Below are 56029 nucleotides of genomic sequence, written 5' to 3'. Positions count from 1 at the left end.
GGCGATGGAAGATGCATCGCTGGAGGCCACAAGTGAGAATTCATCGGCAATAAGAAAGTATCGAGGGCGGCCGTTCCGGGCAAAGAGCCAAAATTAGAATATTTTGTCTATTGATTTGATGGATTATGGCGTTCCATAGCCCTGTCGATTTTAACAATGAGATTTTCGAACGTCCGGCGGATGCGTCGTTGGGCGCATGTGACTTACCGTCTTCTTCCAAGATCAGCCAGGAGATATCCATGAGCAATCCAGTTCTCGTCAATCAGATCATTCTCGAGTCCGATGTCGTGCCGCTGACCGGCCGCGTCGGAGCCGAAATCAGGGGTGTTCGCCTCGGCGGTGACCTTTCGGACGCGACGGTCGCAGCCATCAACCAGCTTCTCTTGAAACACAAAGTCATCTTTTTCCGCGATCAGGACCATCTTGGCGATCCAGAACAGGAATCTTTCGCTCGCCGCCTGGGCGACCTTGTGCCTCATCCAACCCAAGGCCCAGTGGCCGGCACGGCCTCCATCCTCAATCTCGATTCCAGCCGCGGTGGCGGCAGGGCGGACCAGTGGCACACCGACGTCACCTTCGTGGATGCCTATCCTAAATTCTCGGTCCTTCGCGGCGTCGTCATTCCGGCGGCTGGAGGGGATACGATCTGGTCCAACACCCATGCCGCATACGAAAGTCTGCCAGCATCGCTCAAATTGCTGGCGGACAATTTGTGGGCCATTCACAGCAATGCCTATGACTACGCAGCGGTGCGCCCTCGCGCCACCGCTGACGAGAAGAAGCACTTCGAGGAAGTTTTCACGTCGACCATCTACGAGACCGAGCACCCAGTCGTGCGGGTCCATCCCGAAACCGGCGAAAGATCGCTGCTGCTCGGCAATTTCGTTCAGCGCCTCATCGGCTTGTCGAAGAGCGACTCCACGAAACTCTACGAGGTGTTCCAGTCCTACGTTACCGCCCCGGAAAATACCGTGCGCTGGCACTGGAGAGCCGGCGACGTCGCGATCTGGGATAATCGCGCGACCCAGCACTACGCTGTCAACGACTATGGCGACCAGCACCGGGTCGTGCGCCGCGCCACGGTTGACGGCGACGTCCCCGTCAGCGTCGACGGCCGCCGCAGCGTAACCCACGTCAAGGCCGCCAAGCCGAAAGCAAAGGCCGCGTGAGCGCGGCCGGACAAGGGAAGGACCATGAAGCTTCATGGTCCTTCCCTTGTCCGAACGGAATCGATGTCTATTTCGAGAATGTTGGTGGCCACGTCTGGAGCGCCGTGTTTCCATTGCTGAACGACTTCGCACGCATACCGGTCTGCGGGCTCATCGCGCATTACAACGAAACCTCCTCTGTCTCGAGCGGACGTGATCAGCTTCCCGCTGTGATGCGTGCCATCCTGCGGAAAAGCCTCACCATACGAGGCTTCATACAGCGCGAATTTGCCGATCAGCGTCCTGACTTCTATCAGCAAGCCGCAGCGTGGATCTCCGAAGGACGGCTGAAGTACAAGGAAGATATCGTTGACGGACTTGAAAACGCTCCGGAGGCTTTTCTTGGCCTTCTGGAAGGGAAGAATTTCGGAAAGCTGATCGTACGCGTCGCGCCCTGACCCGTCGCCCCGGTGTTCTCTATTTCGCGGCGCAGTTCTTTTTGCTCACGGTCGGAACAGAACAAAAAAGCGAATCCCGAAGAAGCGGACATCGGAGCACGTATATTCTATGAAAAATATAGAGACGCTTTAATTTGGTCTCGTCTTATTCCGGAGGGTATGATGAAGATCACAAGGCGAGCTTTTACTGCAGTGGTGGCAGGTGCCATCGCGACACCTTTGACGCATGTTCGGCTGGCCGGCGCCGCTGACAAGGTCGTGCGTATCGGCTACCAGAAATATGGAACGCTGGTGCTTCTCAAGGGCAAAGGCACGCTGGAGAAGAAACTGGAACCCAACGGCTATACGGTTGAATGGACCGAGTTCCCGGGCGGCCCTCAGCTGCTCGAGGCCCTGAACGCCGGCGCTGTCGATTTCGGATCGACCGGCGAAACGCCGCCGATCTTCGCCCAGGCCGCAAACGCTCCGCTTGTCTATATCGCACACGAGCCGCCCGCCCCGCGCGGCGAAGCCATACTTGTCCCGAAGGACAGCCCCATAAAGTCCGTCGCGGAGCTGAAGGGCAAGAAGGTCGCCTTCAACAAGGGCTCGAACGTCCATTACCTGCTCGTCAAGGCGCTCGAAGAAGCCGGCTTGACCTATGAAGACGTCGAATCATCCTTCCTCGCCCCGGCCGACGGCCGCGCGGCCTTCGAAAAGGGCGCGGTCGATGCGTGGGTTATCTGGGATCCCTTCCAGGCAGCGGCGGAAGTCGCAGTCGAAGCGCGAGAGCTCAGAAATGGTGAAGGCATCGTCCCCAATCACCAGTTCTATCTCGGCACCAAGACGCTGGTCGACGGCCACGCCCAGGCGATCGATGTTTTGATCGACGCCATTTCCGAGATCGACGAATGGACCAAGTCCGACACCGCGGCTGCGGCTGCGGAACTCTCACCATCGGTCGGCATCCCCGAACCTGTCCTCGTCAAGGCGCTCGAGCGCCAGTCCTATGGGATCAAGAGCCTGGACGACACCGTCGTCGCTCAGCAGCAGAGCATCGCCGACACCTTTTTCAAACTCAAGCTCATTCCGAAGGAGGTGACGATTGCCGACGTTGTCCGCAAGGGCAAGGCATAGTGCTCATCTTCCCACCGACGCTCGACGTGAGTTCAGCAAAAAGGATAATGCCCGTGACTGCTGCAGCAAGGACGCTTCCGATACTCGATCTCGGGCGTTTTGCATCCGCTCATCCGGAACGAGAGCAAGCGCTGGCGGAGCTTCGTGACGTCAACCGGACACTCGGATTTTTCTATCTCACCGGACACGGTATTTAGAGCGGCGGCAAAGATCCCCGTAATTTTAGACCATCTATCGCGGGCCAGGTTAACCTAACGTCTGCATGCCGGACGTCGCGACGTCCGCCTGCAGAAGGAAGCTAGCATGACGGTTCCACTGGTCAGCTTGAGCAATCTGTCGACGGAGCCATCCCCTTCGCCTCAGGTTGCCGCGATATGGGAAGCTCTTTGTGCGGAGGCCGTCAATGCTTCGGCCAAAGATGCAGCACTCACGCGCGCCATGAATTCCGCAGTGCTTTATCATGCGAGTTTCGCCCAGGCGCTCGCTCAGAGGGTCGCGATCAAACTGGCCAATCACGACCTCGACCATGAAGAGCTGCTGGCGGTGATTGCCCAGGCGTTCGTCGGTAATCGCAATATTGTCGCCGATGCCGCCGCCGATCTGACCGCGATCAAGGAACGCGATCCATCGAACACGGAAATCCTGACGCCATTCCTGTATTTCAAGGGCTTTGTGGCTCTGCAGGGACAACGCGTCGCCCACTGGCTTTGGCATCATGACCGCCTCCATTTGGCGCGCCACATCCAGAGCCGAATTTCCGAGGTTTTCGGCGTCGACATTCATCCCGCCGCAAAGATGGGCAGGAGCATCATGCTCGATCATGGGAGCGGCTTGGTCATCGGCGAAACGGCTGTTGTCGAAGACGATGTATCGATACTCCAGAATGTTACATTGGGAGGGACGGGCAAGGAGACCGGCGACCGGCACCCCAAGGTGCGGCGCGGCGCTCTTATCGGAGCAGGGGCCAAGATTCTCGGCAACATCGAAATTGGTGTCGGCGCCAAGGTGGGTGCAGGCAGCGTGGTCATAAATGCCGTTACAGCCTACACATCGGTCGCCGGCATTCCGGCGAGGCAGGTAGGCAAACGCCACTTCAACCTTCCGGGCATTACGATGGACCAGACCCTGTCTGAACCGGAGTATACGATCTAAGGCCTGGGGTAGGCTTGTCTGGGCGAGGTTGGCGTGGCGAGTGACTTGAAATCGCGCCGCCCTACATCAACTCCGGCGGGCCGCTCTGACAGCCCGCCGGTGCCTCGCAGCTCACATCTCGACGATAACAGCCGTCACCCGCTTGACCACCGGCAGCATCAACAGCAGAACGGGAAAGGCGATCGCCCAGGAGAGCGCCCATGCGGAGGGCCACATGGCAAGTGCAGGCGCGGTCAGGCCTTGTGCTCTCACGATGCTGATCGCTGAGACGACTGATGTCATCAGCAGCGAGAGGATGAGCGGCATGACGATCGTATTGTAACGTTTGGGGAGTTTGCCTTTGGGCATTTTGATCTCCGTAAGGTGCCGATCAGACAATCGCGCAGCGCCGACCGGCGGGTTGCGCGTTGATTGACGTAAACGCTTACGGAGCTTCGATCTGAAGCAACGCCGTCTCTATGGCCGAAAATGCCCTGCCGTTCAAGTCCGCCCCCATCCCCTTCCGATCGCCTTTGCTAATTCCTCAACGAAAGGAATTATCTTTGTTGCCGCAACCTCAGCGATTCGGCTCCAGGACCCTCCGACAATGACCAGAGCAAGACGCCGCCGCATCATCCGTACCCGACGAACCCTGACCGGGCTCGCCCTGGTCGGCTCGATTTCATTTCTGGCCGGCATGACCGATGCCACCGGTCTTTTGCTGACCGGCGATTTCGTCTCGTTCATGACGGGAAACACGACGCGGGCCGCCCTGGCCTTGAGTGAGGGCAATCTTTATCACGCGGCGGTCCTGATCTCCGCCATCGTCGTTTTCGTGCTTGGCAATGCGGCAGGCATCGTCATCTCTCATGTTTCGCAACGCCGCATCTTTGTGGTGCTTGGCTGCGTCGGTGTCGTGCTGGCGCTCGCCTCGATGATGACGGCGCAGAACATGCTGCCTTCGCGGTTCTACATGATCGTTTTTTCCATGGGCATGGTGAACGCCGCCGTCGAGCACATCGAAGGCCTGCCGATCGGGCTGACCTATGTGACCGGCGCCCTGTCGCGTTTCGGCCGCGGCATCGGCCGCTGGATCGTCGGCGACCGCCATGTCGAATGGACGATCCAGATCGTGCCCTGGGGCGGCATGGTGCTCGGCGCGATCGCCGGGGCCGTCCTGACACGGCTAACGGGCGCACATGCGCTGTGGCTGGTCTCCCTCTTCGCCATGGTGCTTGCGCTTGCCGCCATGCTCATCCCTCGGCCGCTTCAGCGCCGCTTCAATCAGAAGGTCGCACCGAGCGGATCGGCCATCACGCGCGCGAAATAAAACCGTCGCATTCCTGTTACCGTCGAATCGGATAGGAAGGATCGCCGCCCATCCTCGAGGAGTAGGTCTTGTTCGTCATTTCGAAGCTTGTCTGGATTTTCGCTCAGCCGCTGTCGCTGGCATTCTTCCTCGTCTTCATTGCCCTGCTTGCCGGCCTTCTGCGCTGGCGTATCTTAAGCATCCTCGGCGCAGCTGGTTCGGCCCTCATCCTTTTCGTCACTCTCTACACCACGGCCGGCAACCTTCTGATGCAGGGCCTGGAGCAGCGCTTCGCAAAGCCGCCCGCGGATCCCGATAACCTGCAATGCATGATCGTGCTCGGCGGCGCCTTCGAAAACGAGGTGAACACGGCGCGCCACGGCATAGAATTCAATGCCGGAGCCGACCGCTTCGTCGAAGCCCTGCGGCTTGCGCAGAAATTTCCGCAGTCGCGCGTTCTGGTATCGGGCGGTGACGGCTCCATTTCGGGCATCTATGAAGGTGATGCGGCGGCGTCCGAGCGTTTCTTCCCGCTCTTCGGCGTCGGCAGGGATCGCCTGATCGAAGAGAGACAATCGCGCACCACCTTCGAAAACGCCGTCAACACCAAGGAATTCCTGGCAAGCCAGGGGCTTTCCAATTGCCTGCTGATCACCTCGGGTTTTCATATGCCGCGGTCCGTCGGCATTTTCCGCAAGCTCGGCATCGATATCGTGCCCTGGCCGACCGATTATCGCACCGATGGCCAGGTGAAGCTCGGGCTCGATTTCACCCAGCCGAACCTCAACGCCCAGAACTTGGCGACGGCAATCCGCGAATGGTACGGCCTGGTCGGCTATTATCTCGCCGGCCGCACGTCGGAGCTCTACCCGCAATAGAGCAATTCCAGGAAAAGTGCGAAGCGGTTTTTCCGTCCGGAATTGCGTAAGAACAAGAGGTTAGAGCGCCGCGTGTCCGCCAGGACGCGCAAAGGACGCTCTATCATTTTGAATCCACGCATAACCCCGAAAATCTTTCGGGGTTATGCGTGGTGAGTTATTTCTTCGAGATGGTGACGAATTTCGTGCCGCGCACGCGCGCCGTCACGATGCAGGGATCGCCTTCGGTGCGGTCGCAGAAGCGCGGATGCATTTTCATCGCCAGCACCATGTTGCCGAAGCGCTGGACGAAATCGTAGCCATAGATCTGCGCAGTCGCGATCATGAAATAACCGCCTTCGGCAACCTGCAGGTAGAAATTATAGGTGCAGCCGTCGTCGTTGCATTGCGGCCCCTTCTGCCCGTCGCAGGTCAGCTGGCCCTCGTTGACCACCGCGTCGATCAGGCCGTCATTGTTGATGTCCTGCCGGATGATGAAGCCGTCGGCAAACTCGGCCGTCTTGCACTGCTCCTGGAAATGTTTCTTCTCGTAGATCTCAGGGTCGGAGATCAGCGATTGCTGACCGAAGGCGGCAGCCGGCATGGCAAGCAGCAGGACGATATTCAGAACGGCGAGCACCAGCGTTTTCACGGCTTTCCTCTTTCGGATAAAGGCTCCCAATGCATGTCGCCCAAAGTGTGCAGCGGTTTTGGGGCAACGACATGCAGCAAACAAAGACTTCACCTTTATGGCCGCGCCGCCTTGCGCCGCCCTTGCCGCCGTGTTTCTTTCCGGAAATTGTTCGCCGGTTCCGGGGGCCGCATGTCCTTGCTCGTCTATCTCGATTATGCCGGCATTGCGCTGTTTGCCGCGACAGGCGCGCTCGCCGCCTCGCGCAAGCAACTGGACCTGATCGGCTTTTTGTTTTTCGCCATGGTGACGGGAACGGGCGGCGGCACCGTGCGCGATATCGTGCTCGGCCGCGTGCCGGTCTTCTGGGTGCTGAACCCCGCCTATATCCTCGTCTGCTGCATCGTGGGCGTCATCGTTTTCTTCACCGCCCACCTGCTGGAATCGCGCTATCGCCTGCTGATCTGGCTGGATGCGATCGGCCTTGCCGCCTATTGCGTGATCGGCGCCGCCAAGGGCCTCGCCGCCACCGGTTCGCCCACGATTGCGATCGTCACCGGCACGCTGACGGCGACCTTCGGCGGCATCCTGCGCGATCTGATGGCAAACGAGCCTTCAGTGCTGTTGCGGCCGGAAATTTACGTGACCGCAGCCCTTATCGGCGCCGGTGTGTTCACCGCCGCCAATGCGCTCGGAATGCAGCTCTATCTGGCGTCTGCCTGCGGCGTCGTGGCGGCCTTTGCCGTCCGTGGTGGGGCCTTGTGGTTCGGCTGGACCTTCCCGACCTACAGGCACAAGCCCGGCCGGCATCCCGACGATGTCATGTGAGGCCTAATGCATGTCGCCCAAAAGTGCGCCGCGATTTTGGGACAACGACATGCATAAAAACAAGGATCTAAAGGGCGTCGCATGAGGCCGATTCGGCGCGACGCGTTTTAAAGGGGTCGTCAGCCCTGCTTCGCCCGCAGGCGGATCACCACGTCGACATGGGCGATCTCCATGCCCTCAGGCGGTTCCGGCAGATTGGCGATCTTCAGGTTGCTGACGGGAATGTCGAGCACTTCGTTCTCGCCTTCGACGAAGAAATGGTGATGGTCGGAAACATTGGTGTCGAAATAGGTCTTGGCGCTCTCAACGGCGAGAACGCGGATGAGACCGGCTTCAGTGAATTGGTGCAGCGTGTTGTAGACGGTTGCCAAGGACACCGGCACGCCGGCGGCAACCGCCTCTTCATGCAGTTCCTCGACGGTCAAATGCCGGTCGCCCTTGGCAAACAGGAGGTCGCCGAGCGCGACGCGCTGGCGGGTGGGGCGCAGGCCTGCACCGCGCAGCCTCACCTCTATTGCGATCGGGAATGCACCCGTCATCAAAACCAACTCCGGTTATTCTGGCATAAAGCAATCATGTTTCTTTAAGCGGTATAACTTTTGCATCGGAGCCTTTCAATAGTTCAATGGGGACGGGAGCCTGATAAACGCGGCAAAAACGGGCTTTTGACGCAAATAGGTCTGGTCCCAGCCCTAGCCTTCCTGTATGCGACCACCAAATAATGGCGCAAGCCTGGTCCGGGGCGATGAATGAAGCTGCCTTGCTTGTGCTTCATTTTCTGAAGAACTTGGACTACACGTTCACATCCATCGGCTTGACGCGGGGGGAAAAAGAAACTTTATGACGACCAGACAGTCCAGCTTCTCGTATGAAGAACTCATCGCTTGCGCACATGGCGAGCTGTTCGGCCCCGGCAATGCGCAGTTGCCGCTGCCGCCCATGCTGATGGTTCACCGCATCACGGACATTTCCGAAACGGGCGGTACCTTCGATAAGGGCTACCTCAGGGCGGAATACAACGTTCGCCCCGACGACTGGTATTTTCCCTGCCATTTCGAAGGCAATCCGATCATGCCGGGCTGCCTCGGTCTCGACGGCATGTGGCAGCTGACCGGTTTCTTTCTGGGTTGGCTCGGCGAGGAAGGCCGCGGCATGGCGCTTTCGACCGGCGAAGTGAAATTCAAGGGCATGGTCCGGCCACAGACGAAGCTGATCGAATATGGCATCGACTTCAAGCGTGTCATGCGTGGCCGTCTGGTCCTCGGCACCGCCGACGGCTGGCTAAAGGCGGACGGCGAGACCATATATCAGGCGGCCGACCTTCGCGTCGGTCTATCGAAAGACAAGACGGCCTGAAACCGCATTTCGAGCGGCTGACGAAAACAACAAAGGTTTGATCAGATGAGACGGGTAGTTGTCACAGGTCTGGGTGTCGTGTCCTCGATCGGAAACGACGCGGCCGAAGTCACCGAATCCTTGCGGCAGGCAAAGTCGGGTATCTCCTTTTCGAGCGATTTCGCCGAGCATGGGTTCAAGTGCCAGGTCTGGGGCAGTCCAAAGCTCGGTTCGGCGGAACTTGCCGAACTGGTCGACCGCCGCGCCATGCGTTTCCTGTCGCAGGGCGGCGCCTGGAACCATGTGGCCATGAAGCAGGCACTTGCCGATTCCGGCCTGGAAGAGAAAGACTACGCTCAGAACGAGCGTACCGGCATCATCATGGGCTCCGGCGGTCCGTCCACCCGCACCCTGATCGAAGCTGCCGAAATCACCATCAAGAACAACAGCCCGAAGCGCATCGGCCCCTTCGCCGTGCCGAAGGCGATGTCCTCGACCGCATCGGCCACGCTCGCCACCTGGTTCAAGATCCACGGCGTCAATTATTCGATCTCGTCGGCTTGCTCGACGTCGGCGCATTGCATCGGCAACGCCGCCGAGATGATCCAGTGGGGCAAGCAGGACGTGATGTTCGCCGGTGGCCATGAGGATCTCGACTGGACGATGTCCAACCTTTTCGACGCCATGGGCGCCATGTCCTCTAAGTACAACGACACGCCGGACAGCGCCTCGCGCGCCTATGACGTCAACCGCGACGGCTTCGTCATCGCCGGCGGCGCCGGCGTGCTGGTGCTCGAGGAGCTGGAGCGCGCCAAGGCCCGCGGTGCCAAGATCTATGCCGAAATCGTCGGCTACGGCGCAACCTCGGACGGATACGACATGGTCGCCCCCTCGGGCGAAGGCGCTATCCGCTGCATGCGCCAGGCGCTCGCCACCGTCAAAGGCGACGTCGACTACGTCAACACCCACGGCACATCGACGCCGGTCGGCGACAGCAAGGAAATCGGCGCCATCCGCGAAGTGTTCGGCTCGAAGATCCCGCATATCCAGTCGACCAAGTCGCTGACCGGCCATTCGCTTGGCGCTGCCGGCGTGCAGGAATCGATCTATTCCCTGCTGATGATGCAGCAAGGCTTCATCGGCGAAAGCGCTCATATCACCGATCTCGATCCCGAATTCGAAGGTGTCCCGATTGTGCGCAAGCGCATCGACGACGCCAAGATCGACATTGCCCTCTCCAATTCCTTCGGCTTCGGCGGCACCAACGCCACGCTCGTCTTCCAGCGCTATAACGGATAATAATATGACGGGAATCATGCAGGGTAAGCGCGGGCTCGTCATGGGCGTCGCCAACAACCACTCGATCGCCTGGGGGATTTCAAAAGCTCTCGCCGCACAGGGTGCGGAACTCGCTTTCACCTATCAAGGCGATGCGCTCGGCAAGCGCGTCAGGCCGCTTGCTGCCGAGGTCAACTCGGATTTCGTCCTGCCCTGCGACGTCGAGGACATCGCCTCGGTCGATGCCGTGGTCGACGCGATAAGCGAGCGCTGGGGCAAGCTCGATTTCATCGTCCATGCCATCGGCTTTTCCGACAAGAACGAGCTGAAGGGTCTCTACGCCGATACGACGCGTGAGAATTTCAGCCGCACCATGGTCATTTCCTGTTTCTCCTTCACCGAGATCGCCAAGCGCTGCGCTCCGTTGATGGAAGATGGTGGTGCGATGCTGACGCTGACCTATAATGGCTCGACGCGCGTCATCCCGAACTACAACGTCATGGGGGTTGCCAAGGCAGCGCTCGAGGCTTCGGTGCGTTATCTCGCCGCCGATTACGGCCCGCGCGGCATCCGCGTCAATGCCATTTCCGCCGGCCCGATCCGCACGCTTGCCGGCGCTGGTATCTCCGATGCGCGCGCGATCCTCTCCTGGAACCAGCGTAATGCGCCGCTGCGCAAGACCGTGACCATCGATCAGGTCGGCAGCTCGGCTCTCTACCTGCTCTCCGACCTTTCGTCCGGCGTCACCGGCGAAATCCACTTCGTCGACGCCGGCTTCAACGTCACCTCCATGCCAACGCTGGAAGCGCTGCGCAGGGCGGACGTCGAGTAAACGGCTACCCCATTTGAAACTCAAAGGCCGTGCGCAGATGATGCGCCCGGCCTTTTTGTTGTTCGATGATAGGATCAGCGTCGAAGCCCCGTAGGCTTATTTCTTCGCCCAGAGAACCTTGAACCGGGCGTTGCGGCAGGTTTCGCCGCTTTCCCTGAAATTTGCCGCCAGAACGGGCTCGTAAGGCAGGCCGCGATTGGCGACGAGCATCAAGCGGCCGCCGCCGCGAAGGGCGGATGCGGCCGTCTTGATCATTGCCTGGCCGAGCGCCGGATCGGCCGCGTGTCCCTCATGGAAGGGTGGGTTCATAATGACGAGATCGTATTTGTCTTTGACCGGCTCACCCGCCAGATCGTGCCAGAAGAAGCGTGCAGGCGCGTTCGGGCAGTTCTTAGCCAGATTATCCCTGGCAGCCTCCAGAGCCGCGTGGTCGGCCTCGTAGAGGTCGAGGCGCGTCAGTCCACGCGACTTCTGCGCCTGCTCGACGGAGAGATAGCCCCATCCGGCGCCGAAATCCGCAACGTCGCCGGTGAAATCCTCAGGCAGGCGCGAGGCGAGCAGCTCCGATCCGGCATCGATGCGGTCATGCGAGAACATGCCTGGAGTCGCTTGGAAACGACCGTCGACGCGCACCGGCGCCTTTGCCAGCTTGGAGATAATCTCGTCGGCATCCGCCGGCCGGCCAAACCAGAAGGCGAGGCCATGATATTTCGGCATATGGTCGACGGCGAGATTGAAACCTTCCATCCGCTTGCGCAGTGGCTGGATGCCGTCTTCCTTGGCGCCGGCAATGACGATCAGGCCGCCGAGCCGCGTGCGGGCGATCGCAGCGGCGAGATTGGCCTCGTTCTCGCCCTTGTGCTTGGTGCAGAGCACCAGAGCCGCATCGTAGTCCTCGCCGTCGATCTCCGGCTTCGCTTCGATCCGCTGCGCCAGCAGCTGGCGATAGAGCGGCCGGAAGCCCTGGACGGCGCTGAGCGAGGCGGCAAAGCCTTCCGGCAGCGCAAAGCCTGCCTCGGCGCCGAGGAAGAGCACGCGCTCGCCCTCGCCGGGCGCCGCGACTGTGCCGCTGGCAAAGGGATGGAACAGGGTCTTCAGCGTCTCGCTGCTCATGGTCTCGTCTCGTCTTAAAGCATGTCGCGCAAAAGTGTTCGGCGGTTTTGCGAGCACGACACACGCAAGACCGAAGACCTGAAGTGCGGTAAGCGATCTGAAGGATCGCGCCGCGCTTTAGGATACAAAAAAGGGCGCGGAAGCATCCCCGCGCCCGGTATTGAATCTGGAAGGCGGCTTATTCGGCCGCTTCTTCCTTCTTCTTCTCGTTCGGGATTTCCTGGCCGGTGGCCTGGTCGACGACCTTCATCGACAGGCGAACCTTGCCGCGTTCGTCGAAGCCGAGCAGCTTGACCCAGACCTTGTCGCCTTCCTTGACGACGTCCTGGGTCTTGGCAACACGCTCGGAAGCAAGCTGCGAGATGTGGACGAGGCCGTCGCGGGCGCCGAAGAAGTTGACGAAGGCGCCGAAGTCGGCGGTCTTGACGACCGTGCCTTCGTAGACCTGGCCGATTTCAGGTTCGGCAACGATCGAGTGGATCCACTTGCGGGCCGCTTCGATCTCCTTGCCGGAGGACGAAGCGATCTTGACGGTGCCGTCGTCCTCGATGTTGATCTTCGCGCCGGTCTTTTCGACGATTTCGCGAATGACCTTGCCGCCGGAGCCGATGACTTCACGGATCTTGTCGACCGGGATGTTCATGACTTCGATGCGCGGAGCGAATTCGCCGAGCTGGCCACGGCTTTCGGTGATGGCCTTGGACATTTCGCCGAGGATGTGGACGCGACCGCCTTGGGCTTGGCCAAGGGCGACCTTCATGATCTCTTCGGTGATACCGGTGATCTTGATGTCCATCTGCAGCGAGGTAATGCCGTCGGCGGTACCGGCGACCTTGAAGTCCATATCGCCGAGGTGGTCTTCATCACCGAGAATATCGGAGAGGACAGCGAAGCGATCGCCTTCCAGGATCAGACCCATGGCGATACCGGCAACCGGCTTTGCCAGCGGAACGCCGGCGTCCATCAGAGCGAGTGAGGTACCGCAGACGGTCGCCATCGAGGACGAGCCATTCGACTCGGTGATCTCGGAGACGACGCGCAGCGTGTAGGGGAACTGCTCAGGCGTCGGCAGCATCGGACGGATTGCGCGCCATGCGAGCTTGCCGTGGCCGATTTCGCGGCGACCCGGGGAGCCCATGCGGCCGGTCTCGCCAACCGAGTAGGGAGGGAAGTTGTAATGGAGCAGGAAGCGCTCCTTGTACATGCCCGTCAGGCTGTCGACATACTGCTCGTCTTCGCCGGTGCCGAGGGTGGCAACCACGATCGCCTGGGTTTCACCGCGGGTGAACAGCGCCGAACCGTGGGTGCGCGGCAGAAGACCGACTTCCGAAACGATCGGACGGACGGTTTCGAGGTTGCGGCCGTCGATGCGGCTCTTGGTGTCGAGGATGTTCCAGCGGACGATCTTCGCCTGCAGATGCTTGAAGATCGCGCCGACTTCTTCGGGTGTGTACCGGGCTTCGCCTTCCTCGGGGAGGAAGTGCGCCTTCACCTTCGCCTTGACGGCGTCGACGGCGGCGTAGCGGTCGGCCTTCTGGGTGATCTTGTAGGCTTCGCGAAGTTCACCTTCGGCAAGGCCGAGCATTTCGGTTTCGAGAGCGGAGTAGTCTGCCGGCTGGAAGTCGCGCGGCTCCTTGGCGGCCACTTCGGCGAGTTTGATGATCGCGTCGAGAACCGGCTGGAAACCCTTGTGGCCGAACATGACGGCGCCGAGCATGACGTCTTCGTTAAGTTCCTTGGCTTCGGATTCCACCATCAGGACGGCGTCATAGGTGCCGGCGACGACGAGGTCGAGGCTCGATTCGTCCATCTCGTCGAGATGCGGGTTGAGAACGTATTCGCCGTTGATGTAGCCGACGCGCGCACCGCCGACCGGGCCCATGAAGGGAATGCCGGACAGCGTCAGCGCAGCCGAGGTGGCAACCATCGACAGCACGTCGGGATCGTTTTCGAGGTCATGCTGGATAACGGTAACGACAACCTGCGTGTCGTTCTTGTAGCCCTCAGGGAAAAGCGGGCGGATCGGGCGGTCGATCAGGCGGGAAACCAGGGTTTCCTTTTCGCTCGGACGGCCTTCGCGCTTGAAGTAGCCGCCGGGGATCTTGCCGGCCGCATAGGTCTTTTCCTGGTAGTTGACGGTGAGCGGAAAGAAGTCCTGGCCGGCCTTCGGCGCCTTGGCCGAGACGACGGTGGCGAGAACGACGGTTTCGCCGTAGGTGGCGAGAACGGCGCCGTCGGCCTGACGGGCGATCTTGCCGGTTTCGAGTTTCAGCGGGCGGCCAGCCCACTCGATTTCCACTGTGTGTGTATCAAACATGTCTTGTCCTTCAATGCGGGAGCACGCGCCATCGCCGATATCAAGGCGCAGCGCACAGTCGACCGCAATCAATGTGACGTATCACGGGCAAGACAACGGGAGGCTTTTCATCCTCGGTTTCCTCAGGCGTTCCTGAGAAACCGGGCCAAAGCTCACTGACAAGCCTTGGCCGAAAGCATCCGGCAATCCTGCCCCATGACAGGTCAACGGTTGGTTTGGCAGAACCGGCCCATCCGGGTCTGCCGGTCTTTCCACCGCTAAAAGATAGGGCGCGGTTGGAACATTTCATCGGGAGCCGTGTCCCGAAACAGGATCCGGCGGGCGCTCGGAAAGCGCCCGCCGGACAATCTTAGCGGCGGATACCCAGGCTGGTGATCAGCTTGGAATAGCGGCCTTCATCCTTCTTCTTGAGATAATCAAGAAGCGAGCGGCGGCTCGAAACCATCGTCAGCAGGCCACGGCGGGAATGGTTATCCTTCTTGTGGTCCTTGAAGTGTTCGGTCAGGTTGTTGATGCGTTCGGTCAAGATCGCGACCTGGACTTCCGGAGAACCGGTATCGCCTTCAACGGTCGCATATTCCTTGATCAGCGCAGACTTGCGCTCAGCAGTGATCGACATCGGGTGATCCTTTCTAAGAGGAGGAGATTAAAGTCGCCAAAAGCCGGGATGTCGTCCAGCTTTGGCCGTGAATGCAAACGGGCGTACCCGATGCTGGCGCTGCCTATAAACCAAATATGGATCAATGGAAAGAGGGGTCGTCCTTGGCGGCTTCAACGGCCCGCCATGGCGCCTCGGATCATCCCGTCATAGGCTGCAGGATCCTGCAGCATGGCGAAATGGCTCACATCTTTCAGGATGACGAGTTTGGCGCCCGGAATCTGTTTTGCCATCATTTCCGTATGGTCGAGCTTTACGGCTTCATCATGATCGCCGATGGCAAGTGTGACCGGCACCGAGATCTTGCCAAGATCGGCGGCCGTCCAGGCCGGCTGGGTTGCCCACATTTCGGAGATCTGCTTGACGAAGGCGTCATATTCGTTCGGCGTCGGCGAAAGCTTCCGGTACTGCTCCCCGGCGACGTTGATGTAGTCGTTGAAGGTCTTATTGTCCATGACGTCAGCCTTGACGCCGTCTGTTGTGACGTTGGCTGCCTGGGCAATGACGCGGGTCAATTTTTCTGGGTGTTTCATCGCCATGTCGATGCCGATGATGCCGCCGTCCGACCATCCGACCAGCGTCACCTTGTCGATCTTCAGATAGTCAAGAAGTGCCACATAATCCGATGTCATCAGATCATAACCGAAGGGCTGCTGGCTGCGCGTCGAGCGCCCATGTCCGCGGCTGTCGGCAACGATGACCAGATGATCCTTGGCAAAATCGGCGACCTGGTGACCCCAGACCTCGGCATTTCCAAGACCGCCATGGATGAAGAGGATCGGGTCGCCTTCGCCGTATTCGGCGTAATACATCTTGATGTCGTTCACCTCGGCCATGCCGCTCGTCTTTGCCACCGGCATCGAAGGAAAGGCCGGAAGCTCGGCCCAGCGCTCGGCGGATTGAGCGCCGGTGACGGCAAGCAACATCGAAAAGAACGTCAGGATTCCGATAGCAGTTCCACGCATAGTCTTTCCCTCTGTCGGGGCCCCATGGCCCGACAGGGAAGATATCGCATCGCTACCGGCTGACAATCGCTGTCGTTGTCAGAAAGCCAGATAGGCTCAGGCGAAAACCCGCTTCGGGCGGAACTCCCCCTGGCCGATCTCGCCGATCGCGATCAGCTTGCCGCGGGCCGTCGCATAGGCTTCGCTTTCGGCAACCGGCGCATCGCGGCCACGCACCAGGATCGGGTTGCCCATCTTCAGCCGGTGCGCCTGGTCGTCATTGATGACCAGATGGGGCAGGGAGGATAGCGCTTCGCAGGTGTTGATCAGCAGCGCGTCGAGGGCCGCCAGGCGCTCGTCCATATCCTCGATCGCCTCCAGTGCCACGAGATCCGCAAGCGGCACCATGGCCTCTTCCGCGAAAGGCGCGACGAAGGTGCGCCGCAGCCCGGACACATGGCCGTAGCAGCCGAGCTCGCGGCCGAAATCGCGCGCCAGCGCCCTGACATAGGTACCCTTGCCGCATTCCACTTCGAAATGCGCGCTATCGGCGTCCGGGCAGGCGAGCAAGGTCAGCCGGAAGATATCGACCTCACGCGAGGGGATTTCGACGGTTTCGCCTTCTCGCGCCAGATCATAGGCGCGCTCACCTGCGATCTTGATAGCGGAAAACTGCGGCGGCACCTGGCTGATGGTACCGATATATCCAGGCAGAATATCGCGAATCTGCTGTTCGCTCGGGCGTTTGTCCGAACTCTTGGTCACCTCGCCCTCGAGATCGTCGGTCGCACGTTCCTCGCCCCAGCTCACCGTGAATTCATAGATCTTGCGGCCGTCCATCACGTAGGGGACGGTCTTCGTCGCGTCGCCGAGCGCGATCGGCAGCATGCCGGAGGCGAGCGGATCGAGCGTGCCGGCATGACCGGCCTTCTCGGCCTTGTAGAGCCACTTGATCTTGGAGACGGCTTCCGTCGAGCCGAAATCCACCGGCTTGTCGAGGATCAGCCAGCCGGAAATCGGCCGGCCTTTGGGTTTGCGTGGTTTGGACATGCGTCTCTTCTGTTTATTGTTCGTCATTATCGCCGTCGAGGTCGCGGCTCACCTCGGGCGAACGCAGCAGCTCGTCGATTTTCTTGTAGTTGTCGAAGCTGGTATCGTCGCGGAAGCGTACCTCCGGCATGTATTTCATCTGCCGAAGCTGCGGCCCGAGCCGGCCACGGATGAACCTTGCATGACGGTTCAACGCCTCGATGACGATGCTGTGGTCGGAAACGCCGAGCGGCGTCACATAGGCGGTGGCGATCTTGAGGTCCGGCGACATGCGCACTTCCGAGATCGAGATCACGGTCGCCTCGATGATTTCGTCACGCACTTCGCCGCGCTGCAGCACCTGGGTGAGAGCGGCGCGAACCTGTTCGCCAATGCGCAGCATGCGCTGCGAAGGCGCGGAAGAAGTTACTCTGGTCATTGTTATCTCTATTTGCCGATGCGGCTGGGAATCGAACCCGTCAAAGGAGAGCGTCCATGACTCTTTTGGTCCAAAAGGTCAAGTCAGCAGATGTCCGAAAGCCATCCGCCGGCTGGCGGATGGCTTTCGGAAAAGTTCAGGCGCAGCAGCTTAGAGCGTGCGCGTGATATGTTCGACGCGGAAGCACTCGATGACGTCGCCGGCGCGCATGTCCTCGTAGTTTTCGAAGGCCATGCCGCATTCCTGACCCATCGGCACTTCGGACACTTCGTCCTTGAAGCGCTTGAGCGTCTTGAGCTTGCCTTCGTGAACGACGACGTCGTTGCGGATGAGGCGGACGCCGGCACCACGTTCGACCTTGCCTTCGACGACACGGCAGCCTGCGACCTTGCCGACCTTGGTGATGTTGAACACCTCGAGGATCTCGGCATTGCCGATGAAGGTTTCGCGCCGCTCTGGAGACAAGAGGCCCGACATCGCTGCCTTCACATCATCCACGAGGTCGTAGATGATGTTGTAGTAGCGGATTTCGATGCCTTCGCGCTCGGCGAACTGGCGTGCCTGCGTATTCGCACGGACGTTGAAGCCGATGATGGCCGCGTTCGAGGCTTCGGCGAGCGAGATATCCGACTCGGTGATACCGCCGGCGCCCGAATGGACGATGCGGGCGCGGACTTCGTCGGTGCCCAGCTTCTCCAGCGCACCGGCAATCGCTTCGATCGAGCCCTGCACGTCACCCTTGATGACCAGCGGGAACTCCTTGATGCCGACGCTCTGGCGCTGCATCATCATCTGTTCCAGCGAACCGCGCTGTCCCGACTGGCGGGCAGCCGCCTTGTCGCGGGCCAGACGCTGACGATACTCCGAGATTTCGCGGGCGCGGCTTTCGCTTTCGACGACGGCGAACTTGTCGCCGGCCTGCGGCGTGCCGGAAAGACCGAGAACCTCGACCGGCGTTGCCGGGCCTGCTTCCTTCACATGGTCGCCCTTGTCGGTGACGAGAGCGCGCACGCGGCCCCAGACGTCGCCGGCGACGATGATCTGGCCGGGACGCAGCGTGCCCTTCTGGACGAGCACGGTCGCGACCGAACCACGGCCACGATCGAGCTGGGCTTCGATGACAGTGCCTTCGGCGGTCCGGTTCGCATTGGCCTTGAGATCGAGAATTTCCGCCTGCAGCAGGATCGCCTCAAGCAGCTTGTCGAGGTTCTTGCCGGTCTTGGCCGAAACCTCGACGTCAAGCACTTCGCCGCCCATGGATTCCACGAAGACTTCGTGCTGCAGCAGCTGGTTGCGGACCTTCTGCGGATCAGCCTCGTGCTTGTCGACCTTGTTGATCGCCACGATGATCGGAACACCAGCCGCCTTGGCGTGGTTGATCGATTCGATCGTCTGCGGCATCACGCTGTCGTCGGCTGCGACGACCAGGATCGCGATGTCGGTCGCCTGCGCACCGCGGGCACGCATTGCCGTGAAGGCGGCGTGGCCGGGCGTATCGATGAAGGTGATCTTCTGACCGTTCTGCTCCACCTGATAGGCGCCGATATGCTGGGTGATGCCACCGGCTTCGCCGGAGACCACGTTGGCATGGCGGATGGCGTCGAGCAGCGAGGTCTTGCCGTGGTCGACATGGCCCATGATGGTAACGACGGGCGGGCGCGAGACCAGTTCGCCATCGTCGTCGGACACGTTGAAGATGCCGAGTTCGACGTCGGATTCCGACACGCGCCTGACCGTATGGCCGAATTCGCCGGCGATGATTTCGGCAAGGTCGGCGTCGATGACGTCGCCCGGCTTCATCATCTGGCCTTCCTTCATCAGGTACTTGATGACGTCGACGGCGCGTTCGGACATGCGCTGCGACAGTTCCTGAATGGTGATGGTCTCGGGCAGAACCACCTCGCGGGAGATCTTCTCCCGGGTTTCCTGCATCTGACCGCGGCGGAACTTCTCCTGCCGGCGACGCATCGCCGAGAGCGAACGACCGCGGGCATTGTCCTCGCCGTCCACGTTGGCAGTGGTGATCGTCAACTTGCCGCGACGGCGCTCTTCATCCGTCTTCGGACGAGTCGTGACCGGCTTTGCGGGTTCCGGGCGAACGACGCGGCCACGGACCGGACCGCCGCGCGCTGCGCCACGATCGTCTTCTTCCTTTTCGTCGCGGCGGCCGCGAACGGCCCCAGGGACGGCAGCGCCGGCTGCCGGACGGGCAGCAGGTGCTCCAGCCGCATCGGGCCGGCGTGCGGCCGGTGCCGACGATGCGGGCTGCTGCGGCCGTGCGGCGTCGGTGCGTGCTTCGGCCGGAGCCGGTTCTGCGGCTGCCGGTTCAGCAACAGCGGGTGCCTCAGCCCGCCGGACGGCCTCTTCAGCGGCCCGGCGGGCAGCTTCTTCCGCTTCGGCTGCCTTGCGGATAACCTCTTCGGCGGCACGGAGCTTTTCTTCCTCGGCACGGCGGATCGCATCCTGGGCGTCACGCGCCTGGGAGTCGGCAAGCGCGCGGCGGCGGGCGTCCATCTCTTCCGGCGACAGATGGTTCAACACCACCGGGCGCGGACGATCGTTCTGGCGCGGCGGCTGGTGAGACTGCTGCGGCGGACGCTGGTTCGTCTGGTTGTTGTTGCCCTGCTGAACCCGCGGTGCCGGCGTCGGCTGCTGCGGACGCGCCTGCACGGGTGCGGGCGCCGGTTCGGCTGCGCGCACGGGGGCCGGCGGAGCGACGGGTGTGATCGGCTTTTCGTCTTCCGGGCGCATCGGGCGCCGCTTACGGGTCTCGACGACGACCGCCTTGGTGCGACCTCGACCCATATCCTGGCGAACGGTGCCCTGGCTCATCCCCGATGGTTTCAGGGTGAGTGTCTTTTTGCCCGCTACGCTGATTGTCTTGTCGTCGTTACTATCGGTCATTCGTTCCCGTTCCTTCGGACAGGGAGCGATGACTAGATCAGACCCTGTCGTTCAATACTGTCGATCAATGAGGATGGGACCGGCCGATGCCGGTGACCGCCTCATTGTTTTTGCCGGCCAGCGCCGCCCGCTGCCCGGGACTGACCGCCAATACGGTACTGTTCGAGCATCTTTGCGCGCTTCACTACACCTTCACCCGCCTGCCCTGCAAGCACTGCGGCATGGATAAAAGCATTCTGGCCCATCAGGCCTTCCATTTCGCTCTCCGAGAAGAGACGGAAGGAAGGTATCTCCTCCTCGGTCTCCATTCCGAGGTGCCAGGCCTTGCGGGCCTGGTCGATTTTCCGGACGCCATCGTCCGCTGCACCAGTCGCGTGGAACACCGCAAGGGCTGCTCCGCTTCTGACCGCGGCATCCACTTTCGAGGACCCGCTGACGAACTGGCCGGCTTTCCGCGCCATGTTCATCATCTGCATCAATTGCGCCGCGAGCAGCCGATCGACACTCGCGCCGAGATCGTCCGCCGCCTTTACATCCGTCTTCAGCGCGCGGGCGAAGAGCTTCTTCGCCACCGCCCTGTCGACCAGCGACCGGTCGATCTTCACCCAGCATCCGCGTCCCGGAAGCTCGCGCTTCAGATCGGCGACAACTGTTCCATCGGGAGCGGCGACGAAGCGGATCAGCTCTTCCGGCGATCCGCTTTCGCGCGTCACGATGCACATGCGTCCGTTCACGTCATAACCTGCAAGATCGTCGTCCTCGAGAGGAGCGTCCGGTTCATGCGCGGTCATCATGCTTCTTGTTCGGCTTCGGTGACCTCTTCTTCGGTCCCCTTCGCCAGGTCCTCTTGCGTGATCCAGCCAGCCGAAAGGCGGGCCTGGACGATCATCTGTTCTGCCTCGACGCGCGAGACGTCGAACTTCGAGAACAGGCCCTCGAACTTCTTCGTTTCGCCGTTCTTGCGTTCCGACCAGCCGACGAGATCGTCGGCAGCGCAACCGGCAAAGTCCTCGATCGACTTGATGCCGTCTTCGCCGAGCGCCACCATCATCTGGGCGGTCATGCCGTTGATTTCACGCAGTTCGTCCTGAACACCGAGCGCCTTGCGCTTCTCGTCCATCTCGGCTTCGAGACGCTCGAGGAATTCGCGGGCGCGCTGCTGGATTTCCTGCGCCGTCTCCTCGTCGAAACCGTCGATCGAAGAGATTTCGTCGAGATCGACATAAGCCAGTTCTTCGACCGCGGCAAAACCTTCCGAAGCCAGAACCTGGCCGACCATCTCGTCGACATCGAGCGAATCCATGAACAGATTGGTACGCTCGTTGAATTCCTTCTGGCGGCGTTCCGATTCCTCGGCCTCCGTCATGATGTCGATATCCCAGCCGGTCAGCTGCGAAGCGAGGCGGACGTTCTGGCCGCGGCGGCCGATGGCAAGCGACAGCTGCTCGTCGGGAACGACGACTTCGATACGCTCGGCATCCTCGTCGAGAACGACCTTGGCGACCTCAGCCGGCTGCAGGGCGTTGACGACGAAGGTCGCCGGGTCTTGGCTCCACGGAATGATGTCGATCTTCTCGCCCTGAAGCTCGCCGACGACGGCCTGAACGCGTGAGCCGCGCATACCGACGCAGGCGCCGACCGGATCGATCGAACTGTCGTTCGAGATCACCGCGATCTTGGCACGTGAACCCGGGTCGCGGGCGACCGACTTTACCTGGATGATGCCGTCGTAGATCTCCGGCACTTCCATGGTGAAAAGCTTCACCATGAATTGCGGATGCGTACGCGACAGGAAGATCTGCGGGCCGCGCTGCTCGCGACGGACATCATAGACGTAGGCACGGACGCGATCGCCATAGCGGACGTTTTCGCGCGGGATCATTTCGTCGCGGCGGATGATGCCTTCGCCACGGCCGAGATCGACGATGACGTTGCCGTATTCGACGCGCTTGACGGTGCCGTTGACGATTTCGCCGGTGCGATCCTTGAATTCGTCGAACTGGCGGTCGCGCTCGGCTTCACGCACCTTCTGCACGATCACCTGCTTGGCCGACTGTGCGGCGATGCGGCCGAAATCCATCGGCGGCAGCGGATCGGCGATGAAATCGCCGAGTGCGGCGTCCGGGTTGCGGTCGCGGGCCAGCTCCAGCGGGATCTGGGTCGAATAATCCTCGGCCTTCTCGACGACTTCGAGCAGGCGCTGCAGGCGGATTTCGCCGGTCTTCGGATTGATGTCGGCACGGATGTTGGACTCGGTGCCGTAACGGGAGCGTGCCGCCTTCTGGATGGCATCGGCCATTGCGGCCAGCACGATCTCGCGGTCGATGACTTTTTCGCGCGCCACTGCATCTGCGATCTGCAGAAGTTCGAGCCGGTTCGCACTGACTGCCATTGTCTTGTTTCTCCGTCTTTACTCCAGGGGTCCCGTCCCTGGAGCGGTCTGTTGATCGGTTATTCTTCGTCGTCCGCTTCGTTCTGGTTGGCGGCCTGGGCTTTCGCCAGCTTGTCGGCGCGCAACGCGTCGCGGATCAGGTCGTCGGTCAGAATGAGCTTCGCATCGCTAAGCGCCGTGAAGGGAATGGTGACCTTCTGCTCTTCCCCATAGGCGATCTGGTCACGCTCGAGCGTGAAACCATCTGTGCCTGCTTCGACGATCTTGCCGCGGAAGCGCTTGCGATTGTCGATCAAGATCGACGTCTCGCATTTCACAAGGTGGCCCTGCCAGCGGACGAAATCGGATTTCCGCACCATCGGACGGTCGATGCCGGGCGAAGACACTTCCAGATGATACTCTTTATCGACCGGATCTTCCACATCGAGGACCGGAGAAATCGCCATCGAGACTTCTTCGCAATCCTGAACCGTCATTGTGCCGTCGTTGCGTTCGGCCATGACCTGCATCGTCGCACCGTTCTGGTTCATCATGCGGACGCGGATAAGGCGGAAGCCCAGGTCGACGAGAACGGGTTCGATGATATCGGCAAGACGCTGGTCGAGCCCGGTTTCGGTTATCAGCCGCGGCTCACGTTCATTGTCTGCGTTTGTCAGATCCGACAAGCGGTGCGCTCCTCGCAATTTCATGCTTTTTCGGCGATCGCGCTAATAAAAAAGAGCGGGTCCTTGCGGCCCACTCTTCATCAAGCGATCAAGAATTTGAGAGGCATATAGTCGGGTTTTTCCGAAATTGCAAGGTCCGCGACCGATTCGGCCAATTCGCTTGCCGCGCGTGAACAGGCCTATGGCCAGCGCCGGTCTTGCGCATATATTGCCGTTGGCGCGCAATAACAAAAGCGGGAGAAATCGTGGCCTACACTTCGTCGACATTGGCGCCTTTGCGGCACGATACCTACCGCACCATCTGGTTCGCGAGCCTTTCTTCGAATTTCGGCGGCCTGATCCAGGCGGTCGGCGCCGCCTGGATGATGACGACGATCACCGCCTCGGAGGACATGGTCGCGCTGGTGCAGACCTCGACGGCGCTGCCGATCATGCTGTTTTCGCTGATATCGGGTGCGCTGGCCGACAATTATGACCGCCGCCGGGTCATGCTGACGGCGCAGTGCATGATGCTCACGGTCTCGGCGCTGCTGACGGCCTCAGCCCTGCTCGGCTGGATCACGCCCTGGCTGCTGCTCTTCTTCACCTTCCTGATCGGCTGCGGCACCGCGCTCAACAATCCCTCCTGGCAGGCATCGGTCGGCGATATGGTGCCGCGCGCCGATCTGCCGGCAGCGGTCACGCTGAACAGCATGGGTTTCAACATCACCCGCAGCGTCGGCCCGGCGATCGGCGGCGTCATCGTGGCTGCTGCCGGCGCGGCCGCGGCCTTCGCGGTGAATACGCTGAGTTACCTCGCCTTGATCTATGCCCTGCTGCGCTGGCGGCCAGCCGCGCCCGTCTCGACCCTTCCGCGGGAGGCGCTAGGCAGCGCCATCTTCGCCGGCCTGCGTTATGTCTCGATGTCGCCCAATCTCGAAAAGGTCCTCGTCAGAGGGCTGCTCTTCGGCATCGGCGCCAGCTCGATCCTGGCGCTGCTGCCGGTCGTCGCCCTCGATCTCGTTGCCGGCGGGCCGCTGACCTACGGTTTCATGCTCGGCGCCTTCGGCATCGGCGCAATCGGCGGTGCGGTGCTGAATGCCAGGCTTCGCCAGGTGCTTTCCAGCGAGATGATCATCCGCCTCTCCTTTACCGGTTTTGCACTGAGTGCGGTCATCGCAGCCTTGAGCCCGAGTGCCGTCTTGACCTCCGCCGGGCTGCTCGTTTCAGGCGCCTGCTGGGTCTCCGCACTATCGCTGTTCAACACCATCGTCCAGCTTTCGACGCCGCGCTGGGTGGTCGGCCGGGCGCTGTCGCTCTACCAGACCGTCACCTTCGGCGGCATTGCCGGCGGCAGCTGGCTGTGGGGCGTTGCCGCCGATCGCTACGGCGTCGCCGATGCTCTGCTGATGTCATCCGTCGTCATGCTGCTCGGCATCGCCATCGGCCTGCGCTTTTCCATGCCGGCCTTTGCCTCGCTCAACCTCGATCCGCTGAACCGCTTCACCGAACCGGCCCTCAGTCTCGACATCACGCCGCGCAGCGGCCCGATCGTCATCCAGGTCGACTACGAGATTGCCGACGAGGACCTTGCCGAGTTCATGGAATTGATGGGCGAGCGCCGCCGTATCCGCATCCGCGACGGCGCCCGCAACTGGGCGCTGATGCGTGATCTCGAAAATCCCAGCCTTTGGACGGAAACCTACCATACGCCGACCTGGGTCGAATACATAAGGCACAACCAGCGGCGCACGCAGGCCGATGCCGAAAACACCGACAGGCTGCGTGCGCTTCACCGCGGCGAAGGTCCGCTGCATGTCCACCGCATGATCGAACGCCAGGCCATTCCGCCGGGTGACGACGTCTTCCACAAGGCGCCGATCGATCTGCATCATTGAGACCAGGTGTGCAGAGATCAAACATGTACAGATTCAGGCTCGCTCACCAATCCGACCTGGCTGCCATCGTCCGGCTTCTGGCCGATGACGATCTTGGCGGCAGAAGGGAGATCGTTTCGGATCCTGTCGACGCGCGTTATCTCTCGGCCTTCGCCGCGATCGAGGCGGACGCCAATCAGCTTCTGGCCGTCGCCAATGACGCGACCGATCGGGTCGTCGGCTGCCTGCAGCTGAGTTTTGTTCCCGGTCTTTCGAGGACGGGCATGTGGCGCGGCCAGATCGAAAGCGTGCGTGTCGCAAGCGATCTTCGCGGTTCTGGCCTCGGCGCACAATTCATCGAATGGGCGATCGCCCAATGCGCCGAGCGCGGCTGCGGCCTCGTGCAGTTGACATCGGACAAGACGCGAGGGGATGCGATCCGCTTCTACGAGAAGCTCGGTTTCGTCGCCAGCCATGAAGGTTTGAAACGCAATCTCTGAAGCAATTCCAGGAAAAGTGTGAAGCGGTTTTCCGTCCGGAATTGCGTAAAAACAAAAAGTAAGAGCGGTTCTGTGCTTGCATGAAAACTGAACCGCTCTGAAGCCGGTTACTTCAGCTTGCCCTTCATCGCAGCCTCGGGAAAGCATGTCGGCTTCATGCCGTTCTTTGCCTGCCACTGGCCGATCGAACGCCGGGTCTTGTAGCCCGGCAGACCGTCGGAACCGCCGACATCATAGCCCTGCCGTTCCAGCGCCTTCTGCATGGCGGCGACGTCCGAGCGCAGCATCTTGCCGACATCGCCCCATCTGCCCTGGAAGGCGCCGTCATTATAGGCGATCCGGTCGGCAAGATTGCCGATATAGAGCGCATAGAGATCGGAATTATTGTATTCCTTGATGATGTAGAAATTCGGCGTGACGATGAATTCCGGCCCGTCGCGGCCAGCCGGAACCAGCATCATGCCCTCAGCCTTCATCTCGCCGGAGGGAAAGCCCTTGCCGGAGATACGGTCAATGCCGAGCGAGGCCCAGTGCGACAGCGGCTTTGCCAGATCGGGTCCCTCCTGCGCGCAGGAGACCACCTCCGGTATCGACACCTCGAAGCCCCAGTCGCGGTTGCGCTGCCAACCTTTCTTGACCAGGTAATTGGCGATCGAGGCGAGCGTATCGGGCACCGAGGTCCAGATATTGCGGTGACCGTCGCCATCGAAATCCACGGCATATTTTAGATAGCTCGTCGGCATGAATTGCGGCTGGCCGAGTGCCCCCGCCCACGAACCCTTGAAGTTGGCTGGTGTGACGTCGCCGCCGTCGAGAATATGGAGTGCGGCCACCAGCTCGGTGCGGAACATCTCCTTGCGCGTCGACATGAAGGCCTTGGTCGCCAGCACCTCGATCGCCGAATTCGGGATCTTCGCCGCGCCGAAGCCCGTCTCCCGGCCCCAGATGGCAAGCACGATCGAGCCCGGCACGCCATAGGTCTTTTCGATCCGCTTCAGCGTCGAGCCATATTGGGCGGCAAAGCCGCGTCCCGTTGCGGCAAGCTTCTTCAGCTGGTCCTCGTTGAAATAGGGAGCGGGCGAGGAAAATTCGGCCTGCGTCTGCTTCTGCTCCTTTGGCGGCGGGAAACCGGGCGGAGCGAGATCGGGCAGGTTCCAGTTCAGCGTGATGCCGGAGAAAGCGGCTTGAAAGACCTTCTCCGAAATGCCGTTCGCCTTCGCCTCCGGCCAGAGGTCGGCCTGCACCCATTTTTCGAACTGCACCTCGACATCGGCTTTTGAAGGGGCCGCGTAACAGGAGAGGGGCAGGAGAGCTGCCGCCAATGTGAGTGCGAATATCCGCAGCCGCCGTGGAACACCCCCCTCTGCCCTGCCGGGCATCTCCCCCACAGGTGGGGAGATCGGCTGGGCGCGGAGGTTTCCGCCGATAATCGACGTTTCTGCGCGGCAAACTGACAATGAAGCGGGAAACCAAAGCCACTTGTGATCTCCTCCCTTGTGGGGGAGATGCCCGGCAGGGCAGAGGGGGGTGTGGTGCAACATACGCAAGCCTCTCATATCACCGTCCGCGCCCGAAGTGCCGCCGCAAGCGTGCCCTCGTCGAGATAGTCGAGTTCGCCGCCGACAGGCACGCCATGCGCCAGCCGCGTGATCTTCACATCGAGCCCCTGCAACTGGTCGGTGATGTAATGAGCCGTCGTCTGTCCCTCGACGGTGGCATTGACCGCGATGATCAGTTCCCGGATGCCGCCTTCGCCGACCCGGTCGATCAGGCCGCGAATGTTGAGATCGTCAGGACCGACCCCGTCGAGCGGCGACAGCGTGCCGCCGAGCACGTGATAGGCGGCGTTCATCGCGCCTGCCCGCTCCAGCGCCCAGAGATCCGATACGTCCTCGACGACGATGATGACGGATTGATCGCGTTGGGTGTCGGTGCAGACAATGCAGGGATCGACCGTATCGACATTGCCGCAGCGCGAGCAGATCTTCACCTTGTCATAGGCCTCGCCCATTGCATTCGACAGCGGGCCTAGCAGTTGATCCTTCTTCTTGATCAGATGCAGTGCCGCCCGGCGCGCCGAGCGCGGCCCGAGGCCCGGCACCTTCGCCAGAAGCTGGATGAGTTTTTCGATTTCGGGTCCGGTGACTCGTTTTGCCATGCGCCGTTCTTAACTGATATGGAACGAAAACGGAATCGCGGAAGGATCGGCCATCCCATGAAAATCCTGGCCTTGTGCACCGGCAATCCGGAAAGACTGCCGGGCAAGAGCTACAAGACCGGCATCTTCAAACACGCCGTCAACGGCGCGGTGATGATCGATGCCGAAGGTCTGGTCGGCGATGCGATCTGCAACCGCAAACACCATGGCGGCGTCGACCAGGCAGTCTATGTCGAGGGATCGCTGACGCTCGACTGGTGGGCGCAGGAGCTGGGCCAGCCCTACGAGGCCGGCACGTTCGGCGAAAACATGGTGATATCGGACCTCGACAATCGCGACGTCGCCGTCGGCGACCGCTTCGCCGCTGGCGATCTCGTCCTCGAGGTCACGGCATGCCGTATGCCCTGCGCCACCTTCGCCGCCAGGATGGCCGATCCGAAATTCGTCAAGCGTTACACCGCCGCCGCCCGTCCCGGCATTTATTGCCGCGTCATCCGGGGCGGCGTGGTCGAGCCCGGGATGCCGATGGAATACACGTCTTTTTCGGGAGACAAGATTACGATGCCCGAGCTAATGGAGACCTTCGGCCGAAGGCTTCAGGGCGCAGATCGGGCGCGATATCTCGCGGCCCCAATTCACTACAAGCTTCGGGCCATGCTGGAATCCCAAACCGACGAAGCGCATTAGATCACTTGACACCTTGATATGAGGGCCGCCTCAGAACGGCAGCTTAAAGCCCGGTGGGATCGGCAGGCCTGCCGTCAGCGCCTTGGTCTTTTCGGCGGCGAGCGCCTCGGCCTTGTCCTTGGCGTCCTTGTGAGCGGCGACGATCAGATCCTCGAGGATCTCGACATCGTCTTCCTTGAACAGCGACGGATCGATCTTCAGGCTCTTCAGCTCGCCCTTGCCCGTGATGACGACGGCGACGAGACCGCCGCCCGCCTTGCCTTCGGCCGTGAGCTCGGCGATCTCCGCCTGCATCTGCTCCATCTTGGCCTGCATTTCCTTGACTTTGCCCATCATGCCCATGATGTCGCGCATCGTCTCGCTCCTTGTTGAAACTTTAGAATTCTATGTCGTCGCCCGGCAGGATGTCACCTTCCTCGGATTCGGCGGCGGCCGGCGGCGTCACCTGGCCTTCCTCCTCCGGTTCGGGCGCCCGTACGCGCACGTCGATGATCTTAGCACCGGGGAAATGCGCAAGGATTGCCGCCACGTCAGGGTCCTGGCGCGCGTCGATCACATGCTGTTCCCGGGTCCTGGCCTCCGCTTCGACAAGCGTCGGCTGGCCCTCGTCGCGGCTGAGGCTGACAATCCAATGGATGCCGGTCCATTCCTTCAGCTTGACGGCAAGCTCGTTGAGCAGCGTCGTCGGCGCACCGGGAGCCAGGCTGACGTCGAGCCGGCCGGCTTCGATCCGGACCGGGCGCAGGAAGGTGCGCACCATCGCCTTCAGCTTCGGATCGCGTTTCTCGGTGGCGAGGTTGACGATATCGTTGACCGAATTGATCGGGACGAGCGGCTTCGGCGCTTCAGTGGGCTTGGTTTCGATCCGCCCGACAGGCGTCGTTTCCGGCTGGCTGCTCGGCACGGCGCGCAGCATCGCCACCGGCGCTGAAGGCTGTGGCTTGCTCGGTGCTGTTTCCGGCGCGCGTGCGGCGACACTGCCCTGATAGGAAACCCGTGTTCCGTTGTTGCCGCCATTGCCGGAAGGTGGGGAAGAGGGCCGCGGGCCGGCATTGTCGCCGGAAAATTCGGCAAGCCGCCGCGCCGCATCCTCGGGCGCCGGCAGATGCGCGGCATGTGCAAGCCGGATCAGCACCATTTCGGCAGCGCCCGCCGTTCGCGAGGAGCCTTCCGTTTCGGGAATGCCCTTCAGCAGCATCTGCCAGATGCGCGACAGCGTCGTCACTGCAACGCCCTTGGCAAATTCCGCCGCCTTGGTGCGCTCGACCTCGCTGAGCGAAGGATCGTTTGCCGCATCCGGCACATATTTCAGCCGCGTCACCAGATGGGTGAAATCGGCAAGATCGGTGAGCACTACCACCGGATTGGCGCCGGCTTCGTACTGGTTCTGGAACTCGCCGAGGGCGGCCGCCACATCGCCTTTGACGACATGCTGGAAGAGATCGACGATCCGGGCGCGATCGGCAAGGCCGAGCATGCCGCGCACGGCTTCCGCCTGCACGACGCCTGCGCCATGAGCGATCGCCTGATCGAGCAGCGACAGGCCGTCGCGCGCCGAGCCTTCGGCAGCACGCGCGATCATCGCCAGCGCGTCAGCTTCCGCCTCGATGCCTTCCTTGGCCGCGATTGTCGTGAACAGCCCGACGAGATCGGAGGCGCTGATGCGGCGCAGGTCGAAGCGCTGGCAGCGCGACAGCACGGTGATCGGCACCTTGCGGATCTCGGTGGTGGCGAAGATGAACTTCACATGCTCCGGCGGCTCTTCCAGCGTCTTCAACAGGCCGTTGAAGGCCTGTGTCGACAGCATGTGCACTTCGTCGATGATATAGACCTTGTAGCGCGCCGAAACCGGCCGGTAGCGCACCTGCTCGATGATCTCGCGGATATCGTCGATACCGGTATGGGAGGCCGCATCCATCTCGATCACGTCGACATGCCGGCCTTCCATGATCGCCTGGCAGTGTTCGCCCGGCGTGCGAAGGTCGATCGTCGGCTTGTCGATCTCCGATGTTTTGTAGTTCAGCGCCCGCGCCAGGATGCGCGCCGTCGTCGTCTTGCCGACGCCGCGCACGCCGGTCAGCATGTAGGCTTGCGCGATGCGGCCGGTCTCGAAGGCGTTGGTGAGGGTGCGGACCATCGGCTCCTGGCCGACCATCAGGTCCGTGAAATCCTTGGGGCGGTATTTGCGAGCCAGCACTCGGTATCCGGTGCCCGTCGAGGCGGCATCTTTTGATTGTCGCTCGGTGTCGCTCATCGCCCTGCTTGTCGCCCGGACTGTCGGGCACTTCGTGGAGAGAAGGTGGGAGGCTGGCACGATGACCCGTGCCGGGCTCGTTAGGGCTGCTTCCTTCCGGACCTGACCCGGTTGGCGAGTGGCTCGTCCACCACCAACCTCCCGGATGCACATATCGGCAATATCGTCATCAAAAGCAAGCCAACATGCGAAAAAACTGCTAGTCGTAGGAAAAGACAGGAGGAATGCCCTTTGAAAGGTTTCGCGCTCGATCCCCGGCTGGAAAACGACAGCGTCAGCATCATGGTCACCGGTCTCTGCGATCTGAGATTGTCGAGGGACGCCCGCTGGCCCTGGCTCATTCTCGTGCCGCGCCGGGCTGACATCACCGAAATCTTCGAGCTGACGCCGCTCGACCAGGTGCTGCTTGCCTTCGAGACGGAGCTGGTCGCCAAGGCGCTGAAGGAGATCACCGGCGCGACAAAAATCAATGTCGGGGCTCTTGGCAATATCGTCCGCCAGCTTCATGTTCATGTCATTGCCCGCTTCGAAGGCGATGCCAATTGGCCGGGTCCCGTCTGGGGCTTCGGGCGCGCTGAACCCTACGAAGACGGAAAGAGAGACGAATTTATAGCGAAGCTGCGGGAAGCCCTTTCATCATGAGTCATTCGCTTTTCGATTCGGATGTGCCGCATCCGGAACCCAGCAATCTCACGGCCTTTGCCGCCAACGACCTCAACCGCGATTCCGAGCATCGCGACGAACAATCCGTCGAAAAGGCGCTGGCCAAGGAAGGCACCCATATCTTCGCCTTCACCAGGGATAAGCTGGTGCTGAAGCATGACGGCCAGGTGCTCGACCCGCTCTTTGCCCGCTACGAGCTGCAGGAATTGCAGCCGGATTGGGACGAGACCGTGCTTCTCGGTTACCGCAAGAGCGGCGAGCCGCGCCTTGCCGTTCCCGTTGGCATAGACGTCGACGACCTCACCAGCCAGTACAAGCCTGCCGACGGTCGCACGCTGTTTCGCGAAATGCTGATCGACGAAGTGTTGCTCGGCGAATTCGCCCAGGCCGCGAGCCTCATCCGCTGGAATGGCGACAATCGCTTTTGTGGCCGCTGCGGCTCGGCGATGGAGATCCACATCGGCGGCTACAAACGTGTCTGCGCTGCCTGCGAACACGTGATCTTCCCGCGCACCGACCCCGTCGTCATCATGCTGACGGTCGACGAGCAGCGCGACCTCTGCCTGCTCGGCCGCAGTCCGCATTTCGCGCCCGGCATGTATTCCTGTCTTGCCGGCTTCCTCGAACCCGGCGAGACCATCGAGAACGCCGTGCGCCGCGAAACGCTGGAGGAATCGGGCATCCGCACCGGCCGCATCCGCTATCACGCCTCGCAGCCTTGGCCGATGCCGCATTCACTGATGATCGGCTGTTACGCCGAGGCGAAATCCACCGAAATCAGCCGCGATGAGACCGAGCTGGAAGATTGCCGCTGGTTCACCCGCGAGGAAACGATCGAGATGCTGGAACGCCCGAGCGCGACAGGCAGGGCCTCGCCGCCGAAAGGGGCGATCGCCCACCGCCTGATGCGCGACTGGGTGGAGTGGAAGCGGTAGCGCCATGCCGGTTGCCCGCTCGGAACGGCTGCTGACGCTGCTCCAGACGCTCCGGCGTTACCGGCGGCCGGTGACCGGCACAGTGCTTGCCCAGGAGACCGGCGTCAGCCTGCGCACGCTCTATCGCGATATTGCCAGCCTGCAGGCCCAGGGCGCGATGATCGAAGGCGAAGCCGGCATCGGTTATGTGCTGAAGCCCGGCTTCATGCTGCCGCCGATGATGTTTTCCGAAGAAGAGCTGGAGGCATTGGTGCTCGGCTCGCGCTGGGTGGCCCGCGCCGCCGAGCCGCGCCTTGCCGGTGCCGGTGCCGACGCCCTGGCCAAGATTGCCGCCGTGCTGCCGGCCGATATGCGCGAGATGATCGATTCGGCAGCACTTTTCGTCGGTCCCAAACGCAGGGACGAGGACAAGGCTGACGTTTCGGCCATCCGCAGGGCGATCCGCCTGGAGCGTATCCTCGAACTGCATTATGGCGACGAGCAGGGCCGTATTTCGCGCCGCCGCGTCTGGCCTTTCGGGCTCGGCTATTACGAGCATGTGCGCGTCCTCATGGCCTGGTGCGAACTGCGCCAGGATTTTCGACACTTCCGCACCGACCGCATCATCGACATGGCCTTGCACGAGGCGCGCTACCCACGCCGCCGCACGGTGCTCCTCAAGGAATGGCGGGAGACGCAGGACGTGCCGATGGAGAACTGAACGCTGCTGCCATAAACTGTCAGCAGATGGAGTTATTATCAGTGCTAATCCACCAGGAAGGAGTACTGATCATGGTAACGCCTCCAGCCATTCATTTCACCAACGACCGTATTGCGGCCGAGTCCTTTGCCGATGTCATTTCGGCCGAGACTTTTGCCGATGTCCGCCAGTCAGCACCGTCAGGCCTGCTGCACCTGGTCATGAACATTTTCCGATTTCGCAGAGGAGACCGCACCGGCCTCGACCTTGAAGCGACACCGGATTACCTGAAGCGCGACCTCGGCTTCATCGACGGACGCGACCCGCGCTGCGAGGAGCGTTTTCCGCTCTAAAGCATATCGCGCAAAAGTGTGCAGCGGTTTTGCGACAACGACATGCGCGACCGCTTTAGGCCGCCCATCCCTATCAACATTCTGCCCGACGAGAACGGGGCGTTGCGATAGCAACGCCCTCGGTAGTCTGCTGCCATAATTTGTCAGCAGACGAGATCTCTGGCGGCGCCATTCTTAAACAACGGGAGAACCGAAATGACCAGCCCCAATCTCATAATTCTCTACGTCAAGGACCCGGGTGAAAGCGCCAGCTTCTACCGGAATCTGCTGAACCGCGAACCGGCTGTGGAAGCGCCGAATTTCGTCGCTTTTCCGCTTGAGGGCGGTTTCACGCTCGGTCTCTGGCGGCGCAGCAAGGTCGAGCCGCAGCCCTCCGCCATCGGCAATCGAGGCGAAGTGGCCTTCATGGTCGAAGGAGAAAATGCCGTCGCCAGACATTATGAAGACTGGCGCCAGCGCGGTCTACCGATCGCCCAGGAATTGACCGAACTGGATTTCGGCCCGACCTTCGTCGTGCTCGATCCCGATGGGCATCGGCTGCGTGTCTGTGAGCCGGATAAATAATTCAGGCGACTTGCGGGGCTTGCCTTACAGCAGGCCTCGCATCGCATGTCCCTTGTAGACGCCGAGGATGCGGACTTTCTCGGAAAAGAACCGCAGTTCCTCCAACGCCCGGCGCACGTTCGGATCGTTCGGATGGCCTTCGATATCGGCGTAAAACTGCGTCGCCACGAATTTTCCGCCGAGCTGGTAGCTTTCCAGCTTCGTCATGTTGATGTTGTTGGTGGCAAAGCCGCCGAGCGCCTTGTAGAGCGCGGCCGGAATGTTGCGGACGTTGAAGACGAAGGTGGTGACGACCTTTTCTTCCGCCGAATTCCGCTGCGCCCATTCCTCGTCGCGGGACAGGACGACGAAGCGGGTGACGTTGTTTTCCGTATCCTCGACATTTTCGGCGATGATCTCGAGCCCGTAGAGATCGGCGGCAAGGCGTGGCGCCAAGGCGGCCATCGAGCGGTCGCCGGTTTCCTGCACGAGTTTCGCCGCCCCCGCCGTATCGCCGGCGATCACCGGCTTCCAGCCATTGGCGCGAACGATCTTGCGGCACTGGCCGAGCGCGTGGATATGGCTGTGCACCGTGCGGATCTCGTCCTTGGTAACACCGGGCAGCACCATCAGCTGGAAGCGGATCGGCATGAAATATTCGCCGATGATGTGCAGCCGCGACTCCGGCAGCAGATGGTGGATATCGGCGACGCGCCCGGCGATCGTGTTTTCGATCGGGATCATCCCGATATCGGCATCGCCGTTGTCGACCGCCGTGAACGCATCCTCGAAGGTCTGGCAGGGCAGCGGCTCCATGGTCGGAAACATGTCGCGGCTGGCCATGTCGGAATTGGCGCCGAATTCGCCCTGGAAGGCGATCCTGTTGGTCTTGATGTTCATGATGGTTCCGTCAGTTCGACTTTGCGGAGAGGATGCGCCGCGCTTTTTCGAGGTCGGCGGGAGTATCGACACCGAGCGGAACCGTGTCAACGATCTCGGCGTCGATGCGCATGCCGGCTTCGAGCGCCCGCAGTTGCTCCAGTGATTCGCGTTTTTCGAGCGTCGAGGGACCGAGCGAGACGAACCGTTCGAGCGCCGCGCGCCGATAGGCATAGAGGCCGATATGATGGTAGAGCGGCCCCTGGCCGTAAGGGGCGGTTGCGCGCGTGAAGTAGAGCGCGTGCAGCCGGGCGACGGAAATCGGTGAGCCGACGATCTTGACGATGTGCGGCGCGGTCTTGTCCTCCTCATTGTCGATTTCGGTTGTCAGCGTGCCGATATCGACCGCCTCGTTCTCGAGCGGGCGCAAGGCTGCACGCACCGTTTCGGGATCGATCGTCGGCAGATCGCCCTGGATGTTGACGATGATTTTCGCCTTGCCCTCCGGATCGACTTTCGTCAGCGCCTCAAAGATTCGATCGGAACCCGATTGGTGGTCCACGCGGGTCATGACGACTTCGAAGCCGGCCGCAGCCACGGCATCGAACACTCGGGTGTCGTCGACGGCGACGACGACGCGGCCGATGGCTGCCTCCCTGGCGCGTAGCGCCACCTGGACGATCATCGGCAGACCGCAAATATCGGCCAGCGGCTTGCCCGGAAGCCGGGTGGAGGCCATGCGCGCCGGGATCAATACGAGCACGCCGCCTAAATTTGAATCACTCATTGTTCGGGCCTTCTATTCCGGGCTGAAAAGTGTCAAAAAGTCTCATGCGCAAGACCATTTAGACAGTTGCAACGAACAGCCAAAAGACATAGGTTCCGCGCGATTTCAAGATGGTCCGGTTTATGATCTGCCGGCTGCAAGGGGAGCATTGCAGATGAATTCATACGTCAATACGGCCGTGGGGGCGCTGCTCGGAACGATTTTCGTTCTGATGTCGGTCTCCATCGCGTCCGAAGGAATCTTCCATTCCGAAGCACCGGAAAAGGAAGGTTTCGCGATCGTTGCCGAAGAGGCGCCCGCCGCTGGCGGCGAGGCTGCGCCTGCCGTTGCCGTTCCGATTGCGCAATTGCTCGCTTCTGCAGATGCCAAGGCCGGCGAGACGGTCTTCAAGAAGTGTCAGGCCTGTCATGACGCCACCAAAGGGGGGCCGAACAAAGTCGGTCCCAACCTCTTTGGTGTCGTAGATCGCCCGGTCGCCTCGCATGCAGGCTTCGCCTATTCCGCTCCCATGAAGGATTTCTCCAAGGGTGGCAGCGAGAAGTGGACCTTCGAATATCTCAACAAGTTCCTGCTGGCGCCGAAAAAGGACGTTCCGGGCACCGCCATGGGCTTCGCTGGTCTGGCGAAGGATCAGGAGCGCGCCAACGTCATCCTCTACCTCCACACGCTCGCCGATTCGCCGGTGCCGCTGCCGGATCCGAACGCTGCGACGCAGTGACGCGGCAGACAATCGCGTGACATCGAAGCCCGGCCCGCAAGCCGGGCTTTTCTTTGTGCGGATATCAGCTCAGGCGCCGAGGAAATAGGCCCAGAGCGAGACCGTGATGGCGCCGAGCGCCGTCGTCACGGTGATCGTCGAGGCGGCGAGGCTGTGACCGACGCCGAAGCGATTGGCGATCAGCCACGCGTTGACGCCTGTTGGGACGGAGGAGGTCAGTACGATCGCTGCCGTCCATTCGGGGCTGAGGCCGAGGAGATGGCTCGCCGCCCAGACGCAGCCGGGCAGCAGCAGCAGCTTCAGGCTCGAGGTGACGCTGGCGATACCGAGATTGCCGGAGACGCCGTATCTCTCCAGCGCCATGCCGAGCGATATCAGCGCCGCCGGGCCGGCAATGCCGGCGATCTGCCCGACGACCGTTGCCAGCGTTGTCGGCATGGTGAGACCGGAAAGGTGCATGGCCATGCCGGCCGCAAGGCCGATCACCAGCGGGTTGCGCACGAGATTGACTGCGATCTGGCGAAGCACGAGCACCATGCTGCGATCGCTTTTGCCGGCGATCTTGCGCTCGGCATGCTCCATCAGCACCGTGCCGGCCACCATCATCACGGGCAGATGCACGGCAAGCAGGATCGACAGCGCCACCAGCCCTTCGTCGCCGACGGTCCGCTCGACGAGCGGCAAGCCGATGAAGATATTGTTGGCGAAGGCCGAGGAAACGCCGGCCAGCACGCCGATCCGTTCGTCGCGGTTAAAGAGGCGTGTGGCGGCGATATGGCCGGCCGTCCAGGTGATGGCAACGCCGGAAAAATAGACGATCCAGAGCCGGAAGGGTGAGGCGCCATGAAAATCCGCCTCGGCGATGGTGCGGAAGAGCAGAAGCGGCACGGCGATCTTGAAGACGAATTCGCTGAGCGCTTCGCCGACATTCGACGCCATCAATCCGCTGCGAACGATCACCCAGCCGATGAGAATCAGAATGAAGACGGGAAGGACGTCGAAAATGATGGCTGACATAGGGGAGGCTGCTCTGCGCGGGGGAGTATTCGACGTCTAGCAGCAAACGGCTTGGATTGAAAAGCCAATCGCCGCCCGATCCGGCAGCCTGGGCGTCCGAAAGCAAAAAAAGCGGGCACAGCCCGCTTTTCCGCTCCGGCCTTGCCGGATATCCGGATCACGAAGCTGCCAGTTCATCCGTGGTCAGCATCGCGCCGGTAAGATCGAAGGGATCATCCCTCGTAAGGCCGGCTGCAACTGAAAGCTGCTCATGCCGGTCTTCTTGCGAGTATTTCTAGATACTGAAAATGACAGGGACATGACGAATAGGCGGCACTTTTGCGAAGAAATAGACAGGCCATCCACCATTTATCCTTCCAAACCGCGGAAATTTCGCTAAGACCAAACCCCGGCTATCACAAACTCTGGGACCCCCCATTTCATGACAAGATTCGATGTTCTGACAGTCGGCAACGCAATCGTGGATATCATTGCCCGTTGCGACGACCAGTTCCTCATTGACAACCAGATCACCAAGGCGGCGATGAACCTCATCGATGCCGAACGCGCCGAACTCTTGTATTCGCGCATGGGACCGGCGCTCGAAGCTTCTGGCGGCAGCGCCGGTAACACGGCGGCGGGCGTGGCGAGCCTCGGCGGCAAGGCTGCCTATTTCGGCAATGTCGCCCAAGATCAGCTCGGTGACATCTTCGCGCACGACATCCGCGCCCAGGGCGTCCACTACCAGACCCGGCCGAAGGGCACCTTCCCGCCGACGGCGCGTTCGATGATCTTCGTTACCGAGGACGGCGAGCGTTCGATGAACACCTATCTCGGCGCTTGCGTCGAGCTCGGCCCGGAAGACGTCGAGACCGACGTCGTGGCCGACGCCAAGGTTACCTATTTCGAAGGTTATCTCTGGGATCCGCCGCGCGCCAAGGAAGCGATCCTCGATTGTGCCCGCATCGCCCATGAAAACGGCCGCGAAATGTCGATGACGCTGTCCGACAGCTTCTGCGTCGACCGCTATCGCGGCGAATTCCTCGATCTGATGCGCTCCGGCAAGGTCGATATCGTCTTCGCCAATCGCCAGGAAGCGCTGTCGCTCTACGAGACCGATGATTTCGAGGAGGCGCTGAACAGGATCGCCGCCGATTGCAAGATTGCCGCCGTGACGATGAGCGAGAATGGCGCCGTCATCCTGAAGGGCCGCGAGCGTTTTTACGTCGATGCGATCAGGATCAGGGAAGTGGTCGATACGACCGGTGCCGGCGATCTCTTCGCCTCCGGCTTCCTCTATGGTTACACGCAGGGACGCTCTCTCGAGGATTGCGGCAAGCTCGGTTGCCTGGCTGCCGGCATCGTCATCCAGCAGATCGGCCCGCGCCCGATGACCTCGCTTTCCGAGGCCGCCAAACGGGCAGGGCTTATTTGAAGGCTTCGCCGGGATAGGCGCCCCAGATCTCCGACTGCGCCACCCAGCCCGAGGCGCCGTCAGATTCGGCGCGGCACCAGTCGCCATTGCATTCGCCGATCGTCAGCATCACGCCGGGTTCGAGCTTGGCGACGATCGAGGCGGAGGGCTGCGCCTCGCGGCGCAGATTGACATAGATGCCCTTGCCCTTGGTCTTCATCCACGGGGCGGCGATCGCCGCGCGCTGACCGGACAGCAGCGACTGGTTGACCCAGCCTTCGGTGCCGTCGGCATCGCGGATGCGGCGCCAATTGTCGTATTCCTGGATGATCTCTACCGGCAGGCCGGATTTCAGGTACATCCACGACACGGCGTAATCCGTTCCCGGACCGATGCGCAGGTTGACGCGCTTGGATTTCAGCGTGACGAAACGCGGCAATGGCAGTCCGCTTGGCCCCTTGGCCGCCTGCGCATGGGCGAACTCGACGCTTCCCATGGATGCAGCCAGAGCGATGGCAAGGGCGAGGCAGGACTTCAGGACTTTGCTGCGCATGGAAGTTTCCGTTTGCTCGAATTCGCGGGCAGGCCCGGCCTGCTCGCGCTCCGGGCTCTGACATTCCCCGGCTGCACCACGAGTTTTGTTTGTCTTCGCGTGCGGGTCTGGTAGAAAATGCCCGGAATGGGAAAATTATCACCCCTCTTGGTTAAAGACCTCTGAACAAGGCACCACAGGCAGCCATGACAGCGAAGAAAAAACCGAAGGTCTACATCACCCGCAAGCTGCCGGATGCCGTCGAAACCCGCATGCGCGAACTCTTCGACGCCGAGCTGAACATCGACGACGCGCCGCGCTCGGTTCCCGAGCTGATCGCTGCGGTCAAGACCGCCGATGTGCTGGTGCCGACCGTCACCGATCGCATCGACGCGGCGCTGATCGAACAGGCGGGACCGCAGATGAAGCTGATTGCGAGCTTCTCCAACGGCACCGATCACATCGACGTCGAGGCGGCGGCGCGCAAGGGCATCACCGTCACCAACACGCCGAACGTCCTGACCGAGGACACCGCCGATATGACCATGGCGCTGATTCTCGCTGTTCCGAGAAGGCTCGGCGAAGGTGCGCGCGTGCTGACCGATAAGCCGGGCGAATGGGCAGGCTGGTCTCCGACCTGGATGCTCGGCCGGCGCATTCACGGCAAGCGGATCGGCATCGTCGGCATGGGCCGCATCGGCACGGCGGTGGCCCGCCGCGCCAAGGCTTTCGGCCTGTCGATCCACTATCACAACCGCAAGCGCGTCAATCCGGCCGTCGAGGACGAGTTGGAGGCGACCTATTGGGAAAGTCTCGACCAGATGCTCGCCCGCGTCGACATCGTTTCGGTCAATTGCCCGTCGACGCCGGCGACCTTCCACCTGATCTCGGCCCGCCGTCTGGCGCTGCTGCAGCCGACGGCCTATCTCGTCAACACCGCGCGCGGCGACGTGGTCGATGAAGCTGCGCTGATCAAATGCCTGAGGGAGGGCCGGATTGCCGGCGCCGGCCTCGACGTCTTCGAGAACGAGCCTGCCGTCAACCCGAGGCTCATCAAGCTCGCCAATGAGGGCAAGGTCGTGCTGCTGCCGCATATGAGTTCGGCGACGATCGAAGGCCGCATCGACATGGGCGACAAGGTCATCATCAATATCCGCACCTTCATCGACGGTCACAGGCCGCCGAATCGGGTACTGCCCGGCCGCTAGAGCAATTCCAGGAAAAGTGCGAAGCGGTTTTCCGTCCGGAATTGCGTAAAAACAAAAGGCTAGAGCGGTCCTGCGCTTCCGTTAAAAGCTGAACCGCTCTAAGCGCATCTCAGGATCGAATCACGCGAGGCGCATCAAGACGCAAGGACCTTGCGCATCTCGATGAACGTCGTCCTGGCAAAGCCGGGATGGGCTTTTTCGGCGGTTCTGGAAAATCCCCAGGCGGCAAAGACGGCGTGGTTGTCGGTGAGTTCGATCCGCGTTTCCAGCCGCAAGGCGGGAAGACCGAGCGCCGCAGCGGTCTCCTCGGCAATTGTCAGCAGCCGTTTGCCGAGGCCCTTGCCCTGCACCTCAGGCAGAACGGCGAGCTTGCCGACATAGAGACAATCGGCCTCCGGCCGCAGGAAGAGGCAGCCGATCAGTTTTTCGCCGTCGATGGCGACATGGCCGATCTCGGTTCCGGCCTTTTCGGCCAGTGATGCCGTCGTCAGCTTGAGCGCCGAAGATGGCGGGTCGATCCTGCCATTCATGGAGGCGAAGGCGGAAAGGATCAGCGCCAGCAGTTCATCCCAGCGCGTGAAAGTTTGATCAAGCGGAACAATCCTCATCCCGCCTGTCTCTGTGTTGTACGGCGTCGTTTGTAGCGGATGGTATCAAACCGAGCCGAGAGCGCGTCATAGAGCAGCAACCGTCCGACCAGCGGTTCGCCGGTGCCGGTGACGAGCTTGATCGCCTCCATCGCCATCATCGTGCCGATGACGCCGGTCAGCGCGCCGATGATGCCGGCCTCGGCGCATGCGGGAATCAACCCGGCCGGCGGCGCTTCCGGAAACAGGTCACGATATCTAGGGTTGGGCGTTCCGTCCTCAGCCGTTTCATAGGGCTTGAGAACCGTCAGCGAGCCGTCGAACCGCCCGACGGCGCCGGTGACGAGCGGAATGCGCGCTTCATCAGCCGCATCGGCGGCGGCATAACGGGTGTCGAAATTGTCGGAGCCATCGATCAGCAGATCGAAGCCTGAGAGCTGACGGCGGGCGGCCTCCTGGGAGAAGCGTTCTTCGAAGCGGATCAGTCGGACATGCGGATTGAGCCTGGCGATGGCGAAAGCAGCGCTCTCGGTCTTCAATTCGCCGATCGTGCCGGAATCATGGATCACCTGGCGCTGCAGGTTCGACAGCGACACCCGGTCGTCGTCGACGATCCCAAGCGTGCCGACGCCGGCTGCGGCCAGATATTGCAGAACCGGCGCACCGAGACCACCGGCGCCGATCACCAGCACGCGGGCGGCTTTCAGCTTCTGCTGGCCGGCGCCGCCGATCTCGGGCAGCAGGATGTGGCGGTGATAGCGCGCGATTTCTTCCGGGCTGAGCGGTTCCATGGCGCCGATGTTATCATGACGTCCGACGCCGGGAAAAGCCGCCTCGGTCATTCGAACACCCTTCCGTCGGCCACCGTGAAAAACTGCGCCCTGTCGCCGAGCGCTGAAAACATCGCGCGATCCGTTCCGGTCATGAAGGCCTGGCCGCCGAGCCCGTCGATAAGGTCGAATAACGCGGCGCGGCGGCCCTCGTCGAGATGGGCCGCGATCTCGTCGAGCAGCAGGATCGGCGCATGGCCGGTGAGATTGCCGACGAGCCGCGCATGCGCAAGCACCAGGCCGACAAGCAGCGCTTTCTGCTCGCCGGTGGAGCAACGCTCCGCCTCCATCGCCTTTTCGCGGTGATGCACGATGAGATCGGCCCGGTGCGGCCCCTCGAGCGTGCGCCCCGCGCCGGCATCGCGGTAGCGGCTCTCCGCCAGCATCGCCGCGTATTCGTCCTCGAGGTCGACCGAGGGGCGCGAGAACTGGCCGTCCATGAAGCCGGAGAGCTGCAGCGATGCCGAAGGGAAGGGCGAGCTTTCTCGTGTTTCCTCGATCAGCCGGGTCAGCAGGCCGAGCATCTCCTGCCGGGCAAGCGCCATGGCGATGCCGAGGCTTGCCATCTGCTCCTCGATGCCGGCAAGCCAGGAAGGATCGAAGCGGCCTTCGTCCAGCAGTTTGTTGCGGCTGCGCATGGCGCGCTCGAAATCGCTGGCGCGGCGGCCATGGGCGGGATCGAGCGACAGCACCAGCCGGTCGAGAAAGCGGCGCCGGTCGGAAGAGGCGCCGGTAAAGAGGCCGTCCATCGCCGGTGTCAGCCAGAGAAGGCGCAGATGGTCGGTCAGTTCGTCGACAGTCTTTGCCGTCGTGCCATTGATGCGCAGCCTGCGGGCGGTGGTCTCCTCGCCCGTTTCGATGCCGGTGCCGATCTCGACGTCGCCCTCCATGCCGTCGAGCGCGGCGAAGATCGAAAAGCCGCCGGCCGCGCCGACGCGGGTAATGTCGCCATAAGCCGCGCGGCGCAAACCGCGGCCAGGCGAAAGCAGCGAGACGGCCTCCATGAGATTGGTCTTGCCGGCGCCGTTGTCTCCCGTCAGCACGGCATGCCGACCATCAAGTGCAAGGGCCGCCGCCACATAGTTGCGGAAGTCTGTCAGCTTCAGACGGGAAAGAGAAACCTTGTGCGGCATCGAATGTCCGGAATCGTAAAGCGTGACAGCTAAGCCGAAGTGGCGCTGATGGCAAGGCTGGCAGCTTTTTGACCGTGGATCGCGTACCGCCGCGGCTGCCAGACGTCAGGACGCGGCGGTTGGCGCCACGCAGGACATATATTCCAGATGATCCCGTGACCGAAGTCCTTGTGTCCGTCATCCTCCCGATGGAATGGCAGCCACGGCGCTTCGAAATTCGGTTAAAAATACAACCATCCGAGATGGCCTGACATCGCCAAACCGATCCCGTAGACAGTCATTGCCAATGTCTTCCAGCGCCGGATATTCAAGGTTTGCCGCCATCCTCCTAGGCTACTGACGTAACGTAAAGCCCAAAAAAAGTTGGTTGAATTTTGCAACTGCAGGGTTGAGTTATCCGGTGCAGGCGATATGGTAAACGGACCGTTTATGTATAAGAGAGTGATGAAGTGCCAGATCCGGTTGATATTATCGTCGGTCGCAACGTCAGACAGTTTCGCGCCCTTCGCCGTGTTTCTCAGCTCGAGCTTGGCGAAGCACTCGGACTGACTTTCCAGCAAATCCAGAAATACGAAAAGGGGGCGAACCGCGTTTCCGCCAGCAAGCTGCATCAGATCGCGGTTTTTCTCGACGTCGAGATCTCCGCTCTCTTCGAGGGTGCCGGCATGTCGCCATTCGGCAGCCGTGTCGAACTCAGCCCCGACGCCTATGCGCTTGCGCTGAGCTACGACAAGCTGAACTCACCGGCAGGCAAGGAAGCGGTCAAGACCATCGTCACCCTCATGACGGGCGAAGCGGCCGAAACCACCGCCTGATTCCAGCGCAGCAATCACGGTTCCCACGGAAAGCACGACCTATTCAAGGTCTGGATGATTTCCGGACACCTGCGGGTGTGCAGCAATATTGGGGGGATGACCTGCATCAGGACAAAGACCGGAAGCAGACCGCCTGATTGAGGTTCGATGCCGCGCGCTTCAGTGAATCTCGCATTCGTACAGCGCCATCAGCAGATCGTCCTGCGTCTGGTGGCCGGCATGATAGAGGTCGATCGCGATGCTGGCAATGGAAAGGCCTTGCTGGCTGCGAAGCTTGATGTTGCGCTCGGCGCACCATGTGTAGATGGCGCCGGCGAGAACGTCGACGTCTTCGGACTGGGATGAAAAGGCTGGCGCCATGGCTGATACCCTTGGTTTGTTTGTTCCCGCTAGCGTTAAGGACGCTCTATCACTTTGATTTGGTGCATGACCCCGAAATCGATTCCGGCTCCCGGGGTCATGCACTGACGGCAGAGACTGAATTCATTTGGAAAACTTGCAAGCGGCATCATCTGGCTGCGTTAACGCAAGTCGTCGTCCCGCCCGCTGCCGTATCGATCCGGGACAGATTCGCCGGCATGGACGGCGAATGTCGCAAATCAGGATTCTTAAAACAAAAAAGCCGGAGACGTTTCCGTCCCGGCTTTCGTAATGGGCATGTCGATTGCGGCTCAGCCTTCGAAGAATTCCTTCATGCGGGCAAAGAAGCCCGTCGATTCCGGATTGTTCTCCTTGGAGGAAAGCTGCTCGAATTCCTGAAGCAGTTCACGCTGGCGCTTGGTGAGCTTTTGCGGCGTCTCGATCTGGATCTGGATGTAGAGGTCGCCCGTCTGCACCGAACGCAGCACTGGCATGCCCTTGCCCTTGAGGCGGAACTGTTTGCCGACCTGGGTGCCCTCGGGCACGGTAACGCGCGATTTGGTGCCGTCGAGCGTCGCCACGTCGAAGGTGCCGCCGAGCGCGGCCGTCGTCATCGAGATCGGAACGGCGCAATAGAGATCGGCTCCGTCGCGCTGGTAGAATTCATGCGGTTTGACGGACAGGAAGATATAGAGGTCGCCTGCCGGTCCGCCGCGGGCGCCGGCCTCGCCTTCGCCCTGCAGGCGGATGCGGGTGCCGTCCTCGATGCCGGCGGGAATATTGACCGAGAGTGAACGCTCTTCCGTCACCCGGCCCTGGCCGTGGCACTTCGGGCACGGATCGGGAATGATCTGGCCGCGGCCGTGGCAGGTCGGGCAGGTCCGTTCGATCGAGAAGAAGCCCTGTGCCGCGCGCACGCGCCCCGTTCCTTGGCAGGTGCCGCAGTTCTTCGGCTGCGTGCCGGGCTTGGCGCCTGAACCCGAACAGACGTCGCAGGTGATCGACGTCGGAACGCGGATTTGCGCCGTCTTGCCGGAGAAAGACTCTTCCAGCGTTATTTCCATGTTGTAGCGAAGATCGGCGCCACGTTCGCGGCCGCCCGACGAGCGCTGGCGCGCGCGCCCTCCACCCATCATCTCGCCGAAGATATCCTCGAAAATGTCGGAGAAACCGCCGCCGGCAAATCCGCCGCCACCGCCGCCCATGCCGCCATGCTCGAAGGCCGCATGACCATACCGATCATAGGCCGCCCGCTTCTGCGGGTCCTTGAGCATCTCGTAGGCTTCGTTGATTTCCTTGAACTTCCGCTCGGCGTCCTTGTCATCCGGGTTCTTGTCCGGATGGAATTTCATCGCCAATTTGCGAAAGGCGCTTTTCAGCTCTTTCTCGTCCGCCGTCTTGGCTACACCCAGAGTTTCGTAAAAGTCCGCTTTTGCCATTAAGGATTAAACCCCGGAAATGGATTTTCCGGCTGCCATGGTGAGCAGCCGGATCAGGTGTTGAAGCATAACCACGCCGTCGCGGATTACGCGGACTTCTTGCGGTCGTCGTCCTTGATTTCCTCGTAGTCGGCATCGACGACATTGTCGCCGCCTTCCGCGGAGGCATCACCAGCAGCGCCGCCTTCGGCCTGCTGTGCTTCATAGATCGCCTGGCCGAGCTTCATCGACACTTCCATCAGCGTCTGGGTCTTGGCCTTGATGTCGTCGGCATCGGGCTCGGATGCTTCCGACGCCGTCTTCAGCGCGGCGATCGCATCCGAGATCGCGGTGCGGTCGGCCTCGGAAACCTTGTCGCCATAATCCTTCAGCGACTTTTCCGAGGAATGGATCAGGCTTTCAGCCTGGTTCCGGGCTTCGACCGCCTCGCGGCGCTTCTTGTCTTCGCTGGCATGGGCTTCGGCATCCTTCACCATCTTCTCGATGTCGGCGTCGGAAAGACCGCCGGAAGCCTGGATGCGGATCTGCTGTTCCTTGCCGGTGCCCTTGTCCTTGGCCGAAACCTGAACGATGCCGTTGGCGTCGATGTCGAAGGTGACTTCGATCTGCGGCATGCCGCGCGGCGACGGCGGCAGGCCGACGAGGTCGAACTGGCCAAGCAGCTTGTTGTCGGCAGCCATTTCACGTTCGCCCTGCGAAACGCGGATGGTCACGGCCTGCTGGTTGTCTTCGGCGGTCGAGAAGGTCTGGCTCTTCTTCGTCGGGATCGTCGTGTTGCGTTCGATCAGGCGGGTGAAGACACCACCCAGCGTCTCGATGCCGAGCGACAGCGGCGTCACGTCGAGCAGCAGGACGTCCTTGACGTCGCCCTGCAGAACGCCGGCCTGGATGGCGGCGCCGAGGGCCACCACTTCATCCGGGTTGACGCCCTTGTGCGGCTCCTTGCCGAACAGCTGCTTGACGACTTCCTGTACCTTCGGCATGCGGCTCATGCCGCCGACGAGAACCACTTCGTCGATTTCGGCAGCAGTGACGCCGGCATCCTTGAGCGCTGCCTTGCACGGCGCGATCGTGCGCTGGACGAGATCGTCGACCAGGCTTTCGAGCTTGGCGCGGGTCAGCTTCAGCGTCAGATGCTTCGGGCCGGAGGCGTCGGCCGTGATGAACGGCAGGTTGATTTCGGTCTGCTGCGAGGACGAAAGCTCGATCTTCGCCTTTTCCGCAGCTTCCTTGAGGCGCTGCAGGGCAAGCTTGTCGTTCTTCAGGTCGATGCCGTTGTCTCTCTTGAACTCGCCGACGAGATATTCGACGAGGCGCATGTCGAAGTCTTCACCGCCGAGGAAGGTATCGCCGTTGGTGGACTTCACTTCGAAGACGCCGTCGCCGATCTCGAGGATCGAAATATCGAAGGTACCGCCACCAAGGTCGTAGACGGCAATCGTCTTGCCTTCTTTCTTGTCGAGACCGTAGGCGAGGGCCGCAGCAGTCGGCTCGTTGATGATGCGCAGGACTTCAAGACCGGCGATGCGGCCGGCATCCTTGGTTGCCTGGCGCTGCGCGTCGTTGAAGTAGGCGGGAACGGTTATGACGGCCTTCTCGACCTTTTCGCCGAGATAGGATTCGGCGGTTTCCTTCATCTTCTGAAGGATCATCGCGGAAATCTGTGCGGGCGAGTAGCCCTTGCCATTGGCTTCGACCCAGGCGTCGCCATTGTCGCCCTTGACGATGGTGAAGGGAACGAGGTGCTTGTCCTTCTCGACGGTCGGATCTTCGTAGCGGCGGCCGATCAGGCGCTTGACTGCAAAGAGTGTGTTCGTCGGGTTGGTGACTGCCTGGCGCTTGGCCGGCTGGCCGACGAGGCGTTCGCCATCGTCGGAAAATGCCACCATGGAAGGGGTCGTACGCGCACCTTCCGCATTCTCGATAACCTTCGCGTCCTTGCCGTCCATGACTGCGACGCAGGAATTCGTCGTTCCAAGGTCGATACCAATTACTTTTGCCATGTCATTCTCTCCTTGAAGCAAGCTGTCGGAACCCCGAGAAGGCATTTCCCTGACAGCCCCTTACGGGATGGGTCTACTTGAGATTACGCAATCGTGATTGCGGTGATGCGGCGTATATAAGGAGCGGTTTTCTGGACTGCAAGGCGAGAAATGCCCCGGAATCCAGCAAAACGAATGTGTTGCGTTCAATTTTTACAGTAGCCGGGAAAGAGGTCGCCCCATGTCCGGAAAGCGGCCATTTTTTCGGGCATGTCGCGCAAAACTGCGCAGCCGTTTTGCGACAACGACATGCGTAAAACAAAGACCTGAAGCGCGAGGAGCGACTCTGAAAGATCGCGACGCGCTTTAGAGCATCGGGCTTGTGTAGGACATGCAGCAAAGGTCTCACTGGCCCATGATCAGATCGAGCAGCGTCGTGCGCCGCGGCTGGACGGAAGAGGTGGTCTGCGCACCCCCGACATCGCCGGGCGGCACCATACCCTCATAGCCAGAACCGCCGCCTTCGGCAATGTCTGAGGGCGGAACCGGGCCGCTGCCGGAGGTCGCCGCCTGCTGCCGGACAGGCGCTTGCGGATAGCGGTTTGCGTTGTCGTTGCCGCCGAAGACGCCGGAAATAATGCCGCCGATCGTCGATGGCGGCGCCTCGACCGTCATCGGTTGTCCGCTGCCCGACTGCCCATTACCCGGTGCCTCAGCCATCGGCTGACCATTGTTCGGATCGGCGATCAACTGGCCGTTGCCGAAGAGCGGTGCCGGCGAAAGACCCTTGTGGGCGGCGATCATGAATTCCTTCCAGGCCTTGGCGGGCAAGCCGCCGCCGGTCACCTTCTTCATCGGCTTGCCGTCGTCATTGCCGAACCAGACCCCGGTGGTCAGGTTGCTGGTGAAGCCGACGAAGAGCGCGTCGCGCGAATTCTGCGTCGTGCCGGTCTTTCCCGCCGCCTGCCAGCCAGGGATCTTGGCGCTCTTGCCGGTGCCGTTGTCGATGACGCCCATCATCATCGCATCCATCTGGGCGACGATCTGCTCGGACAGCACGCGCGGCGGGCTGTCATAGGTATTTTCGTAGAGAACCTTGCCTTCGGCCGTCGTCACCCGGCGGATGACGTGCGGCGTCGCCTTGTAGCCGCCGTTCATGAAGGCGGCATAGGAGGCGGTGAGTTCCATCAGCGACACCTCGGACGTGCCGAGCGCGATCGAGGCGTTCGGCTGCAGCTCGCTTTCGATGCCGAGCCGGTGGGCAAGCTTGATCACCTGATCCGGCCCGTCATACATCACCAGCTGGGCGGCCACCGTGTTCAGCGACTTGGCAAGCGCGGTCGCCAGCGTCACTTCGCCATTGTATTTCTTCTCGTAATTTTCGGGCGTCCAGTCGCCGATCCGGATCGGCGCGTCGTTGAACACCGAATAGGGCGTCAGCCCCTTCTCGAGTGCTGCGGCATAGACGAAAGGCTTGAACGAGGAACCCGGCTGGCGTTTAGCCTTGACGGCGCGGTTGAACTGGCTCGTCGCATAGTCCCTGCCGCCGACGAGCGCCCGGATCGCGCCGGTGCCGTCGATCGAGACGAGGGCCGCCTGAGAGGCGTCGAGCTTGCCGCCCTCCTTGTCGAGCACGTCGACCAGCGATTGCTCGGCCTTCTTTTCCAGCGACTTGTCGATGGTCGTATCGACGATGACGTCTTCCTTGACGTCGCCGATCAGGCTTGGCAGCTCGTCCATTACCATGTCGGCGACATAGTGCCCGGCGCCGGACCAGTAGCTCTTGGCCGAAGCCGGGGTCTGCGACATCGCCGTTTTGACCTCGGAATCGGTGATGAAGCCCTGTTCGCGCATCGCCGCGAGCACGAGCTGGGCGCGTGCATTCGCCGCGTCCGCATCGCGGGCCGGTGAAAGCCGCGACGGCGCCTTGAGCAGGCCGGCCAGCACCGCGGCCTCGCCGAGGTTGACGTCACGCGCCGATTTGTTGAAGTAGCGCCGTGAGGCGGCCTCGACGCCATAGGCGTTCGATCCGAAGAACACCCGGTTGAGATACATGGCAAGGATCTGGTCCTTGGTGTATTTCTGCTCCAGCCAGAGCGAGAGCAGCACTTCCTGGACCTTACGTTCCAGCGTCCTTTCCGGGGAGAGGAAGAGGTTCTTGGCAAGCTGCTGCGTCAGCGTCGAGCCACCCTGGACCATGTGGCCAGCCGTGAGATTGGTCACGATCGCCCGGCCGAGGCCGAGCGGATCGACGCCGAAATGTGAATAGAAACGCCGATCCTCGATGGCGATGACGGCTTCCGGAATATAGGGCGACATGTTTTCGAGCGACAGCGCCTCGCCGCCGGTGGCGCCGCGATTGGCGATGACGCTGCCGTCGACGGCGGTGATCTTGACGTTCGGCGGCCGCTCCGGGATTGCCCATGTGCTGGCGCTCGGCATGCGCGACCCATAATAGACCACGAGCCCGGCAACGCCGATGCCGGCCCAGATGAAAAGCACGACGCACCAGTAGACCATGCGGCGCATGAAGCCGAAAAAACCGCCGCCTTCACGCTCCCGCGGCTCGCGCTGCCGCCGGGGGGCGGCGCGCTGCGGCGGGGGTTTCGAGCCGCCGCGGCGCTGAGATCGGCCTCCGGCGATGCGATCGTCGGCATCGAGCGAGAATTCGTCATCGTCGCGTGCCGGCCGGCCGCTGAAGGAGGGTTCTATTCTGTCGCCTGATCTGCCTCTGCCTGCCATCGCGGACCGGTCACACCCCATGTTCGATCGCGAAGCCAACTTCGCATAACGGTGCCCTTCTCCAGCGCCGCGCGTCTTTTCAGACGCGCAAAGGACGCTGGAGCGCTTTGAGTGCCGCCGTGATCATCCGACTGAACTGTAAATGCGGCGATTTAACGGGGTATTAATAATGGAAAGTAAAGCAGATCGCGCCGGGCGACAGCATTGGCCTTCAGAACTGTCGGGCCTCGTAATCGTCGAGCGATTCCGGGTCCTGCTTATATTCCCACTCGCCCAGATGAAAGCGGCGCCAGATCTGGCCGGAAGGGTTGAGGCTCGCCCCATCGGTGAGGCGCACAGGCAGGATGGGGTTGTGTTTATGCCAAACGGTAACATCTGTGGCGGCTGCCCGAGGGCCGAAAAGCCCGAAGAAAGCCAGGTAGTCTTGTGTCATCAGGGTCCAGCCTCGAACGGATCAAAATCAATCCGCAACTTCACAAAACTGCAATAAAGAATCTCGCAAAACAAGTGCCTCGCGATGGCTTCACGTCAAATTGTCGGTGATCGCATTCGAGGTTCGATGCTTCCCCCCGCGGCTCCTGTCTTGCGCTCGCCGGCAAGGCGGCATGCGTCGTGAAAACAAAGGCCCGAAGTGCGTGGCGTGAGTTACGTGCTATACGACGTAGATTACCGCGCCGCGCGTCTTTTCGAGAGACATAAAAGAGGCTGTAACACATTGAATTGCCGCATAGTGTTTCCTCAAATCGGTTCTGCTTCAAGGAATTATGCGGCAGGCGGAACCAATAGGCTTCGCGATTGTTTATGAAGAAGCGGGACAGCCCCTCACGTCCCGCGAATGATCGGCCGTCTCCCCTCAACGCGTGCCGATCGACATCAGGCCCGGTGCATCCCTCCCAAGGGAGCGCCGGGCTTTTTCTTGGGCGTTTTCCCTTGGCTTCAAGCCTCGGAAGAGGACGTCGCTGCGTCCCTTTCTGTTTCATTCGTCGCAAGAGGGATCGCCGGGGCGGCAATCAAAATTCCTGCGGTCCGGCCTGCGATCATCGCCTCTCCGGTCGTCCCTCTGCCGTTCACCTCTTTGCCGATCGTCCCTTTGCCGATCGTCCCTTTGATTGTCGTCGCGCCAGTCACGATCGCGGTCGCGCCCATCTCGGTCGCCATCCCGCTCGCGCCAGTTACGGTCGCGATCCCGGTTATCCCGATCGCGGTCGCGATCCCGATTGTCGCGGTCGCGGTAGTAATAATCCGGGCCGCGGCTCCAGCGGTCACGGTCGCGATAGAAATCACGGTTGCGGTAATAGCGGTCCCAATAATTGTCGACGCTGAAGCGAATCATCGGAATGCCGAGCGGACGGTAATATTGCGGGCCGACATAGACGCGGCGCTGTTGGTAGAGGGCCTGCACATACTGGCCGGAAACCCAGCCGCGGCCGCCGTAGAATTCGACGTCGCACCAATTGACCTCGGAAAGGCATCCGCGGATCTCGACGGAAGAACCGGCGGGGATGACGGCGACGGCAGGATATCGGGTGCTCGGACCGGCACGCATGTTGACGTTCGCCGTCGAGTAGCCCTCGGCGGCCTGCGCTATGGCGGGCGCCAGCATAAGCATGCCGGCGGCTGCGATTTTAACAAAGAGATTTTTCACGCTTCTCAGTCCTTGTTGGCACGTTTTTCAGGCAGCGCTTGGCCGTGTTTCCTTGGCATATGCCATTGAAACAAAAGACAGAGCGATCGCCCGCAGCTGTCAGGGCGTCATCATTCGTCTTATCTTTCAATGGCTTATATGTCGCTCGCGATGAACGCAGCTTGAACGGCGAAATGTCTGTCCGCGCCTTGGAGCCGCGATGGTGCTTCCGGCAAGGCCGGTACTGTTAACGGTTCGTTAACCTTTCGGCGGCAGTCTCACTGCAATACCTGCTTGCTCCTTGACCACGGATGAACTGGCACTGAGATGAGCGGATGACGAAAGGCCGGGTCGAACCGGCCTTTTTGTTTGTCGCGACTTTGCGTGGCGCAGCTTGATGGAAGCCGCGCCTTTTCCTTCAGGCAGCGAGCGCTCGAAGTATCCGCACCCAGGAGCGAATGCCCTTGTGGTAGGAGACGAGCTCGTATTTCTCGTTCGGAGAGTGGATGCGATCGTCGCTGAGGCCGAAGCCGACGAGCAGCGATTCCATGCCGAGCATCTTCTGGAAATCTCCGACGATCGGGATCGACCCACCCATGCCGATGACGATGGCGGGCTTCGGCCACTCGTCGGAAAGCGCGTTCTTCGCCTTGGTGAGAACAGGCGAATCATAGGAAAGATGAATCGCCGGCGAGCCGCCATGCGGATGGAACTCGACCGAGCAATCAGCGGGAATCTTCGCACTGATATAGCTGCGGAAAGCCTCGCGGATGGCCGCCGGATCCTGCGTTCCGACAAGCCGGAACGAAACCTTCGCCGAAGCCTTGGCGGCGATCACCGTCTTGAAGCCTTCGCCGGTATATCCGCCCCAGATGCCGTTGATTTCGGCGGTCGGCCGCGCCCAGGTGAGTTCCAGCACCGAGCGGCCTTTTTCACCCGATGGAATGGAAAGGCCGACTTCGCCGAGGAAGCTCTCCGCGGTCTTGCCGAGCGTCTCCCATGAGGCCTTGATGTTGTCAGGCGTTTCCTCGACGCCATCATAGAAGCCGTCAAGCGTGATGCGGCCCGTCTCGTCATGCAGGCCGGCAAGAGCCTCGACGAGAATGTGGATCGGATTGGCGGCCGCGCCGCCGAAGAGACCGGAATGCAGGTCACGGTCGGCGGCCGTCACGATCACTTCCTCGCCGACGAGGCCGCGCAGCGCCGCGGCGATCGCCGGCGTGTCGCGGTCCCACATGCCGGTATCGCAGACCAGCGCATAATCGGCCTTGAGCTCGGCGGTATTGGCTTCGAGGAAGGGCTTCAGGGACGGCGAGCCGGATTCCTCCTCGCCCTCGAAGAGGATGGTGATGCGGCAGGGAAGCGCGCCGTTGATCTCCTTATAGGCGCGGCAAGCCTCGACGAAGGTCATCAACTGGCCCTTGTCGTCGGAGGTGCCGCGGCCGGTCAGGATCTTGCGGCCCTCGCCGACATCCTTGATCGATGGCTCGAACGGGTCGTTTTCCCAGAGCTCGATCGGATCGACCGGCTGAACATCGTAATGGCCGTAGAAGAGAACATGCGGCGCATCGGCGGAAGCGCCGGCATGGTGGGCGACCACCATCGGATGGCCTGGCGTATCGCGCAGCGAGGCCGTAAAGCCGAGCGTCCCGAGATAGGCGACGAGCCATTCGGCGGCCTTCCGGCATTCGGCTTTATAGGCGGGATCGGTGGAAATCGATTGGATGCGCAGAAGCTCGAACAGCTTTTCGAGGCTCGATGGAAGGTTCTGATCCGCGCGCTCAAGCACCTGATTGATATCGGTCATTTTCGACTCCTTTTTTGAAATTCGGCCGGACGATAGACCAAACCAGAAAAGCAGGCGAGGCGGAAAAACAAAAATCGGCGGCGCGAAAGGCCCGTCGGTCAAAGATCAATATCAGGAAGATTTGCTGGATAATATAGAAGAGATTTCTAATTCAATTTACAGTTATTTAGCACAACCTAAATAGCCTGACCGAATTCAGCTGTGGGAGGGGCAGATGTTTTCGGTCATTACATGTATTCGGGACAACCACGATTGGCGGCTGGTGCTTGCGGCGGCCGCCGTCTGCCTGGTCGGCGCTATGGCGGCTATGCTGCTGCTTTCCCGCGCTCAGGAATGCGATGCCGGGCGGCGCAAGCTCTGGATCGGCGCCTCGGCTTTCGCTTTCGGCACCGGCGTATGGGCAACGCACTTCATCGCAATGCTGGCCTATGACGGCGGCATGCCGATCGGCTACCAACTGGGCCTGACGGCGCTTTCTTTCCTCCTGTCGGTTGCCGGTTCGTGGGCGGCGATCCTCGTCGCTTCGGAAAGCCGCGGCAGGTTTTCTCGCATCCGCGGCGGCGTCCTGATGGCGCTCGGCATCGCCTCCATGCACCTGACCGGCATGCAGGCGATCGAAACGCAGGCGGCAATTCTTTATGATCCCTCCATGACGCTGAGTGCGGTTCTCGCAGGAGCGCTGTTGTCGAGCGCCGCCTTCCACGCATTTTTCCAATTGAAGGGACTGAGGCGGCTCCTCGCCTCGTCAATCAGTTTCGTCCTCGCGATCTGCGCGCTCCATTTCATCTCGATGGCTAGCATCACGCTCGTGCCGGATCCCGGCAAGCAAGTTCCGGCAACGGTGCTCGACGCCAGCCTGCTTGCTGCGATCGTCGTTGTGGCGGCGACGGCGCTCATTCTGATCGCGCTGGCGGTGGTCTTTATCGAAAGCCACCTGACGGATCTGAGGGGGCTCGCGAATGCCTCACAGGAAGGGCTGCTGATCCTGCGGGAAGGCCGGATCATCGATGCCAATGAACGCTTCCAGGGGCTCTCCGGCTGGAAGCTTGCCGGTCTTGCCGGCAAGGCGCCCTCGGCTGTTTTGACTGCTATTCAGGGAACTGGGCAGAACAGACCCAGCGAGACGCTGCTCAACACCAGGGACGGCAGGGAGATCGCCGTCGAAGTGACCGCGAGCAGGATCGTCTATCGCGGGCACAACTGCGAGGTGCTGGCGGTGCGTGATCTCACCGAGCGCAGGCAGGCCGAGGAGATGATCGAGCATCTCGCCCACCACGACGTGCTCACCGATCTGCCGAACAGGTCGCTGTTCGATACCCGCATCCGGCAGGCGCTGCAGATGGCCGAACGAAAGAACAGCGAGGTTGCCCTCTTCTATCTCGACCTCGATCGCTTCAAGGCCGTCAACGATATCTTCGGTCATGCCGAAGGCGACCGTATTCTCCGCAAGGTCGCCTCGATCCTGCGCCGCGTGGCCGATGAGAGCGATACGATCGCCCGCCTCGGCGGCGATGAATTCGCCATCATTCAGCCCGCCGGGCAGCAGCCGGCGGCGGCGCAAAAGCTTGCGGCGGCGATCCTCGACGAATTCGCCGCCGAGATGGACACGGCGCGCGACCCGACCGCCGTCGGCGTCAGCGTCGGCATCGCAATCTATCCCGCGGATGGCGCTGCTGCTGAAGAACTCTGCAACAATGCCGATACTGCACTCTACCGCGTCAAGCATGACGGTCGCGGCAAGGTCTGTTTCTTCGACGCGGACATGGATAAGGCGGCACGGAACCGCCGCCAGATCGAAAGCGAACTGCGCCATGCGATCATCCGTAATCAGATCCATGTCGACTATCAGCCGATCCTCGATGCGCTGAGCGGCGAGATCGGCGGCTACGAGGCCCTGATGCGCTGGAACCGGCCAGGTCACGGCTTGACCGAGCCCGATATCTTCATCCCGATCGCCGAGGAAAGCGGCTCGATCGTCCAACTCGGCGAATGGGTGTTGCAGCAGGCCTGCAGGGAGGCTGTGCGCTGGCCGCTGCCGTTGATGATCGCCGTCAATCTCTCGCCGGTGCAATTCATGCTGCCGAACCTCTGCGAGCGGATCGAGGCGATCCTCGCCGAAACCGGGCTTGCGCCCGGCCGACTGGAGCTCGAGATCACCGAGGCG

The 56029-nt window shown here is 61.4% G+C and carries 54 protein-coding genes, 1 other RNA gene and 1 pseudogene (1 of these 56 running past the window's edge); 24 read left to right on the top strand and 32 right to left on the bottom strand.

Features of this window, described 5'->3' with window-relative positions; genetic code table 11:
- The first annotated feature begins 239 nt into the window (after positions 1 to 239).
- From G9X67_RS25195 to cysE, 5 genes and pseudogenes are all read left to right on the top strand, one after another.
- On the top strand, positions 240 to 1169 hold the full coding sequence (locus tag G9X67_RS25195; RefSeq protein ID WP_171599942.1) for a TauD/TfdA family dioxygenase: 930 nt from the start codon (positions 240 to 242) through the stop codon (positions 1167 to 1169).
- Between the two features lie 47 nt (positions 1170 to 1216).
- Positions 1217 to 1606 (top strand): annotated as a pseudogene (locus G9X67_RS25190) (zinc-binding dehydrogenase); the annotation flags it as partial.
- Between the two features lie 162 nt (positions 1607 to 1768).
- On the top strand, positions 1769 to 2722 hold the full coding sequence (locus G9X67_RS25185; RefSeq protein WP_171599941.1) for a sulfonate ABC transporter substrate-binding protein: 954 nt from the start codon (positions 1769 to 1771) through the stop codon (positions 2720 to 2722).
- Positions 2723 to 2769: 47 nt separating this feature from the next.
- Positions 2770 to 2919: a 2-oxoglutarate and iron-dependent oxygenase domain-containing protein gene (locus G9X67_RS25180; protein WP_246705447.1), complete on the top strand. Its 150-nt coding sequence runs from the start codon at positions 2770 to 2772 to the stop codon at positions 2917 to 2919.
- 106 nt (positions 2920 to 3025) lie between these two features.
- Positions 3026 to 3874 (top strand): serine O-acetyltransferase, encoded by an 849-nt coding sequence (gene cysE / locus G9X67_RS25175; RefSeq protein ID WP_171599940.1) that lies wholly within the window; start codon positions 3026 to 3028, stop codon positions 3872 to 3874.
- A gap of 111 nt (positions 3875 to 3985) precedes the next feature.
- Here the strand turns inward: cysE and G9X67_RS25170 are convergent, their stop codons facing one another.
- On the bottom strand, positions 3986 to 4222 hold the full coding sequence (locus tag G9X67_RS25170; RefSeq protein ID WP_012759639.1) for a DUF2798 domain-containing protein: 237 nt from the start codon (positions 4220 to 4222) through the stop codon (positions 3986 to 3988).
- 238 nt (positions 4223 to 4460) lie between these two features.
- Between G9X67_RS25170 and G9X67_RS25165 the strand changes: the two genes are divergently transcribed.
- Both G9X67_RS25165 and G9X67_RS25160 read left to right on the top strand, forming a co-directional pair.
- On the top strand, positions 4461 to 5183 hold the full coding sequence (locus tag G9X67_RS25165; protein ID WP_171599939.1) for a YoaK family protein: 723 nt from the start codon (positions 4461 to 4463) through the stop codon (positions 5181 to 5183).
- Between the two features lie 68 nt (positions 5184 to 5251).
- Positions 5252 to 6040 (top strand): YdcF family protein, encoded by a 789-nt coding sequence (locus G9X67_RS25160; protein ID WP_171599938.1) that lies wholly within the window; start codon positions 5252 to 5254, stop codon positions 6038 to 6040.
- A gap of 157 nt (positions 6041 to 6197) precedes the next feature.
- Here G9X67_RS25160 and G9X67_RS25155 read toward each other — a convergent pair whose 3' ends face one another.
- Positions 6198 to 6671, bottom strand: a complete 474-nt coding sequence (locus tag G9X67_RS25155) for a hypothetical protein (protein WP_171599937.1) — start codon at positions 6669 to 6671, stop codon at positions 6198 to 6200.
- Positions 6672 to 6842: 171 nt separating this feature from the next.
- Here G9X67_RS25155 and G9X67_RS25150 point away from each other — a divergent pair, with 171 nt between their 5' ends.
- Complete coding sequence (locus tag G9X67_RS25150) at positions 6843 to 7478, top strand: trimeric intracellular cation channel family protein (protein WP_129422258.1); 636 nt, start codon at positions 6843 to 6845, stop codon at positions 7476 to 7478.
- A 119-nt stretch (positions 7479 to 7597) separates the two neighbouring features.
- On the opposite strand, the gene irrA is transcribed toward G9X67_RS25150, so the two are convergent.
- Positions 7598 to 8017: an iron response transcriptional regulator IrrA gene (gene irrA, locus G9X67_RS25145; RefSeq protein ID WP_171599936.1), complete on the bottom strand. Its 420-nt coding sequence runs from the start codon at positions 8015 to 8017 to the stop codon at positions 7598 to 7600.
- A gap of 301 nt (positions 8018 to 8318) precedes the next feature.
- Between irrA and fabA the strand changes: the two genes are divergently transcribed.
- Genes fabA through fabI form a run of 3 tightly spaced genes read left to right on the top strand, consistent with a single transcriptional unit; the run spans position 8319 to position 10923 of the window.
- On the top strand, positions 8319 to 8834 hold the full coding sequence (gene fabA, locus G9X67_RS25140; protein WP_171599935.1) for a 3-hydroxyacyl-[acyl-carrier-protein] dehydratase FabA: 516 nt from the start codon (positions 8319 to 8321) through the stop codon (positions 8832 to 8834).
- Positions 8835 to 8879: 45 nt separating this feature from the next.
- Positions 8880 to 10112, top strand: coding sequence for a beta-ketoacyl-ACP synthase I (gene fabB, locus G9X67_RS25135; protein ID WP_171599934.1), 1233 nt, complete (start codon positions 8880 to 8882; stop codon positions 10110 to 10112).
- Between the two features lie 4 nt (positions 10113 to 10116).
- Complete coding sequence (fabI, locus tag G9X67_RS25130) at positions 10117 to 10923, top strand: enoyl-ACP reductase FabI (RefSeq protein WP_131719769.1); 807 nt, start codon at positions 10117 to 10119, stop codon at positions 10921 to 10923.
- Positions 10924 to 11019: 96 nt separating this feature from the next.
- On the opposite strand, the gene G9X67_RS25125 is transcribed toward fabI, so the two are convergent.
- The 10 genes from G9X67_RS25125 to rimP form a co-directional block, all read right to left on the bottom strand.
- On the bottom strand, positions 11020 to 12036 hold the full coding sequence (locus G9X67_RS25125; RefSeq protein ID WP_171599933.1) for a class I SAM-dependent methyltransferase: 1017 nt from the start codon (positions 12034 to 12036) through the stop codon (positions 11020 to 11022).
- Positions 12037 to 12214: 178 nt separating this feature from the next.
- The gene (gene pnp, locus G9X67_RS25120) at positions 12215 to 14353 is read right to left on the bottom strand and encodes a polyribonucleotide nucleotidyltransferase (protein ID WP_138332081.1); all 2139 of its coding nucleotides are present in this window, start codon (positions 14351 to 14353) and stop codon (positions 12215 to 12217) included.
- 349 nt (positions 14354 to 14702) lie between these two features.
- Positions 14703 to 14972, bottom strand: coding sequence for a 30S ribosomal protein S15 (gene rpsO / locus G9X67_RS25115; RefSeq protein ID WP_003544317.1), 270 nt, complete (start codon positions 14970 to 14972; stop codon positions 14703 to 14705).
- Between the two features lie 152 nt (positions 14973 to 15124).
- Positions 15125 to 15976, bottom strand: a complete 852-nt coding sequence (locus G9X67_RS25110) for an alpha/beta hydrolase (RefSeq protein ID WP_138332082.1) — start codon at positions 15974 to 15976, stop codon at positions 15125 to 15127.
- 96 nt (positions 15977 to 16072) lie between these two features.
- Positions 16073 to 17005, bottom strand: a complete 933-nt coding sequence (truB, locus tag G9X67_RS25105) for a tRNA pseudouridine(55) synthase TruB (protein ID WP_003544320.1) — start codon at positions 17003 to 17005, stop codon at positions 16073 to 16075.
- A 13-nt stretch (positions 17006 to 17018) separates the two neighbouring features.
- A complete protein-coding gene (gene rbfA / locus G9X67_RS25100; protein WP_138332084.1) occupies positions 17019 to 17423 on the bottom strand; it encodes a 30S ribosome-binding factor RbfA in 405 nt (134 codons plus the stop codon).
- A gap of 150 nt (positions 17424 to 17573) precedes the next feature.
- Positions 17574 to 20327, bottom strand: a complete 2754-nt coding sequence (gene infB / locus G9X67_RS25095; RefSeq protein ID WP_171599932.1) for a translation initiation factor IF-2 — start codon at positions 20325 to 20327, stop codon at positions 17574 to 17576.
- A 101-nt stretch (positions 20328 to 20428) separates the two neighbouring features.
- Entirely contained in the window at positions 20429 to 21121 is a 693-nt protein-coding gene (locus G9X67_RS25090; protein ID WP_017989926.1) for an RNA-binding protein, read from the bottom strand.
- Positions 21118 to 22719: a transcription termination factor NusA gene (nusA, locus tag G9X67_RS25085; RefSeq protein ID WP_138332086.1), complete on the bottom strand. Its 1602-nt coding sequence runs from the start codon at positions 22717 to 22719 to the stop codon at positions 21118 to 21120. The genes G9X67_RS25090 and nusA overlap by 4 nt, the downstream gene beginning before the upstream one ends.
- A 59-nt stretch (positions 22720 to 22778) precedes the next feature.
- Positions 22779 to 23384 carry a ribosome maturation factor RimP gene (rimP, locus tag G9X67_RS25080; RefSeq protein ID WP_003544329.1) on the bottom strand — a complete coding sequence of 202 codons (606 nt, stop codon included), beginning with the start codon at positions 23382 to 23384 and terminating at the stop codon, positions 22779 to 22781.
- A 197-nt stretch (positions 23385 to 23581) separates the two neighbouring features.
- Between rimP and G9X67_RS25075 the strand changes: the two genes are divergently transcribed.
- Together G9X67_RS25075 and G9X67_RS25070 are read left to right on the top strand one after the other, a co-directional pair.
- On the top strand, positions 23582 to 25261 hold the full coding sequence (locus G9X67_RS25075; RefSeq protein WP_171599931.1) for an MFS transporter: 1680 nt from the start codon (positions 23582 to 23584) through the stop codon (positions 25259 to 25261).
- A 23-nt stretch (positions 25262 to 25284) separates the two neighbouring features.
- On the top strand, positions 25285 to 25740 hold the full coding sequence (locus G9X67_RS25070; protein WP_171599930.1) for a GNAT family N-acetyltransferase: 456 nt from the start codon (positions 25285 to 25287) through the stop codon (positions 25738 to 25740).
- Between the two features lie 107 nt (positions 25741 to 25847).
- Here the strand turns inward: G9X67_RS25070 and G9X67_RS25065 are convergent, their stop codons facing one another.
- Together G9X67_RS25065 and recR are read right to left on the bottom strand one after the other, a co-directional pair.
- Positions 25848 to 27119, bottom strand: a complete 1272-nt coding sequence (locus G9X67_RS25065; RefSeq protein WP_171599929.1) for a lytic murein transglycosylase — start codon at positions 27117 to 27119, stop codon at positions 25848 to 25850.
- Between the two features lie 173 nt (positions 27120 to 27292).
- The gene (gene recR, locus G9X67_RS25060) at positions 27293 to 27898 is read right to left on the bottom strand and encodes a recombination mediator RecR (protein WP_003555792.1); all 606 of its coding nucleotides are present in this window, start codon (positions 27896 to 27898) and stop codon (positions 27293 to 27295) included.
- Positions 27899 to 27955: 57 nt separating this feature from the next.
- Between recR and G9X67_RS25055 the strand changes: the two genes are divergently transcribed.
- The gene (locus G9X67_RS25055; protein ID WP_138332091.1) at positions 27956 to 28585 is read left to right on the top strand and encodes an MOSC domain-containing protein; all 630 of its coding nucleotides are present in this window, start codon (positions 27956 to 27958) and stop codon (positions 28583 to 28585) included.
- A gap of 30 nt (positions 28586 to 28615) precedes the next feature.
- On the opposite strand, the gene G9X67_RS25050 is transcribed toward G9X67_RS25055, so the two are convergent.
- From G9X67_RS25050 to ffs, 3 genes are all read right to left on the bottom strand, one after another.
- Complete coding sequence (locus G9X67_RS25050) at positions 28616 to 28939, bottom strand: YbaB/EbfC family nucleoid-associated protein (protein ID WP_003544342.1); 324 nt, start codon at positions 28937 to 28939, stop codon at positions 28616 to 28618.
- 22 nt (positions 28940 to 28961) lie between these two features.
- Positions 28962 to 30839, bottom strand: coding sequence for a DNA polymerase III subunit gamma/tau (locus G9X67_RS25045; RefSeq protein ID WP_138388513.1), 1878 nt, complete (start codon positions 30837 to 30839; stop codon positions 28962 to 28964).
- Between the two features lie 45 nt (positions 30840 to 30884).
- Positions 30885 to 30981: signal recognition particle sRNA small type (gene ffs / locus G9X67_RS25040), an RNA gene on the bottom strand.
- Positions 30982 to 31070: 89 nt separating this feature from the next.
- Here ffs and G9X67_RS25035 point away from each other — a divergent pair.
- The 5 genes from G9X67_RS25035 (at position 31071) to G9X67_RS25015 (ending at position 34033) form a co-directional block, all read left to right on the top strand.
- The gene (locus G9X67_RS25035; protein WP_012759659.1) at positions 31071 to 31481 is read left to right on the top strand and encodes an HIT family protein; all 411 of its coding nucleotides are present in this window, start codon (positions 31071 to 31073) and stop codon (positions 31479 to 31481) included.
- On the top strand, positions 31478 to 32437 hold the full coding sequence (gene nudC, locus G9X67_RS25030) for an NAD(+) diphosphatase (protein WP_011649957.1): 960 nt from the start codon (positions 31478 to 31480) through the stop codon (positions 32435 to 32437). The genes G9X67_RS25035 and nudC overlap by 4 nt, the downstream gene beginning before the upstream one ends.
- A gap of 4 nt (positions 32438 to 32441) precedes the next feature.
- The gene (locus tag G9X67_RS25025) at positions 32442 to 33137 is read left to right on the top strand and encodes a YafY family protein (RefSeq protein ID WP_138332093.1); all 696 of its coding nucleotides are present in this window, start codon (positions 32442 to 32444) and stop codon (positions 33135 to 33137) included.
- 71 nt (positions 33138 to 33208) lie between these two features.
- On the top strand, positions 33209 to 33469 hold the full coding sequence (locus G9X67_RS25020; protein ID WP_171599928.1) for a hypothetical protein: 261 nt from the start codon (positions 33209 to 33211) through the stop codon (positions 33467 to 33469).
- Between the two features lie 195 nt (positions 33470 to 33664).
- Positions 33665 to 34033, top strand: coding sequence for a VOC family protein (locus G9X67_RS25015; RefSeq protein WP_003555800.1), 369 nt, complete (start codon positions 33665 to 33667; stop codon positions 34031 to 34033).
- A 24-nt stretch (positions 34034 to 34057) separates the two neighbouring features.
- On the opposite strand, the gene G9X67_RS25010 is transcribed toward G9X67_RS25015, so the two are convergent.
- Both G9X67_RS25010 and G9X67_RS25005 read right to left on the bottom strand, forming a co-directional pair.
- Entirely contained in the window at positions 34058 to 34912 is an 855-nt protein-coding gene (locus G9X67_RS25010; protein ID WP_003544355.1) for a prephenate dehydratase, read from the bottom strand.
- A gap of 10 nt (positions 34913 to 34922) precedes the next feature.
- Positions 34923 to 35678, bottom strand: a complete 756-nt coding sequence (locus tag G9X67_RS25005; RefSeq protein ID WP_138388510.1) for a 3-deoxy-manno-octulosonate cytidylyltransferase — start codon at positions 35676 to 35678, stop codon at positions 34923 to 34925.
- A 154-nt stretch (positions 35679 to 35832) separates the two neighbouring features.
- On the opposite strand from G9X67_RS25005, the gene G9X67_RS25000 reads away from it, so the two are divergent.
- Positions 35833 to 36396, top strand: a complete 564-nt coding sequence (locus tag G9X67_RS25000) for a cytochrome c family protein (protein ID WP_065281772.1) — start codon at positions 35833 to 35835, stop codon at positions 36394 to 36396.
- Positions 36397 to 36465: 69 nt separating this feature from the next.
- Here the strand turns inward: G9X67_RS25000 and G9X67_RS24995 are convergent, their stop codons facing one another.
- A complete protein-coding gene (locus tag G9X67_RS24995) occupies positions 36466 to 37413 on the bottom strand; it encodes an AEC family transporter (RefSeq protein WP_138332096.1) in 948 nt (315 codons plus the stop codon).
- A gap of 421 nt (positions 37414 to 37834) precedes the next feature.
- Between G9X67_RS24995 and G9X67_RS24990 the strand changes: the two genes are divergently transcribed.
- Positions 37835 to 38827 (top strand): adenosine kinase, encoded by a 993-nt coding sequence (locus G9X67_RS24990; RefSeq protein ID WP_020052350.1) that lies wholly within the window; start codon positions 37835 to 37837, stop codon positions 38825 to 38827.
- On the opposite strand, the gene G9X67_RS24985 is transcribed toward G9X67_RS24990, so the two are convergent.
- The gene (locus tag G9X67_RS24985) at positions 38820 to 39359 is read right to left on the bottom strand and encodes an SH3 domain-containing protein (RefSeq protein ID WP_011649962.1); all 540 of its coding nucleotides are present in this window, start codon (positions 39357 to 39359) and stop codon (positions 38820 to 38822) included. The genes G9X67_RS24990 and G9X67_RS24985 overlap by 8 nt on opposite strands.
- A 185-nt stretch (positions 39360 to 39544) precedes the next feature.
- Between G9X67_RS24985 and G9X67_RS24980 the strand changes: the two genes are divergently transcribed.
- Positions 39545 to 40546, top strand: coding sequence for a D-glycerate dehydrogenase (locus G9X67_RS24980; RefSeq protein ID WP_011649963.1), 1002 nt, complete (start codon positions 39545 to 39547; stop codon positions 40544 to 40546).
- Positions 40547 to 40680: 134 nt separating this feature from the next.
- Here the strand turns inward: G9X67_RS24980 and G9X67_RS24975 are convergent, their stop codons facing one another.
- Genes G9X67_RS24975 through recF form a run of 3 tightly spaced genes read right to left on the bottom strand, consistent with a single transcriptional unit; the run spans position 40681 to position 43096 of the window.
- Positions 40681 to 41154, bottom strand: coding sequence for a GNAT family N-acetyltransferase (locus tag G9X67_RS24975; protein WP_138388508.1), 474 nt, complete (start codon positions 41152 to 41154; stop codon positions 40681 to 40683).
- Positions 41151 to 41975, bottom strand: a complete 825-nt coding sequence (locus G9X67_RS24970) for a molybdopterin-synthase adenylyltransferase MoeB (RefSeq protein ID WP_138332100.1) — start codon at positions 41973 to 41975, stop codon at positions 41151 to 41153. The genes G9X67_RS24975 and G9X67_RS24970 overlap by 4 nt, the downstream gene beginning before the upstream one ends.
- The gene (gene recF, locus G9X67_RS24965) at positions 41972 to 43096 is read right to left on the bottom strand and encodes a DNA replication/repair protein RecF (RefSeq protein WP_171599927.1); all 1125 of its coding nucleotides are present in this window, start codon (positions 43094 to 43096) and stop codon (positions 41972 to 41974) included. Before recF ends, G9X67_RS24970 begins: the two co-directional genes overlap by 4 nt.
- 449 nt (positions 43097 to 43545) lie before the next feature.
- Between recF and G9X67_RS24960 the strand changes: the two genes are divergently transcribed.
- Positions 43546 to 43911: a helix-turn-helix transcriptional regulator gene (locus G9X67_RS24960; protein ID WP_017962753.1), complete on the top strand. Its 366-nt coding sequence runs from the start codon at positions 43546 to 43548 to the stop codon at positions 43909 to 43911.
- Positions 43912 to 44070: 159 nt separating this feature from the next.
- On the opposite strand, the gene G9X67_RS24955 is transcribed toward G9X67_RS24960, so the two are convergent.
- From G9X67_RS24955 to G9X67_RS24925, 7 genes are all read right to left on the bottom strand, one after another.
- The gene (locus G9X67_RS24955; protein WP_138332102.1) at positions 44071 to 44271 is read right to left on the bottom strand and encodes a hypothetical protein; all 201 of its coding nucleotides are present in this window, start codon (positions 44269 to 44271) and stop codon (positions 44071 to 44073) included.
- Between the two features lie 311 nt (positions 44272 to 44582).
- The gene (dnaJ, locus tag G9X67_RS24950; protein ID WP_017995672.1) at positions 44583 to 45710 is read right to left on the bottom strand and encodes a molecular chaperone DnaJ; all 1128 of its coding nucleotides are present in this window, start codon (positions 45708 to 45710) and stop codon (positions 44583 to 44585) included.
- 86 nt (positions 45711 to 45796) lie between these two features.
- Positions 45797 to 47713, bottom strand: a complete 1917-nt coding sequence (dnaK, locus tag G9X67_RS24945) for a molecular chaperone DnaK (RefSeq protein WP_062944862.1) — start codon at positions 47711 to 47713, stop codon at positions 45797 to 45799.
- A 384-nt stretch (positions 47714 to 48097) separates the two neighbouring features.
- Positions 48098 to 50434 (bottom strand): transglycosylase domain-containing protein, encoded by a 2337-nt coding sequence (locus G9X67_RS24940; protein ID WP_171599926.1) that lies wholly within the window; start codon positions 50432 to 50434, stop codon positions 48098 to 48100.
- A gap of 211 nt (positions 50435 to 50645) precedes the next feature.
- A complete protein-coding gene (locus G9X67_RS24935; protein ID WP_138332104.1) occupies positions 50646 to 50867 on the bottom strand; it encodes a hypothetical protein in 222 nt (73 codons plus the stop codon).
- A 543-nt stretch (positions 50868 to 51410) separates the two neighbouring features.
- Positions 51411 to 52079 carry an SH3 domain-containing protein gene (locus G9X67_RS24930; protein ID WP_138388505.1) on the bottom strand — a complete coding sequence of 223 codons (669 nt, stop codon included), beginning with the start codon at positions 52077 to 52079 and terminating at the stop codon, positions 51411 to 51413.
- Positions 52080 to 52476: 397 nt separating this feature from the next.
- Positions 52477 to 53865, bottom strand: coding sequence for a dipeptidase (locus tag G9X67_RS24925; RefSeq protein WP_138332106.1), 1389 nt, complete (start codon positions 53863 to 53865; stop codon positions 52477 to 52479).
- 214 nt (positions 53866 to 54079) lie between these two features.
- On the opposite strand from G9X67_RS24925, the gene G9X67_RS24920 reads away from it, so the two are divergent.
- On the top strand, positions 54080 to 56029 hold the 5' portion of the coding sequence (locus G9X67_RS24920; protein WP_171599925.1) for an EAL domain-containing protein. It continues 435 nt past the right edge of the window; only the first 1950 of its 2385 coding nucleotides appear in the window; it begins with the start codon at positions 54080 to 54082; the stop codon falls past the right edge of the window.

This window comes from Rhizobium sp. WYCCWR 11152 (genome assembly GCF_013087615.1).
Lineage (GTDB): Bacteria > Pseudomonadota > Alphaproteobacteria > Rhizobiales > Rhizobiaceae > Rhizobium > Rhizobium indicum.
Note: the sequence above shows the minus strand (reverse complement) of the source record. Positions and strands in the feature narration are given on the sequence as shown.

What these genes read in the sequence shown, in the direction of transcription:
- G9X67_RS25195 (WP_171599942.1), top strand. Translation starts at nt 240, where the DNA reads ATGAGCAATCCAGTTCTCGTCAATCAGATCATTCTCGAGTCCGATGTC.
- G9X67_RS25185 (WP_171599941.1), top strand. Translation starts at nt 1,769, where the DNA reads ATGAAGATCACAAGGCGAGCTTTTACTGCAGTGGTGGCAGGTGCCATC.
- G9X67_RS25180 (WP_246705447.1), top strand. Translation starts at nt 2,770, where the DNA reads ATGCCCGTGACTGCTGCAGCAAGGACGCTTCCGATACTCGATCTCGGG.
- cysE (WP_171599940.1), top strand. Translation starts at nt 3,026, where the DNA reads ATGACGGTTCCACTGGTCAGCTTGAGCAATCTGTCGACGGAGCCATCC.
- G9X67_RS25170 (WP_012759639.1), bottom strand. Translation starts at nt 4,222, where the DNA reads ATGCCCAAAGGCAAACTCCCCAAACGTTACAATACGATCGTCATGCCG.
- G9X67_RS25165 (WP_171599939.1), top strand. Translation starts at nt 4,461, where the DNA reads ATGACCAGAGCAAGACGCCGCCGCATCATCCGTACCCGACGAACCCTG.
- G9X67_RS25150 (WP_129422258.1), top strand. Translation starts at nt 6,843, where the DNA reads ATGTCCTTGCTCGTCTATCTCGATTATGCCGGCATTGCGCTGTTTGCC.
- irrA (WP_171599936.1), bottom strand. Translation starts at nt 8,017, where the DNA reads ATGACGGGTGCATTCCCGATCGCAATAGAGGTGAGGCTGCGCGGTGCA.
- fabA (WP_171599935.1), top strand. Translation starts at nt 8,319, where the DNA reads ATGACGACCAGACAGTCCAGCTTCTCGTATGAAGAACTCATCGCTTGC.
- fabB (WP_171599934.1), top strand. Translation starts at nt 8,880, where the DNA reads ATGAGACGGGTAGTTGTCACAGGTCTGGGTGTCGTGTCCTCGATCGGA.
- fabI (WP_131719769.1), top strand. Translation starts at nt 10,117, where the DNA reads ATGACGGGAATCATGCAGGGTAAGCGCGGGCTCGTCATGGGCGTCGCC.
- G9X67_RS25125 (WP_171599933.1), bottom strand. Translation starts at nt 12,036, where the DNA reads ATGAGCAGCGAGACGCTGAAGACCCTGTTCCATCCCTTTGCCAGCGGC.
- pnp (WP_138332081.1), bottom strand. Translation starts at nt 14,353, where the DNA reads ATGTTTGATACACACACAGTGGAAATCGAGTGGGCTGGCCGCCCGCTG.
- rpsO (WP_003544317.1), bottom strand. Translation starts at nt 14,972, where the DNA reads ATGTCGATCACTGCTGAGCGCAAGTCTGCGCTGATCAAGGAATATGCG.
- G9X67_RS25110 (WP_138332082.1), bottom strand. Translation starts at nt 15,976, where the DNA reads ATGCGTGGAACTGCTATCGGAATCCTGACGTTCTTTTCGATGTTGCTT.
- truB (WP_003544320.1), bottom strand. Translation starts at nt 17,005, where the DNA reads ATGTCCAAACCACGCAAACCCAAAGGCCGGCCGATTTCCGGCTGGCTG.
- rbfA (WP_138332084.1), bottom strand. Translation starts at nt 17,423, where the DNA reads ATGACCAGAGTAACTTCTTCCGCGCCTTCGCAGCGCATGCTGCGCATT.
- infB (WP_171599932.1), bottom strand. Translation starts at nt 20,327, where the DNA reads ATGACCGATAGTAACGACGACAAGACAATCAGCGTAGCGGGCAAAAAG.
- G9X67_RS25090 (WP_017989926.1), bottom strand. Translation starts at nt 21,121, where the DNA reads ATGATGACCGCGCATGAACCGGACGCTCCTCTCGAGGACGACGATCTT.
- nusA (WP_138332086.1), bottom strand. Translation starts at nt 22,719, where the DNA reads ATGGCAGTCAGTGCGAACCGGCTCGAACTTCTGCAGATCGCAGATGCA.
- G9X67_RS25070 (WP_171599930.1), top strand. Translation starts at nt 25,285, where the DNA reads ATGTACAGATTCAGGCTCGCTCACCAATCCGACCTGGCTGCCATCGTC.
- G9X67_RS25065 (WP_171599929.1), bottom strand. Translation starts at nt 27,119, where the DNA reads ATGCCCGGCAGGGCAGAGGGGGGTGTTCCACGGCGGCTGCGGATATTC.
- recR (WP_003555792.1), bottom strand. Translation starts at nt 27,898, where the DNA reads ATGGCAAAACGAGTCACCGGACCCGAAATCGAAAAACTCATCCAGCTT.
- G9X67_RS25055 (WP_138332091.1), top strand. Translation starts at nt 27,956, where the DNA reads ATGAAAATCCTGGCCTTGTGCACCGGCAATCCGGAAAGACTGCCGGGC.
- G9X67_RS25050 (WP_003544342.1), bottom strand. Translation starts at nt 28,939, where the DNA reads ATGCGCGACATCATGGGCATGATGGGCAAAGTCAAGGAAATGCAGGCC.
- G9X67_RS25045 (WP_138388513.1), bottom strand. Translation starts at nt 30,839, where the DNA reads ATGAGCGACACCGAGCGACAATCAAAAGATGCCGCCTCGACGGGCACC.
- nudC (WP_011649957.1), top strand. Translation starts at nt 31,478, where the DNA reads ATGAGTCATTCGCTTTTCGATTCGGATGTGCCGCATCCGGAACCCAGC.
- G9X67_RS25025 (WP_138332093.1), top strand. Translation starts at nt 32,442, where the DNA reads ATGCCGGTTGCCCGCTCGGAACGGCTGCTGACGCTGCTCCAGACGCTC.
- G9X67_RS25020 (WP_171599928.1), top strand. Translation starts at nt 33,209, where the DNA reads ATGGTAACGCCTCCAGCCATTCATTTCACCAACGACCGTATTGCGGCC.
- G9X67_RS25015 (WP_003555800.1), top strand. Translation starts at nt 33,665, where the DNA reads ATGACCAGCCCCAATCTCATAATTCTCTACGTCAAGGACCCGGGTGAA.
- G9X67_RS25010 (WP_003544355.1), bottom strand. Translation starts at nt 34,912, where the DNA reads ATGAACATCAAGACCAACAGGATCGCCTTCCAGGGCGAATTCGGCGCC.
- G9X67_RS25005 (WP_138388510.1), bottom strand. Translation starts at nt 35,678, where the DNA reads ATGAGTGATTCAAATTTAGGCGGCGTGCTCGTATTGATCCCGGCGCGC.
- G9X67_RS25000 (WP_065281772.1), top strand. Translation starts at nt 35,833, where the DNA reads ATGAATTCATACGTCAATACGGCCGTGGGGGCGCTGCTCGGAACGATT.
- G9X67_RS24995 (WP_138332096.1), bottom strand. Translation starts at nt 37,413, where the DNA reads ATGTCAGCCATCATTTTCGACGTCCTTCCCGTCTTCATTCTGATTCTC.
- G9X67_RS24990 (WP_020052350.1), top strand. Translation starts at nt 37,835, where the DNA reads ATGACAAGATTCGATGTTCTGACAGTCGGCAACGCAATCGTGGATATC.
- G9X67_RS24985 (WP_011649962.1), bottom strand. Translation starts at nt 39,359, where the DNA reads ATGCGCAGCAAAGTCCTGAAGTCCTGCCTCGCCCTTGCCATCGCTCTG.
- G9X67_RS24980 (WP_011649963.1), top strand. Translation starts at nt 39,545, where the DNA reads ATGACAGCGAAGAAAAAACCGAAGGTCTACATCACCCGCAAGCTGCCG.
- G9X67_RS24975 (WP_138388508.1), bottom strand. Translation starts at nt 41,154, where the DNA reads ATGAGGATTGTTCCGCTTGATCAAACTTTCACGCGCTGGGATGAACTG.
- G9X67_RS24970 (WP_138332100.1), bottom strand. Translation starts at nt 41,975, where the DNA reads ATGACCGAGGCGGCTTTTCCCGGCGTCGGACGTCATGATAACATCGGC.
- recF (WP_171599927.1), bottom strand. Translation starts at nt 43,096, where the DNA reads ATGCCGCACAAGGTTTCTCTTTCCCGTCTGAAGCTGACAGACTTCCGC.
- G9X67_RS24955 (WP_138332102.1), bottom strand. Translation starts at nt 44,271, where the DNA reads ATGGCGCCAGCCTTTTCATCCCAGTCCGAAGACGTCGACGTTCTCGCC.
- dnaJ (WP_017995672.1), bottom strand. Translation starts at nt 45,710, where the DNA reads ATGGCAAAAGCGGACTTTTACGAAACTCTGGGTGTAGCCAAGACGGCG.
- dnaK (WP_062944862.1), bottom strand. Translation starts at nt 47,713, where the DNA reads ATGGCAAAAGTAATTGGTATCGACCTTGGAACGACGAATTCCTGCGTC.
- G9X67_RS24940 (WP_171599926.1), bottom strand. Translation starts at nt 50,434, where the DNA reads ATGGCAGGCAGAGGCAGATCAGGCGACAGAATAGAACCCTCCTTCAGC.
- G9X67_RS24935 (WP_138332104.1), bottom strand. Translation starts at nt 50,867, where the DNA reads ATGACACAAGACTACCTGGCTTTCTTCGGGCTTTTCGGCCCTCGGGCA.
- G9X67_RS24925 (WP_138332106.1), bottom strand. Translation starts at nt 53,865, where the DNA reads ATGACCGATATCAATCAGGTGCTTGAGCGCGCGGATCAGAACCTTCCA.